Source organism: Parvibaculum sp. MBR-TMA-1.3b-4.2 (assembly GCF_053628815.1).
On sequence record NZ_JBRJHC010000001.1, the window covers coordinates 2,923,860 to 2,979,646 of the forward strand.

Here is a 55,787-nt window from a genome sequence, read left to right on the forward strand (position 1 = left end):
GTCATTCCAGACGGAAGCCGCCGCTGTCGCGGAATTCCTTGCTCACGCGCGCACGACGGCGGGATGATTGTCAATCCGACACATGCGTTTTTAGGCTTTCTTAATGCTGATCCGCATATCGTCCCAGATGTCCGTATTGCATGCCTCTTTTCATTCAGATGCTCGAAAACGGAACCATGGCTTCATTCGACGAAAACGATTCGAGCGAATATGCGCGCCTGATCGCGAAAGCGGAGGCTGCCGTGGAGGCGTTGCGCGACAGCTACAAGGACCAGTTCCGCCAGGATGTCGATCAGATGTTCCTGCTCTGGGCAAAGCTTGAAGACGGGGCAGATCGCCGGCAGGTCATGGATGAGATTTACGCCATTGCCCACAATGTGAAGGGGCAGGGCGGTTCCTTCGGCTATGATTTTGTGACGGCGCTCGGGGCGTCACTATGCCGCTTCCTGCGGGCTACATCCGCCTATTCCGATGACGATCTGAAAATCGTTCGCGCGCATCTGGACGCGCTCTTGCTTGCCGCTTCGGACGATATGTCGGGCGATGGCGGGGCGAAAGGACGCGATATCCTGCGTAACCTTTCTCTGATGACGGGCTATCCGGTCGACAGCGGTGCGATCGACGGCTGAGCTTTCCATAGCCTCTCTTCTTTGCGTTAGATCAAACCCATGCGGTTTTCCACAGATTGGGCGTGGCGCGGCCACTTGTCCGCTCGCGATATACGCCGTTCTGTGTTTCCATTCCCCTTGCGTTCGAGCATCTCTTCCCGGCTTGAATTCTGCCCCCCATATTCGTCGAGGTTCCCATGAGCATCCGAAACCTCCATCAAATGTTCGCGCCGAAATCCGTCGCGCTGATCGGAGCGAGCAATCGCGACGGCAGTATCGGCAAGGTCGTGCTGCGGAACCTGAGAAGCGCCGATTTCAAAGGGCCCATATGGGCGGTCAATCCGCAGGGCGGTGAGATCGGCGGGGAGGAGGCCTATAAGGATGTTGCCTCGCTGCCGGAGGCGCCCGACCTCGCCGTGATCGCGACGCCGCCTCACACCGTGCCGGGCATTATCGGCGAACTCGGCAAGAAGGGAACGCGCGCCGCCGTGGTCATCACGGCGGGCTTTGGCGAACTCGGCGAAGAAGGACGGGCGCTCCAGCGCGAGATGCTGGATGCGGCAAAGCCCTATCTTCTGCGCATCGTCGGCCCGAACTGTCTTGGCATCCTGGCACCGGGAAACCAGCTCAACGCCTCCTTCACCCATCTGCCGCCGCTCGACGGCAATGTTGCCTTCGTCTCGCAATCGGGTGCCGTCGTCACCGCTGTCCTCGACTGGGCGACGAGCCGCAATATCGGATTTTCCCATATCGTTTCGCTGGGCGGCATGTCGGATGTGGATTTCGGCGACATGCTGGATTTTCTTGCGCATGACCCGAAGACGAAGAGCATTCTGCTTTATGTCGAGTCGGTGACCGATGCGCGCAAGTTCATGTCCGCCGGCCGGCAGGCCGCGCGCCTGAAGCCGGTCATGGTCATCAAGGCGGGCCGCCATGAAGAAGGCGCCAAGGCGGCGCGGTCGCATACCGGTGCGCTGGCCGGCTCCGACGCGGTCTATCACGCCGCTTTCCGCCGCGCGGGCATGTTGCGCGTGCAGGGCGTGGAAGACCTCTTCGATGCGGTGGAGACTCTTGCCATGCGTTCGGAGCGCAAGCCGCTCCTTGGCGACAGGCTTGCCATTCTTACCAATGGCGGCGGTGTCGGGGTGCTGGCGACCGACGACCTGATCGACGAGAGCGGGCATCTTGCTTCGCTGGCGCCGGAGACGATCGAGCGCCTCAACAAGGTGTTGCCGCCCACCTGGAGCCGAGGCAATCCGGTGGACATTATCGGCGATGCCGGTGCGCAGCGTTATGCGGATGCGATCGAAGGCCTGATGGGCGATCCTAATACCGATGCGCTTCTGGTGCTCAACTGCCCGACCGCCGTGGTGGACAATGTCGAGGCCGCGCGGGCGGTTGTCGATGCCGCTGCGAAGAGCCGCAAGCCGCTCTATACGAGCTGGCTTGGCGATCAGGGCGCGCGGGAGGCGCGACAGGTTTTTCTCAACAACAAGGTCGCGACCTATGACACGCCCGGCCAGGCGGTTCATTCCTTCATGCTGCAGGTTCGCTATGACCGTAACCAGCGGCTGCTGATGGAAATTCCGCCGGCAGGGCCTGCATGGCCGCAGCGCGATCTCGATGCGGCGCGCGCCATTATCGACAAGGCCGCCGGCGAGAAACGCGAATGGCTGACGGAGCCGGAAGCAAAGGCGCTTCTGAAGGCCTATGGCATTCCGGTCGTGGAAACGCTCACGGTGAGTTCCGTCGATGAAGCGGCGGCGTGCGCGGAGGAAATCGGCTATCCGGTGGCGCTGAAAATTCTTTCCCCCGAAATTACCCACAAGACCGATGTCGGCGGCGTCGCGCTCGATCTTGAAGACAAGGAAGCGGTGCTGCGGGCGGCGCGACGCATGCTCGACCGCGTGGCGGAAGCCAGGCCAGATGCGAAGATCGACGGGTTTACCGTTCAGCGCATGGCGAGCCGTCCCAGTGCCTTCGAGCTCATCCTCGGCATGATCGACGACGCGACGTTCGGCCCGGTGCTTCTTTTCGGGCAGGGCGGTACGGCGGTGGAAGTCGTGCGCGACCAGGCGATGGCCCTGCCGCCGCTCAATCGGGTGCTGGCCGAAGATCTGATCCGACGCACGCGGGTCTCAAGGCTTCTCGATGGTTATCGCGGACGCCCCGGCGCCGATTTCGATGCGATTGCGGGCACTCTGATGGCGATCGGAGATCTCTCGGCGGATAATCCCGACATCGCGGAACTCGACATCAACCCTCTCTGGGCGGATGAGGAAGGCGTGCTGGCGCTGGATGCGCGTGTGCGCATCAAGGCGCCGCATGGCAAGGGCTCGTCGCGGTTTGCGATAAGGCCCTATCCCGGTGCGCTGGAAGGTGCGATTTCCGGACGAGACGGCAGGATTTATCCGATGCGGCCTATCCGGCCCGAAGACGCACCGCTGACGGACGACCTTCTGGCGCATACCGATCCGGAAGACATACGGCTGCGTTTCCTGTCGCCACTCAGAAAGCTTCCGCGCCAGTTGGCCGCGCGTCTGACGCAGATCGACTATGACCGGGAAATGGCCTTTGTGGTCTTTACCGACGAGACGCGCCAGCATCTTGCCGCGGTAGGCCGGCTTTCCGACGATCCCGACAGGGAGCGGACGGAATATGCGATCCTGGTGCGGACCGATCTTCACGGACATGGTCTCGGCTACGGGCTGATGCACAAGCTCATCGACTATGCGCGGGCTCGCGGTGTGAAGCAGATCTTCGGCCATGTGTTGCGCGAGAACAAGCCGATGCTCGATCTGTGTACCGAACTCGGCTTTACGCGCCATCAGCTGCCGGGCGAACCGAGCGTGTTCGAAATGCAGCTCGATCTCTGAGCGTATGAAAAAAGGCGGGCCGTTTCCGGCCCGCCCCGTTTCATTCTCATTATGCGCGTTATGGCATCCGATCAGTCGGCAGCCGTCGCGTAGCTGCCTTCCAGCGATTTCGACCCCGCCGAGGCATTGGTGATCGCAATGCGGCGCGGCTTCATCTCTTCGGGAACCTGACGCTGCAATTCGACATGGAGGAGGCCGTTTTCGAGCTTCGCGCCCGTGACCTCCACATGATCGGCCAGCTGGAAGCGGCGCTCGAAGCTGCGTGCGGCGATACCCTGATGGAGGTAGTTCGTCTCGCCGTCCTGCTCGCTCTTCTGACCGTTGATGGTGAGCACGTTCTGCTTCACCTCGATCTCCAGATCGTCTTCGGCGAAGCCCGCCACCGCCATGCTGATGCGGTAATTATGCTCGTCCACCCGTTCGATATTGTAGGGCGGATAGGTAGAGGTCTGGGCCTCGCGAGTCGCATTGTCGAGAAGCGACTGAAGCTGGTCGAAGCCGACGCTGGCACGATAGAGAGGGGAAAAGTCGAAGTTTCTCATTTGAACACCCTTGGTTTAAGCGATGCATCCTTCGGGCCGCCCATCCGCCTTGTGGCCGGCTGGGTCTTCGGCCCGTTCCGGACCCGTTTTGGCGTCCGGTCCCTAATAGATGGGTGGTGTTTCAGGCTCTTCAAGTGAGGATATGCGCCGCTTTTGTCGCGGCCTGCACGGGTGAACCCCGGCTGAACGGAAGGTCCACGATAGGTTCAGCGAGGTCCCGTCATTCTGTGTCTCAGCAATTGGTTTCCCCAGCTGACACAGGAGGCAGACATGACGAACATTCTTCTCAAGACCGCGGCGGCAGCCGGCATTCTGGGCGCGATGGCAATGGCCGCTCCGGCACAGGCCGGCAATGCGAATTTCGTGCTGACATTCGGCAGCCATCATGCCGGGCCGCAAATGACAGCCCAGACCATCGATTATCGCCGCGGGTCTCCGGGATGGCGGGCACATAACGGGCGGGTGATGCCGCTCAACCGCGTGGTCCGCCTCGTCGAAAACCGCTCGGGCGGCACGGTGACCGATATTCGCCTCGCGAAGAACCAGCGCGTCTATCGTCTGGAGGGCGTCACGCGCCTCGGGATGATCGTGGACGCAAAGGTGGATGCGCGCACGGGCCGGATCCAGTCGATCGACTTCAAGAAGTTCCGCCCGCGCTACGATCCCAAGGGCATGGACATCAACCGTCTGCTCGCCAAGCTCAAGCGCAAGGGCTTTCACGGGTTCGATGTCGTCAGCCTGAAGGAGGAGCGTGGCGTCTATCGCGTGCGGGCGCTCAACAAGCGCGGCCGTCCGGTGGTCGTGCGGACCAGGGCGCATAACGGCCATATTCTCAATGTCCGGCGCGCGGCGCATTACAACGGCCCGGACTATAAGCGCGGCGGTCGTCATGGCTTCAACCATTGGCGAAAGGGCGTGGCCGCTCACGGCTACAGCCATTTCAGCAAGGCGACCGATTACGGCGACTATTACGAGGTGAATGCGCGCAACCGGCACGGCAAGCAGGTGCGTCTCGACATCTGCCCCTATACGGGCAAGGTCCTTCGGGTCCTCTGACAGATGACCGGCCTGCCGGATCGTTCCGGCGGGCCGGCCCCCGCCTTTTCCCGAAATCCCGGAAACCCTCCCCCGAAGCTGAACGCCGGATGAACGGCCATGCCAGCGCCCGTTCAGCGCGGATGGCCGATCATCGTTTCAACACCAGGGGGACGATCGAACGACAGAAGGAGCAGGAAGCATGAGAAAGGCATTCATTGTTGCCGGCCTCGCGGCCGGCATGGCGTTTTCAGTACCCCTGGCGGCGCAGGCTTCGGCAGGTGTGCTGGGCGTGAATATCAAGGCGAATACGGCTGCCAATGTGGAGACGGTCGACTACCGGCATGGCCCCAGAGAGGGGAGGCGCCATGATCGCGACTACCGCAAGCATCGCCGTCACGACAGATATGAGCGGCGTCACTATCGCCGCTATGACCGGTATGAACACCGCGAAAACAGGCGCGGCAGTTATTACCGTCCGGCGCCGAGGCGCGAATACCGGCCTTTCGCCCATTGGCGCCCGCGCTATGAGCGCCGGTACCGCCGTTGGGGCAAGCCGGTCTATTACGCGCATCATCGGCGCTGGGGTTCCGCCTATCGCGTTCGCGCCTATGACGATGCGCGCGATCGTGCCGTGATCCTGTGGATCAGTGCGATCACGGGCGCAATTCTCCTGTCCCAGTACTAACTGACACTCCCCGCTCATTTGAGACGCTGAGGGGCGAGTTGCGTGAGTGGGGACGACTGGGCTCCGGTGCGTATCGCCGGAGCCCTTTTTTTACGGGCGCATCGTCGCGAGATAGGGGCCCTTCGCTGTTTCGCGGCGGGGCGCGGCCCAATCCAGCCATTCGCAAAGCCGCGGGCGGGTCTCGCGCGGGTCGATCAGCTCATGGACGGAAAAGCCTTCCGCGCGGGGGAAGGGCGATTGCCCCGCGGCGAGTTTTTCTTCCAGCTCTTGGCGCAAGGCTTCCGGGTCTTCGGCTTCGGCGATCTGGCGGGCGAAGGCGACGGCGACGCCGCCTTCCACGGGAAGGGCGCCGGTTACCGCGCTCGGCCATGAGAGGACGAAACCCTCCGGCCCGAAATGCGCGGCGCCCGCCACCCCGAACACCTTGTGCACGATGACGCTCGCCCAGGGAACGCGGCTCTGCATCACGGCGGCAATCGCCCCCGTGCCGTGGCGGATGGTGGCAGCCTGTTCGGAGGCGGAGCCGATCATGAAGCCCGGTTCGTCCACGAAGGAGAGGATGGGCAGGTTGAAGGTGTTGCACATATCGACGAAGCGGCGGAGCTTCTGCGCCGCCTGCGCGGTCATGGCGCCTGCGTAGAATTTGCAGTCATTGGCGATCACGCCCACGCTTTTGCCGTCGAGGCGCGCAAGTCCGGTGATGAGGGAGGGACCGTATTTTTTCGTCATTTCGAAAAAGCTGCCCTTGTCCACCACGGCCTTGACGATCTTGCGCATGGCGAAGGGCTTGCGCCGTTCGCGCGGGACGATGTCGATGAGGCTTTCATCCATGCGGTCGGGGGTGTCTTCGGTCTCGATATCGGGGGGCAATTGCCAGACATTGTCCGGCATGTAGGAAAGGAATTGCGCGATCTGCTTCAGCGCGTCCTCTTCGTCGCTCGCTACATTGTCGATGACGCCCGAGCGCGCATGGACTTCGGCGCCGCCCAGCTCTTCCTTGGTCAGGTCTTCGCCAAGCGCGCGCGCGACGACCTTCGGCCCCGCGATCAACACCTGCGCGTTCTCGGTCATCACGGAGAAATGCGAGGCGACGAGGCGTGCGGCGGGCATGCCCGCGACCGGGCCGAGTGCCGCCGTCGCGACGGGCACTTCGCCCAGCACCTGCGTGATCGACCGGAAGCGCGGCGTGGAAAAAACGGGATCGCCCATGGGGCGTCCGCCCTTCTTGCCGGACCCGGCGACACTGCCGCCGCCGCCTTCATGCAGGCGGATGAGCGGGACCTTGTAGGTGAGCGCCAGCTCTTCGGCATAGACGCTCTTGCGCAGGCCCGCCGGGTTGGGGGAGCCGCCCTTCATGGTGAAGTCCTCGCCGCCGACGGCGACGCGCCGGCCGTTCACCTTGGCAAAGCCCAGAATGTAGTTGCCGGGTTCGAAACCGATGAGGTTCCCCTCCTCGTCGAAATGCGGCACGCCCGCGCCTTCGCCCATCTCCCGGAAGCTCTCATGGTCGGTCAGCTTCTCGATCCGTTCACGGATGGTCAGTCGGCCTTTTTCGTGCTGGCGCTCGATGGCTTCCTTGCCGCCCTGCTCGCGGGCCAGGGCGCGGCGTTTCCTGATTTCCTCGGCTTCCTTTTCCCAGCTCATGGCCTGCTGTATCCTCCGGCATGTTTCTGTTGTCGCCGACCCTAAAGGAATTCAGGGCTTGAGTTGAGTGTTTCCGGCTCCGTTCCAGGGCGTGACGAGGGAGAAGGGGTATTTTCGTGAACAAGCTGGCGGCTGCACCGCTTATCGAGATCGAGGGCTTTCCTGCGCCCGAGGGCGCCGACGCGCGCTGGCTGGAGGCGACGGATGGGGCGCGGCTGCGCGTCGTCACATGGACGCCGGAAGCGGCGCATATCGAGAATTGCCGGGGGACGGTCTTTCTCTTTGGCGGGCGCACGGAATTTGCCGAGAAATATTTCGAGGTGATCGGCGACCTCATCGCGCGCGGCTTTGCCGTCGCCACGATGGACTGGCGCGGGCAGGGGCTTTCAGCGCGCATGCTGGACGATCCGCGAAAAGGGCATATCGACGATTTCTCCACATTCGACCGCGACCTCGGGCTCTTCATGGCGGAAATTGCCCCCGCCTTCCCGAAGCCATGGATCGCGATGTCGCACAGCATGGGCGGCAATATTCTGCTGCGCGCCTGTCACGACCATGCCGACTGGTTCAGCGGGGCGGTTTTCTCCGCGCCCATGCTGGGCCTGCGGCTCGGGAATGCGCTGAACGCCTTCGCCGCGGCGATGCTGGCTTATGGCGGCAGCGCGCTTGGTTTTGCCGGACGTTACATTCCCGGTGGCGGACCGGCTGCGGCGGATGAAGAGGCGTTTGAGGACAATATCGTGACGTCCGATGAGCGGCACCACGCCATTCATCAGGCGCTGGTGCGGGCGGACCCCGCGCTTGGGCTCGGCGCGGCGACTTTCGGGTGGGTGCGCGCGGCGATCCGCTCCATCGGGGTGACGGAGAGAGCGGACTATCTGCGTGAGGTGCGTATCCCCGTTCTCATCGCCCAGGCAACGAAAGACCGGCTGATCGAGGGGAGCGCGCTTGAGCAGGCGGCGCAGCACATTCCCGATGCGGAGTTCGTCCGGGTGGAAGGCTCCGAGCATGAAATCCTGATGGAACGTGATGCCTTGCAGGCCGTCTTCTGGCAGGCCTTTGACCGGTTTGCCGATAAGGTAGCGCCGCGCGGTTAGCTCAGTCGGCTGCGGCGGGCTTCAATATCTCCAGCGCCGCCGCATGCAGTTCCGGTGTGGCGGCGGCAACCACCTGCCCACCGTTCTGCGGGTCCTTGCCGCTCCATGTCGTGACGATGCCGCCCGCATTCTCGACCACGGGAATGAGCGCCTGAATGTCATAGGGCTGGAGCGAGGATTCGACCACGAGGTCGAGCGTGCCCGCGGCGAGCAGGCAGTAGAAATAGCAGTCTCCGCCGAAACGGCGCAGGCGGACCTTCGAGGAAATTTCGCGGAAGGCGGCTTTCTCGGCATCGACGGTGAACATGCCGGGATCGGTATTGCCGAGCAACGCATTCTCTAGCCTGGTGCAGCCGCTCACCTTGAGAGGGAGCGCCTTTCCGGCGCGGATCAGTTCCGTGCCGCCGGGCCGCCCGATGAAACGTTCGCCGATATAGGGTTGGTCCATCAGGCCGATGACGGGTTTCGTGCCGTCATTGAGGCCGATCAGTGTCCCCCAGAGCGGAACGCCCGAAATGAAGGAGCGGGTGCCGTCCACCGGATCGAGGATCCAGGTGAGGTCGCTTGCGCCTTCATGATTGCCATGCTCTTCGCCGAGAATGGAATGATCCGGATAGCGCTCGAGAATGAGCTTGCGGATCGCCATTTCGGAATCGCGATCCGCCGCTGTCACTGGGTCGAAGTCGAAATTGCCGCGTTTGTTGTCCACGGCAAGGCCGGAGCGGAAATGCGGCAGGGTGACGGTGGCGGCGGTATCTGCAAGCTCCAGCGCGAAGCTTGCCAGTTCATCTATTTTCTGCGGATCGAGCATTCGGACCTCTGGACGGCGTTCGGCGCATATTGGTCGTGAAGGCTTTTCTAGTCCAGCCGGTAAACCCGTTTCGCCGTATCGTGGAAAAGGGCGGTCTTTTCGTCCTCGGAGAAATCCTTCGCGATCTTCTTGAAGGCGTTCCACAGCACGCCATAGGAGCAGGAGAGCTTGTCCACGGGGAAATTGCTCTCGAACATGCAGCGCATGGGCCCGAAGGCGTCGATGGTATAGAGATACCAGTCGCGCGTGGCGTCCACGAGGTCGTCGGAGGTCGGCGGCGTCGGGCGCTTGTGCCAGCCGAAGCCGTTTACCGCCATGTTGATGCCGCCGAGCTTCGCCGCGACATTGGGGCAGGAGGCGAGTTCGTGGATGTCCTTTTTCCACTGCTCGAAGATTTCCGCGCGCTTGCCCTCATAGGGGCCGATGCCGAGCGGTCCGCCGAAATGATCGAGAATGATCGTGATATTGGGGAAAGCGCGGGCAAGGTCCGTCAGTTCCGGAATTTGCGGGTGGAACAGCCAGGCATCGAAGGTCATCTCCTTCTGTTCCAGCCGGGCGAACCCCTTGCGGAAATCGTCATGGCTCAGAAGGCCTTTGGGCGGACGGGTATGCGCTTCACGGATTTCGGGGCTGTCGTCATGGGCGTTGGCGTGGCGAATGCCGCGAAAGCGTTCCGGTGCGCGCAGCATGTGCCATTCCAGCACCTCGTCCACCGCATCGCCGAGCGTGAGATCGGCAAAACCGACAATGCCCGCCGCGATGCGCGTTTCGCCGAAACCGCCGCTCGCCGATTTCGCAGCGATGCCGTTCACATACTCGGTTTCGCCGAGCGGGGCCATGGCGGGGGTGGCGGAGGCCTCATACATGGAGCCGCATTCGATGAAGACGGTGGCTCGGATGTTGTGGCCGCTCCCCGTGTCGGCAAGCAACTCATCCAGCTCGTAGCGCGAGTCCGGACGATCCCAGAGATGGTGATGGGGGTCGACGATGGGGCGTTCGGGCTCCAGCGCCTCTTCTTTTACCTGCGCGAGCCATTCCGGGTTACCTGCCATCGTTTCCTCCTCCGTTGCGAGCGGAGAAGACTGGCACCCGGAAGGTTGAGAGGCAATGAATCCGTTGCCTGTGTGACAGGGTCACACAGGCCGAAGCCGCGATATCGGACAACCTTGGGCCGGAATCGGTCCTTATCCGGCGCGCGCGTGCTTCTTGCGCTCGTTCGGGTCGAGATAGCGCTTGCGCAGGCGGATCGATTCCGGGGTCACCTCCACCAGCTCGTCATCCTCGATATAGGCGATGGCCTGTTCGAGCGTGAGCGGACGGGGCGGGGTGAGGCGCACGGCCTCATCCTTCGAGGTGGTGCGGATATTGGTGAGCTGCTTGGCTTTCAGCGGGTTCACGATCAGGTCGTCGGAACGCGAGTTCTCGCCGATGACCATGCCCTCATAGACCTTTGCGCCCGGGGCGATGAAGAGCACGCCGCGCTCTTCCAGATACCAGAGCGCGTAGGGAACGGCCTCGCCCGTGCCATTGGCGACCAGCACGCCGTTGCGGCGGCCTTCGACTTCGCCACGATAAGGGCCGTATTCCTGGAAGACGCGGTTCATCACGCCGGTGCCGCGCGTATCGGTGAGGAATTCGCCGTGATAGCCGATGAGGCCGCGCGAGGGGCAGTGGAAGATGATGCGTGTCTTGCCCGCGCCGGTGGGGCGCATGTCGATCATCTCGCCCTTCCGGAGCGAAACCTTTTCGATCACCGTGCCGGTGAACTCGTCATCCACATCGACGGTCACTTCCTCGATGGGTTCCAGGCGCTTGCCGTTTTCGTCCTCGCGATAGAGCACGCGGGGGCGGGAGATGCCGAGTTCGAAGCCTTCGCGGCGCATGTTTTCGATCAGCACGCCGAGCTGCAATTCGCCACGGCCCGCGACCTCGAAGGAATCCTTCGTTTCGCTGTCCGCCACGCGGATGGCGACGTTGCTTTCGGCCTCCTTCATCAGCCGCTCGCGAATGACGCGGGACTGCACCTTCTTGCCTTCGCGACCGGCCAGCGGCGAGTCGTTGATGGAGACGGTGATGGAGAGTGTCGGCGGGTCGATGGGAAGGGCGTGGATCGCCTCGGTCATGGCCGGATCGCCGATCGTGTCGGCGACGGTGGCTTCTTCAAGGCCCGCGATGGCGACGATGTCGCCGGCTTTCGCCTCGTCCACGGGAAGACGCTGGATCCCGCGGAAGGCGAGAACGCGCGTCAGGCGGCCTTTTTCGACTTCGGTGACATTGCCTTCCTTGTCGCGGCGCAGCGCATGGACGGGGCTGTTCGGCTTGGCCGTGCCCTTTTCGATGCGGCCCGTCAGGATGCGGCCCAGATAGGGGTCGGCCTCGATGGTCGTCACCAGCATGGCGAAAGGCTCGTCCGCAGAGCCGTCCGTCAGCGCGCCGGGCGCGGGGAAATGATCGACGATCTTTTCAAAGAGCGGCTGGAGGCCCAGATCCTTCGCATCGGATGCGGCGAGATCTTCACATGCCCAGCCTTCCTTGGCGGAAGCGAAGATGGTGGGGAAGTCGAGCTGCTCGTCATCGGCGCCCAGCGAGGCGAAGAGATCGAAAGCCTCGATATGCACTTCGTCGGGGCGCGCATCGCCACGGTCCACCTTGTTGACGACCACGATGGGCTTGAGGCCTAGCGAAAGCGCCTTGGAGGTCACGAATTTGGTCTGGGGCAGCGGGCCTTCGGCCGCGTCCACCAGTAGCACCACGCCGTCCACCATGGAGAGGATGCGTTCCACCTCGCCGCCGAAATCGGCATGGCCGGGCGTGTCGATGATGTTGATGCGGATTTCCTCGCCGGCATGGGCGCCGGTTTCGGGCTTCCAGGCGACGCTGGTGCATTTTGCGAGAATGGTGATGCCGCGCTCACGCTCGAGGTCGTTGGAATCCATCACCCGTTCCGCAACCTGCTGGTTATCGCGGAAGGTGCCGGACTGGCGGAGCAACTGGTCAACAAGCGTCGTCTTCCCATGGTCGACATGGGCGATGATCGCGATATTCCGGAGCGACATAAGGTCCTGCTGGTCTCTAAGGCATGATCCGGAAAAACCAATAGCGGAATCCGGCGAAGATCATGCGACTAAAAAAAACGGAGAGGTCTTGCCTGCTCCGGGGCGCGCGGGGTCGGGCCCGCCGGCGCGCCATTGGGTTGCCGCCTTATATATCGGGGGGGCGCTCTGCTACAAGCTCATAGGGGCCAAGTGAAGGAGAATCGACCGTGAAAGCGATGATTGCGCGCGAACTGGGCGGGCCGGAGGTGCTGAAAGCGGAGGAAATCGCCTCACCGGAGCCGGGACCGGGGCAAATTCTCGTCCGGGTCAGGGCCTGCGGGGTCAATTTCGCGGATAGTCTCGTGCTCAAGGGCAAATATCAGGTCCAGCCTGACCTGCCTTTTTCCCCGGGCGCGGAGGTCGCGGGCACCGTGCTCAAGCTGGGCGAGGGCGTGAGCGGGCTCAAGGTCGGCCAGCGGGTGGCCGGCATGTGCGGCAATGGCGGCTATGCGGAAGAGGCTTTGATGCCGGCAAGCGGTGTGGTGCCCCTGCCGGTGGAGATGCCCGATGAGGTGGCCGCCGCCTTTCCCATCGCCTATGGCACCAGCCATCTCGCGCTGAAGCATCGCGGTCGGTTGAAAAAAGGCGAGACGCTGGTCGTCCATGGCGCGGCGGGCGGTGTTGGGCTTACCGCCGTCGAGATCGGCAAGGCGCTGGGCGCGCGGGTGATCGCCACGGCTTCCACGCCGGAAAAGCTCGAGATCGCGCGGAAACATGGCGCGGATGAACTCGTCGATTCATCGACGGAGGATTTGCGCGAGCGCATCAAGGGGCTGACCGGCGGCAAGGGCGCCAATGTGATCTACGATCCGGTTGGCGGGGATGTGTTCGACGCCTCCCTCAGGGCCATCGCGTTCGAGGGGCGGCTCATCGTGATCGGTTTCGCAGGTGGGCGCGTGCCGCAGATCCCGGCCAATCATCTGATGGTCAAGAATGTCGATGCGATCGGGTTCAATTTCGGCGCCTATCTGGAAAAGGCCCCGGCGGTGACGCGCGAGGCCTTTTCGGAACTGGCGGGATGGTATGTCGAAGGCCGCATTAGGCCTTATGTCTCCGACCGTTTCACGCTGGAGGAGACGCCCGCCGCGATCGCCCATGTGATGGAACGCAGGGCGCGCGGCAAGGCGGTCGTCCTCGTGCCGTGAGGGCTATTGTTTGCGGGCTTCGGTGGAGATCGTGATGTCGACTTCGTCGCTGATCATGGGCACATAGGCCGTCATGCCGAAATCGGAGCGCTTGATCGTCGCGGTGGCGTTGAAGCCCGCGGCCGTCACGCTCTTGTCCATCGGATAGGGGCCCGCGGCGAGCAGGGTGACATCGAGCGTCACCGGCTTCGTGACGCCGAGCATGGTGAGGTTGCCCATTACTTTCGCGGTCTTGTCCCCGGTGCGCTCGACCTTCGTCGATTTGAAGGTGATGTCCGGATATTTCCCTACATCGAAAAAGTCGGGCCCGCGCAGGTGTTCGTCGCGCTTTTCATGATTGGTGTCGATGCTGGCGGTCTTGATGTCGATGTCGACGCTGCTCTTCTCGGGATTGTCCTGATCGAGGTCGAAAGTGCCGGCGACATTGTTGAAAGTGCCATAGGTGTCGGAAAAGCCGAGATGGTTCACTTTGAAGCCGACATGGGTATGGCTGGCGTCGATTGTATAGGGATCGGACAGCGCCGGGCTTGCGGTAGCGGCGGCGGCGAGGAGGAAAGCGGCGAAGGCCGGTATGAACCATTTCATGAGGGAGCCTTTTCGTTAGGGGGCGACCCGTAGAAGATAGGGATGCGAGACTAATTGCGAAAGTGTCGCAGGTGAAACAGTGTGTCCCAAAGAGCGCATTCCAGAGGGTGCGTCTCAGGCCGGGTTTCGCGTAAAGGGGAGACGGTGCAGGTCTTCAGGCGGTTCCCTCGGAAGTGGCGTCGCAGTCTTCCGCGATCGCCTCTTCCAGCGCCAGATTGGTGATGAACTGGCGGGCGCAGGCCTCCCAGGAGAAGCCGAGCGCATAGTCGCGACAACGTTCGCGCGGGGTGCCGAGCGCGGCGCGGCAGGCCACGGCAAGATCCTGGTCGAGACAGCCGACAGGGGCGGCGCCGATCACGTCGGCCGGGCCTTGCACCGGATAGGCGGCGACCGGCGTGCCAGAGGCCAGCGCCTCGATCAGCACCAGGCCGAATGTGTCCGTGCGGCTGGGGAAGACGAAACAATCCGCCGCCGCATAGGCCTCGGCGAGGTCGTCGCCGAAAAGCGCGCCGGTGAAGGTTGCTTCCGGATGGCGGCGTTTCAGCGTTTCGAGCAGCGGCCCGTCGCCCACGACCATTTTCGTGCCGGGCAGATCGAGGGCGAGGAAGGCCTCGATATTCTTTTCCACCGCGACGCGGCCGACATTGAGCCAGACTGGCCGCTCGATCCCCAGATAGTGCTCGCCATGGAGATCGGGTCTCACCTGATAGCGGTCGAGATCGACGCCGCGCGACCAGATGACAGGCGTGCCGAAGCCGCGCTCTTCCAGTTCGCGCTGAAGCGAGGGGGTCGCAACCATGAGGGCGGTGGCCGGTCGGTGGAACCAGCGCAGGAAGCGATAGCCCCATGAAAGCGGCACGCCGGTGCGCGCGGTCAGATATTCGGCAAAGCGGGTGTGAAAAGAGGTCGAAAAGGGGATGCCCCGATTGACGCAGAAGCTGCGGGCCGCAAGGCCCAGCGGCCCTTCGGTCGCGATGTGGATCGCATTGGGGTTCGCCTCCTTGATGAGACGAGCCACCTTGCGCCAGGGAAACACTGCCAGCCGGATTTCGGGATAGGTCGGCATCGGGATGGTGATGAAGTCATTGGGCGTGATCATCACCACGTCGTGGCCCATATCGGTCAGGCTTTCGCGCAATTGCTGAAGCGTGCGCACGACGCCGTTCACCTGCGGAGGGGCGGCGTCGCTGACGATGACGACTTTCAGTTTCTCGGAGAAGCGCCCGACGTCTCGGGGCAGGGGGCGCCCGCGAAGCCGGTTCAGAAGTTTGCGCGCGCGGCGCATTCTCCTGGGGCGCTGCGTGAGCGTGTTGACTGAAGCCATCAAGCCGCCGTCAGGACCGGACGCGTGCCGTTTTCGCCGTCGGCTTCGTCGCGTTCCCAGGAAAAATGTGTCCAAGTGATGAGCCGGAGCTGGCCTTCATCGTCCTCTGCGAGCGCGGTGCAGCTTTCCACCCAGTCGCCGTCATTGCAGTAGAGAACGCCGTCCATCTCGCGGATTTCGGCGTGGTGGATATGGCCGCAGATCACGCCGTCGACACCGCGTTCGCGCGCGGAGCGGGCCACCGCTTCCTCGTAGTTCGAGATGTATTCGACGGCGTTCTTGACCTTGTTCTTCAGATAGGAAGAGAGCGACCAGTAGGGCATGCCGAAGACGCGGCGGACTTCATGCAGCCAATTGTTGAGTTGCAGCGCGATGTTGTAGGCATAGTCCCCGAGATGGGCGAGCCATTTGGCATAGCGCACGACGCTGTCGAACTGGTCGCCATGAAGGACGAGGAACTGGCGGCCGTCGGCGGTCTCGTGAATGGCTTCGCCGGTTACATCGACGCCGCCGAGATTGACGCCTGCATAGTCGCGCAAGGCCTCATCATGATTGCCGGGAACATAGACGACATTGGCGCCCTTGCGGGCCATGCGCAGGATTTCCTGAACGACGGCGTTGTGGCCCGCCGACCAGTACCAGGAGCGTTTCAGGCGCCATCCGTCGATGATGTCGCCGACGAGGTAAACGGTCTCGGCTTCGTTGTGGCGCAGGAAGTCGAGCAGGAGGTCCGCCTTGCAGCCCGGTGTGCCGAGATGGGTGTCGGAAATGAAGAGCGTGCGGTGGCGCGTGGGGTTCTTCGGGCGCGGACCGGTCAGCCTTTCGTCGAGATTGTTGCGGCGGGAACGGGAACGTCCGGACCGTGGCGCCGCGGCGGGCGCGCTTTCTTCCGTGCCAGTGCGGGCATTGGCGACAGGGAGCGGTTCGTTCGACGTGCGGGTGGCCAAAGTGCCGAGGCTGTTGAAAGCCGTGTCCAGCAGGGTCATGTAACCATCTGTCTCACAGTTGCGCGACTTCGGCGGACTGTCGGCCTCGTTTCGGTTTCTGGCCTTGGTTCGCCTACGGATCAATCCGCTCGCTTATCGGGTCGTTACGCGATATAAGCGATTCGCCGGATCCGGTTGGCCGGATAATCCGTGTACGCGGATACGGTTAGATGACGAGTATGTGACGTTTTTACGACTTCGGTTTCGTTTGGGGAGGTCCGGTTTGGCGCTACGCCGTTCGGCTCATATTATCTTCAACCCGATGGCGGGCGCCCGCAAAAGGGACCTTCTGGAACGTGTCATCAAACGCCTTAACCAGGCGGGCGTCGAGATCACGCTGGACGAAACCAAAGGGCCGGGCCATGCGACGGAACTGGCGGCGGCCGCGTCGCGCCACGGTATCGCAGATGTGATCGTGGCCGCGGGTGGCGACGGCACGATCAATGAAGTCGCGCGGGGCCTGCTCGGACAAAGTACGCCGCTCGGTATCATTCCGCTGGGCACGGCAAACGTCCTTGCCATCGAACTGGGCCTCAGGATGCGCGAGGGGGACATCGCGGACATGCTTCTTTCCGGTCCCGCGCAGCTTATCGGCACCGGGCTCGTGGATGACCGCATTTTCCTTCTCATGGTCGGGATCGGCTTCGACGGCGAAGTCGTGCATGACATCGATGCGCGGATGAAGCGTGTCTTCGGCAAGGCTGCTTTCGTCTGGTCGGGGCTGAAGCTCTGGTTTGCCGGGCCGGCCCGCGAAATCGTGTTGCGCGTGGACGGGCAGGAAAAGCGCTGCGCCTGGGCGGTAGTCAGCAATGCGCGTCATTTCGCCGGGCCCTTCGTGCTGGCGCCCGATGCGCATATCGAAGATCCCGGGCTCACGCTGACGCTCTTCAAATCCGGCAGCCGAATGGCCTTTGCCCGCTATTTCGCTGCGCTGGGGCTTGGCCGGGTGCACCGGCTCAAGGATGTCGAGATCATGCATCCGCGGCGGATCGAGGCCCTCTCGCCGGAAGGGCTGGCGGTGGAGGTGGACGGCGATGCGCGGGGCGCGCTTCCCCAGACCATTTCGATGGGCGTTCATTTCCTCCGGATGGTCGTGCCGTCGCGCTGAGGATCAGTCGGCGGCGGTCCCTGTGGAGATGCCCGCGCCCTGCAAGCCGGCATGCTCGAATTTCGGGCGGTCGATCCCGTTCAGCGCATGGATCGAGTGGGGCGCCGACCAGCGCTCGTAATATTCCGCCAGCGATACGGACACACCACTCGGGCCCATGATGCGGGCCTGCTCGCGGGTGAGCTTGCGCGGTTCGTCGCAGCCGCAGCTATGCGCGATCATGCAGACCTCATGCGATACGCGCTCGGCATAGCGGCGGACGCGTTCCGATTTGTCGGTCACGTCGAGGCCCCGTTGCAGCTTCTTCTTGTGGGTCGCGATGCCGGTGGGGCAGGTGTTCTTGTTGCACTGAAGGGACTGGATGCATCCCAGTGCGAACATGAAGCCGCGCGCAGAGGTGACGAAATCAGCGCCGACGCAAAGCGCCCAGGCGACTTCCGCGGGGTTGATGAGCTTGCCGCTGGCAATGACGCGGATGCGTTTCTTCAGGCCGTGGCGGGCGAGGATGTCGCAAAGCATGGGCAGGCTTTCCCAGATGGGCAGGCCCACATAGTCGATCAGCGGCATGGGCGCCGCGCCCGTGCCGCCATCGGCGCTGTCCACGGTGATGAAGTCGGGTGCGCGCTCCACGCCGCGCCGCTGGATTTCCTCGCAGAACTCGTCCAGCCAACCATAGGCGCCGATCACCATCTTGAAGCCGGTCGGCTTGCCGGTCACCTCGCGCACATGTTCCACCATGTCCAGCAGGTCGCCGATGGTGGAGATTTCCGGGTGGCGGTTGGGGCTGATCGAATCCTCGCCCTGGGGAATGCCGCGAATGGCCGAGACTTCGCGGGAGATCTTCTCCTTGGGCAGCATGCCGCCCTTGCCGGGCTTGGCGCCCTGGCTGAGTTTGATCTCGAACATCTTCACCTGATCGTGCGCGGCGATTTCCGCGAGCCGGGTATCGCTGATCGCCCCGGCCTCATTGCGGCAGCCATATTTGGCGGTGCCGATCTGGAAGACGATGTCGGCCCCGCCCTCCAGATGGTAGGGCGACAGGCCGCCTTCGCCGGTATTCATCCAGATACCCGCCTTTTTTGCGCCCCGGGAGAGCGCGCGGATGGCGGGTTTGGAGATGGCGCCGAAGCTCATGCCGGAAATGTTGAAGATGGAGGCGGTGCGGTAGGGATGGCGGCAGAAGGGGCCGACTTCGGCAAAGGCGGTGTCGGCGGCGTTCTGGTCGAGCGTGGGGAAGGGTGTGTTGACGAAGTTGATGGTGCCGGCGGGTCTTATGTCGCGGCTTGAGCCGAAGGCGACGGTGGTGTCGACGCCCTTTGCGGCACGGTAGACCCAGCTCCTCTGCGCCCGGTTGAAGGGCAGTTCCTCGCGGTCCATGGCAAAGAAATACTGCCGGAAATATTCCCCCAGCGCCTCGAAGACGTAGCGCAGGCGGCCGATCACCGGATAGTTGCGGCGGATGGCGTGGGTCGTCTGTGTGCGGTCGACGACATAGACCACGATGACGGCCAGAAAGGCGAGACCGACCGCGACGACGAAAAGCGCGGAAAGAAGATCGACCGTCTTCCAGATGAAATTGTCGCTATCGGCGAGCGACAGAAAGCCGCTCGCGAGATCGCCCAGGATGTTTCCCAGAGCCTGCATAATCCGTTTCCCCCTCCACGCCCCCCGCAATCGGGGATGGCGGCCGTTCGTGCCGGCGGCGCGCGCCCATGCGCACCGCATCATCCGGATCCGACCAGATCATGCCCGGATCACCGTTTCGTCACGGCCGCGACGGAGAAGGCGGATACTGAACCGATTATTGAAGCGTGCCTGCGTCTGCGAGCCGTGTAGGAATTTCCTTGGCCTCATGGCCCAGGATGGCGGGCGGCTGCGCTTCGGCCATCCTGTCATTCGCAAAGAGGCCCACGGGCAGTGAGAGCCGCAGGACCGTCGATGCGGGTGCAGAGAGTTCGACCCGGTCGTCGATATCCAGCACCGCCGGGGCGGGGTGGGTATCCTCCGCCGTCGTCGTGGCTGTGACGGCAGGTGCCGCGGCCTTCTGGACGGTGGCGACATCATGGGTCGACGAGGTGTAGAGCGCATCGGCAAGGCGCGCGCGCTCCTTTTTCCAGATGCCGATCACCCGGCGGAAATAGGGGCGGTGGCGGCTGGGCTCACCGGAGTGATAATGCGAAACGGCGTCGGGCCATGTGCCCAGCCTGCGATGCAGGCGAAGCAGGAAATCCGCCGCATAGGCCACATTGGTGGCCGGGTCGAAGGCGGCCTGCAGATTTTCGAAGGCGTTGGGGTGATAGCGCAGGTTCACCTGCATGCAGCCCACATCGATGGAGCGGATCCCGTTTTTCAGCAGGTTCCGCGTAAAGCGGACGGCTTCGGCCTTGGTGTCGAAATAATAGGGCCGGCCCTGCGCGTTGATCGTCCAGGGCCAGGCGCGGCGGGTACGGGCCGCGCGGTTGTAGCGGCCGGATTCCGCCATGGCGACGGCGGCAACGATCGCACGGGGCAGGCCGTCGGCCAGTTCCCGGCGGATGGCCTCGCGTTCGCAGATATTCCATGGATCGCTGATGGCGCTGGTGGAAATCGGCGCGTCGACGCCGCGCAGGCCCAGCGTCAATGAGCTGTCCGGCCCGGCAACGGCGCGTCCCGGCATGAACAGGGCGACGATCAGGCAGGCGGCGATTGCCGCGCCCGTCTTGCCCCTGTTGCGCCATGCCGTTGCTCTGGCGGCCCCGCTCGTTTTCATGCCTTAACCCTTTTGGCGGCGTGCCGAATACCGGAGATGTCCGGGGGCACGCCATCGTCAGCCCTTCCAGCCGACAGAATGACCGGCCAGGGTTAAGGAAGCTTTGAAGGCGGAATCGCCTGCGCATTCGGGAAAGGGGCGAATTTTTTCTTTTTGCACTGCACCTATTTTCCGGCGCCTATAAGAAAGTTCTTTTAAACCAATATGTTATTTTCTGTTTCCGGTACCCGGCGGGTTGAATTTTCTGCAAATCGGGCTTGCTTTGTGTGCAGTGCAATGTCATATTGTGCATCGCGGCATTGGTAGAGCGTAGCTCCCAAGGTCGCAGCCCTTCCTGGGCGTTTCCTCCCTAGACTTGGGCCCTGCTTCGGCAGGGCCCCTTTTTTTGTGCCGACCGTTTTGGCGGGGGCGGTCGGAGGGGGAGGTTTGGAAGCGATGCTCTCGTAAGGCCGGTCAGATCGGACCGACGCGGAGACGCGGGCCGAGGCCGCTCAGGTCGAGCGTGGCCATTTCGGCGGCAAAGCTCTTCATGTCGCGGCGCAGGCGCTGCAACCCCGCGCGGCGTTCCAGCTTTTCCTCGTTCATATAGAGCGCCCGGTTGATCTCGATCTGGAGCGCATGGAGGCCGTGCTGGGGCTGGCCGTAATGCTCGGTGTTGAAGCCGCCGGCATATGGGTTGTTTCTGGCCACCGAATAGCCGAGCCGGGACAGGGTCTTTTCCGCCTTCATGGCGATTTCGCGGGCGCAGGAGGTGCCATAGCGGTCGCCGAGCACGATGTCGGGCCGGTCGGCGCCTGTGTCGTCGTCGCCGGGCCCGCCCACGGAGGGCATGGAATGGCAGTCGATCAGCACCGCGCAGCCGAAGCGCCGCCGCGCATCGTCCAGATGCTGACGCAGGGCGTCGTGGAAGGGCATGTAGAGCGCACGGATCCGCCGCTCTGCTTCCGCATAGCTCAGGGGCGCGCGATAGATCTCGGCTGCGTCGGAGACGACCCGCGCGATGGTGCCGAGCCCGCCTGCGACGCGGATCGAGCGCGTGTTCACATGCGGCGGCAAGGGGCCATCGAACATGGCCGGATCGAGCTCATAGGGCTCGCGATTCGCGTCCAGATAGGCGCGGGGAAAGCGGGCATGGATGAGCGGGGCGCCGAGATCCGGCACGTCGCCGAATATTTCCTCGACGAAGCTGTCTTCGGAGCGGCGCAGCGCCAGCGGGTCGAGCTGAGAGGCCGCCACGAATTCGCGCGGATAGAGCCGGCCGCTATGGGGCGAGGAAAAGACGAAGGGCAGTGTCAGGCGCGCAGGCCGCTCCACGGCGAAGGGGCGTGCGTAAAGCTCGTCGCGCAGCTCGTCATCGCTTGCGACCCGGCTTTCGGCCAGCTCTTCCGCCGGATTTTCATCCGGATTTTTTGAAGATTTGTCGGTTGCGAGATCCATGAGCGGGGCGTGCGAGATCGATTGACTGTGACTGCGAAGCGGGGGTCGGCAGCCTTTCGGCCTGTCGGCTCGCCTTGCGCCTGCCCGCGAAAGCCAACCATAGCATGTGCACCGCAGGATGCGACCTCTAGAGGACGCATGTTCATGAGCTGTTTACCGGCCGCTCCCTATTGTATGCTGATACCGGGTAAGGCTTTCCGTTGGGCAAATGGAGAGCCGAAAATCGGGATGGGGCCCTATGAGCAGATTGGCCCCTTTAAAAGGTGGGGTGGGCTGATGGCACGCATTCTTCTTGCGGAAGACGATGAATCCATGCGCCGCTTTCTTGCGCGGGCGCTGGAAAATGCCGGTCACGAGGTGGCCGCCTATGGCATGGGCGATGAGGCTCATGATCGGCTCAAGGGCGATATCTTCGATATTCTGTTGACCGATATCGTGATGCCTGAAATGGATGGCATAGAGCTTGCCCGGCATGCCGCCGAGATCGATCCCACGCTCAAGATCATGTTCATCACCGGATTTGCCGCCGTGGCGCTCAGCTCCGACCAGCCGACGCCGGATGAGGCGAAAGTGCTCTCCAAGCCGTTCCATCTGCGCGAACTCGTGGCGGAAGTCGACCGGATGATGGCCGCGGCCTGAGAGTTCGCGTTCGGAGACTTGTCAGAGCCTCAAATCCTAGATATACGAAGCGCCTCTCGACGGATCGGCGCGGAGATTGCCGAAAATCCGTCCCGCCAATGGCAATGGGCGTGTAGCTCAGCGGGAGAGCACTTCGTTGACATCGAAGGGGTCACAGGTTCAATCCCTGTCACGCCCACCATTGCCGCTCCTTTTCCTTCCCTAAACCACCGATCCGACCGACGGACCGCGTTACATCATCCGGGCCCCAAGGTCGAACATGACCCAGAGCGAGCCGCCCACCATCAGAAAGAGGATGATGCCGGTGAAGGCCAGCATCACGATTTTCTCGTCGGTGACGGCGCGCAGATCGAGGTGGAGGAAGTAGATCATGTGGACTGCGATCTGAACCACCGCCAGCGCCGCGATCGCGAGCAGGGCGTGGATCGGCGACAGCCATCCCCCCGCCGTCAGCGCGAAGGGCACGACCGTCAGCAGCACGGCCAGCCCAAATCCCTTGAAATAGTCGTTCCGCATGGTGCGGGCGTGATCTGACATCGTGCTCATTGCAGGACTCCGGGAAGGTAGACGATGGAAAAGATGCCGATCCAGACGATGTCCAGAAAGTGCCAGAAGAGGCCGAGGCGCTTGAAGCGCGCCGCGAAGGCTTCCGTCGGCCCTGTCCGCATGAGCTGGGCGACGGCTGTGGCGATCCAGACAAGGCCCGCCGTCACGTGAGCGCCATGCGTGCCGACGAGCACGAAGAACGAGGACAGGTAGCCGGAACGCTGCGGCGAGGCGCCTTCGGCGATCAGTCCGATGAATTCGTGGATTTCCATGCCGAGGAAACCCGCGCCGAGCAGGAAGGAGATGCCGAGCCAGACGAGGATCGCATTCCGGCGCTTGTCTTCCAGCGCCACCGCGGCCATGCCGAAGGTGACGCTTGCCAGGAGCAGCAGAGCGGTTTCGATCGCCGCTGTCGGCAATTCCATAATTTCGGTGGCGCCGGGGCCGCCGGCGGTTGCGTGCCGCATCACGGCATAGGTGGCGAAGAGCAGCGAGAAGATGATCGCGTCGCTCATCAGATAGATCCAGAAGCCGAATTCGCGCTCCTCGAAGAGCATGGCTTCGTGACTGTGGGCCGTTTCGGTATGCATTTTCAGTCTCCGATGGAATTCAGCAGGCCATGCGTCGAGCGATCGCCGCGCTCGTCTTCCAGGGGGCTCAGAAAGCCCAGCAGGGGGCCGCTGCCGCGGCTTTCAAGGGCGGCGATCTGTTCCGGAGTGATCGTGTATTCCTCTTCCGGCACGCTCCCCTTGACGATGGTGGCGGCGATGACGCCCGCAAAGGCGAGAATGGCGAGCCACCAGATGTTCCAGATCACGGCAAAGCCGAGCACGAAGGCCGCCCCGCCGATCAGAACACCGGTGGAGGTGTTGCACGGCATTTCAATCGGCGTGTAATGCGCCGGAGCGTCGTGCGAAATCCCGCGTTCCTTGCGCCAGGCGAGTTCCTCCCGGTCGTGGATTTCAGGCACGACGGCGAAGTTGTAGAGCGGCGCGGGCGAGGCATTCATCCATTCCAGCGTGCGCCCGTCCCACGGGTCGCCGGTCAGGTCGGCCAGTTCTTCGCGACGGCGGATGCTGACGACGAGCTGGATTGCCAGACACAGAATGCCGATGGCAATCAGCACCGCGCCGATCGCGGCGACGATGAGCCAGGGCTGCCAGGCGGGGTTCTGATAGTAGTCCATACGCCGGGGCATGCCCATGAAGCCAAGCACGTAGAGCGGCATGAAGGCGACGTAGAAGCCCACGAACCAGAACCAGAAAGACGTCTTGCCCCACCACTCGTCGAGCCGGAAGCCGAACGCCTTGGGGAACCAGTACTGGTAACCCGCCAGAAGCCCGAACAGCGAGCCGGGGATCAGCATGTTGTGGAAATGCGCAACAAGGAACAGCGTGTTGTGCATCACATAGTCGACCGGCGGAATGGCGAGGAGTACGCCAGTCATGCCGCCGATGACGAAGGCGACCATGAACCCCAGCGTCCAGTGCATATGGGAGGTCAGGCGGATGCGCCCGCGATACATGGTCAGGAGCCAGTCGTAGATTTTTACGCCCGTCGGTACGGCGATCACCATGGTGGCGATGCCAAAAAAGCTGTTCACGTCAGCGCTTGAGCCCATGGTGAAGAAGTGGTGCAGCCAGACGGTGAAGGACAGAATGCCGATCACCATCGTCGCGTAGACAAGCGAGACGTAGCCGAAAAGCCTCTTGCTGGAGAAGGTCGCCACCAGTTCGGAAAAGATACCGAAGGAGGGAAGGATTACGATGTAGACCTCCGGGTGGCCCCACAACCAGAAGAGGTTGATGTAGTTCATCGCATTGCCGCCGGCGTCCGCGGTGAAGAAATGCATGCCGAGGAACCTGTCGAAGCCGAGCAGGGCGGCCGCGACCGTGACGCCGGGAAACGCGAAAACCATGAGGATGGCGGTGATAAAAGCCGCCCAGGTGAAGAGCGGCATTTGCATCAGCGACATGCCGGGCGCGCGCCGCTTGATGATCGTGACGACGAAGTTCACGCCGGTAAGTGTCGAGCCGACGCCGCTCACGAGAACGGCCCATATCCAGTAGTCGGTTCCGGAACCGGGGCTTGTGGGCAGTTCAGAGAAGGGTGGGTAGGCCGTCCAGCCTGCCGTGGTGAAGCGGCCTATGACCAGCGAGGTGAGAACGAGCGCCGCGCCGGCGGCTGTAAGCCAGAAGCTCACGGAATTCAGGAACGGGAAAGAGACGTCCCGTGCGCCGATCTGCTGCGGCACGACAAAATTGATGATGCCGGTCAAAAACGGCATCGCCATGAAGATGATCATGATCGTGCCGTGAGCCGAGAACACCTGGTTGAAATGTTCCGGCGGTAGATAGCCATGGCCGTTCAAGGCGGTGGCCTGCTGCATGCGCATCATGAAGGCGTCTGAGAAACCGCGGAACAGCATGACGAAGGCGAGAACCACATACATGATTCCGATGCGCTTGTGGTCGACCGTCGTTAGCCATTCGTTCCAGATATAGCGCCATTTGCCGAGCCATGTGATGAGCGCGGCAATAAACAAAACGCCAAGCAGCTCCATTGCCGCGCCGCTCATGGCGATCGGGCTGTAGAGTGGAAGGACGTGAAGGGTGAGTTTTCCGAGCATGGGAAATCGGTTCTTTCCTGGAGTTACCTGGGGCGGTCGGAGGCGATCATGCTTGCCGCCGAGTGCGCGCCCTTGACGATGCGGGCGAAGAGTTCGGGGTCGGCACTGGAAAAGTGCAGCGGATGCGGCATCGCCCCGGACTTGCTCAGCATTTGATATTCATGCGGCGTGAGCTGCAGCGGCGCCTTGCGGACCGTGTCGATCCAGTTCTTGAAGTTTTCGGCCGTCACGATACGGACAGGGAATTTCTGGTCCGGGAAACCCTTGCCGTCGAATAGCGAATTGCGGCCGGTATAGGTCTCGACAGGCCCCGGCTGGAAATTCAATCTCGTGCCCATGCCGGCCATCGCATAGATCTGGCTGGTAAGGCCCGGTACGAAGAAGGACGTCATCACATCGGTCGATGTGAGCCGCAGGCTGACCGGGCGATCGGTCGGCAAAACGAGTTCATTCACCGTCGCAAGGTGCTGTTGCGGATAGATGAAGAGCCATTTCCAGTCGATGGACACGGCCTGGACGACGACCGGCTTTCCTTCCGCCATTTGCGAGCGATAGGGGTCGAGCCTGTGCGTGTAGATCCAGACCAGAGAGCCGATCGCACACACGATAAGCGCCGGAACAAGCCAGATCACGACTTCTGCGCGATGCGAATGGTCCCAGTTCGGATCGTAGTCGGGTGCTTCACGCGATGCGCGGTAGCGCAGAGGAAGCCACACCGCCAGCACGAAAACCGGAATGACAACGATCAGCATGATGGCGACCGCGATGAAGAGCAGATCGCGCTCGGTGATCGCGTCAGGTCCGTGCGGAAAGATGACGGGATAATCCGAACTGCCGGTGCAGCCAGCGAGCGGCAATGCCATCGCCATAAAGGCGGTGAGCGCGCCCGCGCGGGAAAGATTGATGTTCAGGGGGAGGAGGTTTTTGACGACTCGATACAGGGAACGCATGGAAGATACTTCCGATAACTATCCTCCTTCCCTGATCGCTTTCTTGCATGCCATGGCGTGCTGCTTCAATGCAGCCGGTAGTGGAGTCCTCGCGTATGTAATGAAGCGGACATGCGATGCGGGGCAGTTTGCCTAAATCGAATGCAAGCGGCGCCGGGTGTTCGCTTTGTCGTTTCCATATGTCTTGCCAAAAACGATTGTGGCGCAAGGGGATATAGAGAAAGGCGCTTTTGCACCGGGCGTGGTGACGCATCTTCTCCGTCGGCACTCTTGCGCGGATTTAATGTTTCGGAGAGGAAATTTTCCGGGCGTTCGGACGGCTTTGCGCGTGATCCCGGTCTCCGACTCCGGAGAATCGGTCAGAAATAGCGTGCAAGGCGGATTTGCAGGAAATCGTCGTCCTTGAGCGTGTAGTAGGGATCGCTTGCTGGCTGACCGGCAAAAAGGCGCGCTTCCACGCTGAGCCGGTAGTTCTCGCCGAGGCGCTTTTCGAATTCCGCCGAAAAGAAGGTCGCCTGCGTGTCCATGTCGACGACGGCGCCCGTCAGCAGGCTGGTATCGGCGATGTCGTTGGCGGTCCAGCGCACACCGGCAAAGATATCGTTGGCGAAGGGGTTCTGCGGATTGGCGCCGCGTTCGTCCCAGATATATTCGGCGACGATGCCGAGGTCGGAGGGTGTGTCGAATATGCCGTAAAGCGTGTATTCGATGCCGCCGGTGCCCTGCAGGTAGCGGTCGTTCAGCTCCTTGCGCCATAGCCCCTCGAATTTATAGAGCCATGCGCCCTTGGTGGCCTGAATGTCTGTCGAGAGCTGGTCGATCTGGACGTAGTAGGGAATGAGGACGGGCGATCCGCCGCTGCTCAGTCCCGGTATCAGGATCGGGTTGCGGCCGGTGCCCCGGAAATAACCGAGACCCACGTCCCAGATATCGAATGTGTTGGAGTAGCGCGCCGCGAAATCGACGTGGTGTTGTTTCTGGCCGCTCTCGAATTTCGTCTGGCTTGTGTCGACCGGAATATCCGTCGCGGGGCGTCCGTTGGCGCCGGGGAAAAGGCGCTCGCGGAACCAGGGGAGCACGTAAAGGTCGACGGTGCCCCATTGCTGATAGGTGGACAGCGAGACGAGGGGCTGCCCAAGCTTCTCGCGCCCGCGGGCATCTTCCACCACGTCGGTCTGGTTGATGATGTCCACCAGATGGGCGGCTTCGGTAACGCCCCAGAAGACCTTGTCGACGCCTGCGCGGAATTCCCAGGCGCCGTCGATATAGGCGTATTTGAACGCGCGCAGATCGACATGGGTTCGTTTGTTGTCATGCATGTCGAGGCGCATGAACGGGGTGGCCACGAATGACTGGTCGCCATCGTCCCAGAAATATTTCGCGCTGACCTCGCCTGCGACCGACATGTTGGCGCGGGGCTGTTCGGGTTTCGATGCCTTTTGCAGAAAGAGCTGCAGTTCGGGCTCGACATAGCCGGTGAACTCGAACTCCCCGGCATGTGCCGGTCCGGCCGCGCATGCGAGCGCGATCGACGCCCATCCCACCAAGCTCTTTTTCATCTCACTCCCCCGCCCTGGATGATGGAGACGGCCCGGCGATATGCTGGATCGCCGGGCCGCTCTTTTGCTTGTTTACCGGGCGCGCTTCAGCGCCGCGGTGGAGAAGTCCGCTTCCGTCAGCCCTTCATGGAACTTGTAGTTCTTCCAGGTGAGGCGGGTGGCCTTCTTGTTGTTGTGGTTGACCATATAGAGGTCGTGCGCGCGCCAGAACTTGTCCTCGTAAAGACGATAGTCGGAAAAGGTTAGTGTCTTCAGTAGCGCGTCCTTGCGGTCGTAATAGTCGATCTTGCGCGGCTGATAGTCGGTCGTGTCGGTCCAGACGACCTGGCGCGTATAGCCGGAATGTTCATAGAGCGGCTTGCGCTCCACGACATGGCAGGTGAGATCGCCGCAGGGCTCGTCGCGCAGCCATTTGTAGGAATATTTGCCAACCTCGCTGGAGGAGAAATCCTCGAAGGCGAATTCCGAACCGACAAAGGGGCCGGATTTATTGACCGACGAGATGCGCTTTACGCGCTTTACAGCCGGGAGATAGAGCCACTGATCGTCCGGCTCGAGAATCTTCGCATGCGTGAGCAGCGCCGTGCCGTCCACGTCGCGCGGCTTGTTGAAGACGATCAGGCTCCAGTCGCCTTCCTCCGGGTCCGTCCGCTCCAGCGAATAGGAGCGCAGCTCGCGCGTGCTGGTGTCGCCATGCGCATTGGTCAGGACCATCTCCATATCCGCTTCGGCGTCGCCCCATCCCTTGTCGCGATTATCGGTTTCCTGCGCGATGGCAAGGCCGCGGGCCACGGGCTCATCCGTGCCGGGCAGGCCGTCCGCCTGCGCGTGGGCGGTGGCGGCAAGCCCCATGAGCGGCAGTGCGACAACGAACGCATGCGCGCTCTGGCGCAAGGCGGAACTGACGAATGGCATTTCTCTCTCCCTGATTTGTGTTCGGTGCCGGCGGTGGTTCAGACCCCGGCGGGCGATGCGGTTTCTCCCGGGACCTGGACCGGTACACGCTTTTTCGATTTCCGGTTCCTGTCGAGGGCGATCAGAAGGCCCGGCAGGAGCAGGAAGTCGATGATGAGTGCCACAGCAATGGTAAGTGCCACCATGATGCCCAGCATGGCGTTAATCTTGAACGGCGAGAACGCCAGAATGCCAAATCCCGCGACCAATACAAATCCCGAAACCCATAATGCAGTGCCAACCGTTGCAAAGGCGTAACGCACGCCCTCTTCGGCGGAATAGCCGAACTCGTCCCGGGCGCGTTTGTATTTCGACAGGAAGTGAACGGTGGCGTCGACGATGAGGCCGAGGGCGGTGGCGATGACGAAGGAAGACCACAAGCCCACTTCCGGACGGAACAGCGCCAGTATGCCGAAGGCGACGACGGGCGGTGCGATGTTGGTGACGAGGCTGATGAGGCCGAGCTTGAGATCCCTCAGCGCGAGCATGAGGCAGGCGGAGATGAGGAGGAGGGCGAAAAGCGTGCCCACGGCCATGGCCCGGAAGTTCGACTCGCCGATGAAGGAGAACATGACCGACTGGCCCGCCGACTGGGAAATCATATAGGTCGGCAAATTGGCTTCCTGCCATGCCATGGCGCGTTCGCGCAGATCTTCCATCTGGCTGGTGGAAATGTCGTGCAGGGTAAGCGTGAGTTTGCTCGCCGATTTGTCCACATTGAGCTGGTCGTTGAGGTCGAGCCCGTAGGGGAGCGACATTTCATAGAGCAGCAGGAATTGAGCCGCGGCCTGGCGGTCGTCGGGGACGCGATACCAGTCTTCATTGTCGGCATGCATGCTCTTGTTCACGCGCTTGATGACATCGCTGAACGTGGCGACATGCACGACTTCGGGCTGCTCGCGAAACCAGTCGGCAAAGGCTTCCAGATGTTTCAGATAGGCGGGATCGGAGACGCCGCCCGATTCCTGCGCGGGGATCGAATGGCTGATCTGGTAGATGCCGGTGAGATTGTCGGCGGCCCAGTCGGAGGCCACACGGAACTCCATCCGGTCGTCGAAATAGGTCACGAAACGATCGTCGAAGACGAAACGTGGCAGCAGCACCGCAAAGCCCACCGAGGTGAGCACGACACCGCCCATCAGCACGCGATTGTGGCGAATGATGAAGTCGCCGAGATTTTCCATGACCCGGCTCTGATTGACGATGCTCGCCTTCGCCTTGAAGGGCAGGACGGCGACGAGTGCGGGCAGCAGCGTGACCGACAGCACCCAGGCAATTACGGCGCCGGCGGCGGAGATATTGCCGAGATCGCGGAAAGGCGGTGCGTCGGAGAAGTTGAGGCTGAGAAAACCGATCGCCGTCGTCATGCTGGTGAGGAAGACGGGCTGCCAGTTGACCCGCATGGCCTCGACGATCGCTTCGTTTCTCGTCATGCCGTGACGCATCTGCACCAGCATGGTGACGAGGATATGGATCGCATCGGCCACCGCGATGGTGAGGATGATGGTCGGCGCGCCGGAAGAGGGCGGCGTCAGCTTGACGCCCATCCAGCCCAGCACGAGGCCCATGGCGGCAAAGGCGGAGAAGAACACCACCGCCATGGTGACGAGCGTGCCGGAAAAGGAGCGCAGCAGCAGGTAAACCGTGACCGCCAGAATGAGATACATGGCGGGTGTCAGGGTCTGGAGGTCGCGCGTCGCCGCCTCGGAAAAGGCGTTGGAGAGCATGACCGAGCCCGTGAGTTCGAAGCGGATATCGGGATGCTGCGCGCGCATGTCGGCGAGAATCCTGCGCGCATGTTCGACGACGGAATTATTGGCGGCCACGTCGTCGCGCGGCATGTTCAGGCGGGCGACGATGGCCGTGGTGCGGCGGTCGTCCGAAATCAGGCGCTTTGCGGTGACGGGTTCGCTGGTGGCGATGTTCCCGACTTCCTTTGCGCTTTCCGCGGTCAGCGCAGCCGGATCGGGGACGAGATCGCGGACGATGAGATCGTCTTCGGACGCGCGGGTGTGCTGGTAATTGGTGATGCTGTCCACACGCACGGAGAAGGGCGTCTGCCAGGCGTCTTCCGTTATCTGTTTGACGATGGCGAGGACTTCCGGCGTGTCGACGCTGCCTTCGTCCGGTTGCAGGACCCAGAGCAGCGTATCGGGACTGGAATAGGTGCGTTCAAGTTCTTCGAAGGCGAGGAGGTTGGGGTTCTCGTCGGTGAAGAAATAGCGGTAGTCATTGGAGAACTCGATGAATCGCCCGCCGCTGGCGAGGGCCAGGGCGGCGCCCGCGGAGAGAATGAGTACCAGCCAGCGCCACCGCACGACCCAGTTCAGATAGGCCACTACCCATTCGTTCATCAGCCCGTTCCTCTCCCCGGCGACGCCTCTCAGGCGCGCAGATGTTCCAGATAGTCGAAATAGCTATGGGCGCATTTCTCGGCGAGCGAGGTGTCGCGCGTCGTTTTCAGCATGCCGGAGACGCCCTGATGGGTGGCGACGATATAAGCCGCGACCCCCTCCGCATCGACATCGGCGCGCACCGTGCCCGCGGCCTTGCCGCGTTCCAGCGCGTCGGCGATATGGCCGCGCCATTCGGCGAGCACGCCGGACAGGAAGAGCCGGAACTCTTCGTCGATGGGCGACATTTCCTGAGACAGATTGTTGATCGGGCAGCCGAGGCGGGGGTCGACGCCCAGCTCGCCGTTGACGTGCCGCTCGATGATCCGGCGCAGCTCGGTCACGGGATCGTCCGTCCCGGCCAGCGGCTGATACCAGTTGTGATCGAGGAACCGGTGGAAAGCGTCGCCCAGCGCGGCGAGGCCGAGCGCGTGCTTGTCGGCGAAGTGGTGGTAGAGAGCGCCCTTGGTGCAGCCGGAGACTTCCAGAATGTCGCTCAGCGACGCGGCGCGGAAACCCTTCAGGTAGATTTCGAGAAAGGCCGCCTCCAGCAACGCCTGGCGCGTTCGCTCGGCGCGTGAGGCGGGGCGCTCCCGCTTCAGATAGGGCGGGAATTCCGGCAGAGGGATATGGGAGGCGTCGTGCGACATGGGACCTGACAATGTAAAAACCGACCGGTTGGTATGTTTCTATATTGTCAGATCGGCCCACCGAAACAAGAGGCAATTTCGTATTATTTCAGGTGCGGGGTTTCTTCCGGCCGCGGGTAGAGCGCGCTGTCGCCCCGGCGCAGGATGAGAGGGGCGAGCAGGAAGACGAAGAAGGCGCCAAGCCAGGAACCAATCAGGATATCGCTCGGGAAATGGTTGAGCAGCACGACGCGGGAGACCGCGGTCAGGGCTCCGACCGTCAGAAAGAGCTTCCAGTGGCGCGGGAAGGCGATCATCAGCGTCGCCATGAAGACGAAGATCGTCTGCGAGTGACCGGAGGGGAAGCTGTCGAGGCGGTGGGTCACGGTGAAGGGTGCAAATCCGTACAAACCATCGCGGAAGAAGTCGCTGGGACGGTGACGGCTCGCCGCGAATTTCACCAGATGCAGCACGATGGCCGAACTCGCCATGGCGGCCAGCATCAGCGCGCAAAAGCGCCAGATCTTTTCAAGCTTCTTGCGGGTGGATTGATAGGCAGCAAAGCGCTTGCCACGCGGAATGAAGAGAAAGGCAAGCGCGGCGGCAACGATATAGACCGTGCCGTCGCCCAGATCGGTCACCGCCTGCCAGAAATAATGCATGTTGGGCGTGACGACGCGCTGCATCGTTTTCGACACGGCGAGGTCGACATGGGGCATCAGGCCAATGGCGAGCGCGAGCAATGGTGCCAGTCCCGACCACATCATGCGCCGGAGGCGGTGAAGCGGCGTCGGTCCCTCCGCTGCGGCCGTTGCGATCTCCACCAGTTCGGCGGGTGCGAACCGGCGGATATCCGTTTGTGTCGCCTCGGCCATGTCTGATTTTGTCATGTCGCTTATTCGGCGGATTTGTAGAGGGTCAGGGCCAAGGGCTCGCCATTCGTATAGTCGAAGCCGTCCCACTGGCGGATCCGTTCAAGGCGCAGGTTACGCGCCTTCGCTTGGTCGAGGAATGCTTCCTTCTGCTGCCCCGTGACGAGCGCGTAGGCGTCGGGCGTATCCGCCAGATAGTCGGCTGCGGTCATGCCCGGCACCAGCATGGTATCGGTTCCGTTCAGGAAGATGAGGCTCGGCTCGTTGAAGCCCGCCGAGGCGAGCGGCGGGCGCTCGTCATGGGGCGGGATCGCCGCTGCGACTTCGCGGGCGACCCACAGCTTGTCGAGAGAGGGGGCGACCGCCGACCCGAGCCAGGGCACGAAAAGCGCCATCATGAGGGCGAGCACGGCAAGGGCCGGCTCGAACTGCCGCCGGAAAGCAAACCAGACGGCGGGCAGTATGCCGCCCAGCACGATGAGTGCGAGGACGATGCCGCGCCAGTCCACGCCCGGCCCGTATTCGGTCAGGGCGAAAAGCGCACCGCCGGCAATCGCCAGTCCGACGACGAGCCAGAAGGCCAGATGCAGCCAGAACAGCGCCCGGCCCCAACCGGGCAGGCGGGGCGGCAGGCCGTTGACCGCGAAGAAGCCGCCGAGCAGCGCCAGCGCCGGATAGGCGGGTAGCACGTAATGCGGCAGCTTGGTCGGCACCGCCTCGAACATGATCCAGGTGGGCAGCGCCCAGCAGATGAGGAATTGCACCGCCGGTTCGCGGCGATAGTGCCAAGCGGTGACGATGCCGGGAATGATGATCAGCGACATCGGCCAGGATGCGGCGAAGAGGCTCAGCAGATAGGTGCCGGGCGGCGCGCCATGGCTTTCCTGTCCGCCGATCAGCTTGGGCAGCAGATCTTGCTGCGCGGCATTGGCGATGAAGGAGAAGGCGCCGGAATGCCAGAGCGCAAGCGGCCAGGGGGCGACGATGAGGATGAGGAGCGGGACGCCCCAAAGCGGCTTCAGCCGCCGGAACCAGCTTCCGTCCTTGCGCAGGACCCCCCAGGCGACGGCGGTAAAGCCCAATACGGCCGGGCCTATCGGTCCCTTGGTGAGGATGGAAAGGCCGAGCCCGCCCCAGAAAAAGAGCCCGGGCGCCGGGCCCATTTCCGAGGATTCGCCCTTTTGCGGTCCGAGGCCTGCGAGGGTCAGGCCGTACATGCCTGCGAGTATGGTTGCGAGCAGCACCGCGTCGGTCTGGGCGATATGCGATTGCCCGACCATGAGCATGGCGCCGCCCAGGAGCAGGCCGCCCATCAGGCCGGTTCGCCTGTCGAAGAGCCGGGCGCCGATCAGGAAGGTCAGCAGGACCGAGGCCATGCCACCCAGAACCGAAGGCAGACGGTAGGGCCAGATTTCATTGGCGCCCGCATCGGAGAAGGCGGCGACAGAGGCGGCCTGTACCCAGTAGATGAAGACGGGCTTTTTCGCGCGCGGCTCGTCCTGGAAATAGGGGACCATGTAGTCCCCGGTTTCCAGCATCTGCTTGGTGGCCTGGGCAAAGCGCGACTCATCGCGGTCCATGGGCGGTAGGCCCGCAAGGCCCGGCAGGAAAACGAGGGCGCAGAAGGCGATGAGAATCGCATAGGGGCGCCAGCCCGTGACCGCTTTTTCCAGAAACGACTGGAGCAGGGGGCCTGCCTCGCGCGCTGCCGGGTTCTGGGATCGTTCGGTCATGCGGTTAACCCTGCTTTCGGAAAATCATGGCGGCGTTTCTTTTCCCCCGGCAGTGTTCGGGGCGGTGGTTTTGGGGGCACTGTCTCGCGCGGGAGCGCATTTTTGACAAGAGAGTTTTGGATTATCTTGCAATCTGCCATATGACAGGCTCGCCTTGCAGGAAAGCGGGGCGGGATGCGCGATGGACCATCAGGGGGCCCTTCGAAGTGTTGACGGACTATAGCGGAATTTCCCGGCTGAGGGCGGCCCAAAGGCGCCTGAGCCGGATCGGTGGAAGCGAGGGGCTCCTATGACGGGCGAAAATTTCGAGCTGAGCGTCGTTGTGCCGGTGCTCAACGAGGAGGGCAATATCGACCCTCTTCTGGCCGAGCTGGAGGCGGTAAGGGCCTCTCTGGACGTGCCGTGTGAGTATGTGTTCGTGAATGACGGCAGCACGGATACGACGCTGGACAAGCTTCGCGCTGCGATGCGGACCATGCCCCATCTTCAGGTGTTCAGTCATGGAAAGCCCTGCGGCAAGTCTGAGGCCCTGCTGACATGCGTTCGGAAAGCGCGGGGCCGGCTTGTTGTGATGATCGACGGCGACCTGCAGAACGATCCGGCGGACATCCCGCGGCTTTATCAGGTTTATATCGACGCGGAAAAAAGCGGCCAGAATATCGGCATCGTCGAAGGGCAGCGCACCAAGCGGAAGGATCCCTTCCCGCGTAATCTGGTGTCGCGCATCGCCAATAATGTCCGCGGCGCGATCCTCAACGATACGACCAGGGATGCCGGATGCGGTTTCAAGGTGTTGAGCCGCGATCTTTTTCTGGCGCTTCCCTTTTTTACGGGCCTGCATCGTTTTATGCCTGCGCTGGTGAAGCGCGAGGGCTTCGAGATCGTGCTGGCGCCGGTCAATCACCGTCCGCGCGTCTCCGGCGTTGCCAAATACAATACGTGGAACCGGCTCTGGGTCGGTATCGGCGATCTCGCCGCCGTGTGGTGGCTTCTGAAACGGCGCCACGACCCTCACGGCGTGACGCATAACCTGTCGGATGGGAAGGATGAGCCATGTTCACCTCTGTAATGACGTGGCTTTCTCAGGCAAGTATCTGGGTCTTTGTCGGTTTTCTGGGGCAGGCGTTGTTTTCCGCCCGCTTCCTGCTGCAATGGCTGGCGAGCGAAAAGGCCAAGCGGTCCATCGTGCCGGTGGCCTTCTGGTATTTCTCGATCAGCGGCGGCGCGACATTGTTTGCCTATGCGCTGTGGCGCGAAGACCCGGTCTTCATCCTGGGACAAGGCGCGGGCCTGTTGATTTACGGGCGCAATCTTTACTTGATCTACAAGGAAAGAGCCGCCGGGCGGCATGCCTCTATCGACCCCGAGCAGAACGGCGACGACGTCACCGCCTGAACCCCCTCTTTGCGTAGGGGCATCGTCGTATAAAGCGGCAAATTGCCATTTTCCTTTCGGCTAAAATGACCTATGTCAAAGCAGAGGGGAGAGGGCTCAGACTGCGCGCCCATCCGTAAGCTAAAACGAATGGGAGGCGGGTCACCGACCTCCGAAAACAGAGGTCGGAATATGACTTCCTCCAGCGAGACACCGCGCAAAAAAGCGGCGGCGGGCGTGCTTGGCCGTCCGGCGCTGATCGCTCTTGCGATTGCCGCCATTCTGCTTGTGGGGTTTGCATGGATGGCCTTTCAGCGCATGGGCGGTCAGGGCCAGGGATGGTCTTCCCCGCCGCCGGCTGTCGAAACGGTGATTGCTGGTATAGAGCCGGTGCAGGCTGAAGTTTCGGCTATCGGTACGCTCGAAGCCGACCAGTCCATCGTCGTGACGCCGGAAATCTCCGGGATTGTGACCAGCATCGATTTCGAGGACGGGCAACGCCTCGAACAGGGCGATCTCATCGTCACGCTGAACGATGAAGACCTGAAAGCGCGTCTGCAGCAGGCCGAAGCGCAGCTCACGCTGTCCCAGGCGAATTTCGAGCGCGCCCGCAAACTGGTGAGCCGCGGGTCGGGGACGAAGCGGTCGCGGGACGAGGCGCTCAATGCGCTGAAATCCGCCGAAGCGCAGCGCGCACTGGCGCAGGCTGCGCTCGACAAGGGCACGATCCGGGCTGCCTTCTCGGGCATTGTGGGTCTGAGGCAGGTGAGCCTCGGCCAGTATGTGACGCCTGGCCAGCCGATTGCGACGCTCGCCGATGTGGACAATCTCAGAATCGATTTCCGTGTCTCCGAAATCTATCTCACCGAGATCGAGAAAGGGCAGACCGTCGACATCACATTCGACGCGCTGCCCGGCGAGACCTTTCGCGGCACTGTGAGCGCCATCGATCCGGTGATCGATGTCGAGGGGCGCGCGATCAAGGTACGTGCGTTGCTTGCGAACAACGAAGGGCGTTTGCGGCCGGGCCTGTTCGGCCGCGTGAAGATCGTCACGCAGACGCGCGACTCCATCGTCGTGCCGGAGCAGGCCATCATCTCCACGGCGGGCTCGGATGCGACGGGCTCCAAGGCGGTCTTCGTGGTGGGTGAAGACGGTAAAGCCCATATGCGTCCCGTGGAACTTGGCGTGCGTCAGCCCGGCAAGGTGGAAATCCGCTCCGGCGTCAAGGAAGGCGAACGGGTGATTACGGCGGGGCAGATGAAGGTTCGAGACGGGGCGCCGGTTCAGCCCATCGAACTCAAAAAGAAAGCCTCCGAAAGCGAGGCCCCCACAGGCGGGGCCGCGCAGTAGGAGACGCATATGCATATTTCCGAACTCTTTATCCGCCGACCTGTCTTCGCGACGGTTGTTGCGCTCATCCTCATTCTCGTCGGTTTCGTTTCCTATGAGCGGCTGACGGTGCGCGAATATCCGGCAATCGACGAGCCGGTGGTGACCGTGACGACCTCCTATCGCGGCGCCAGCGCCTCGGTGATCGAACGCGAGGTGACGCAGCCGCTCGAAGAGGCGATGGCGGGGATCGAGGGGATCGAGATCCTGACGTCGTCCAGCCGGCCCGAAAGCAGCCAGGTGACGGCGCGCTTCACGCTGTCGACGGATCCGGATGTTGCGGCAAGCGATGTGCGCGACCGCGTCGGGCGCGCGCGCGGACAGCTTCCCGACGATGTGGACGAGCCGATCATCGCCAAGGTCGAGGCCGATGCGAGCCCGATCATGTATATCGCCTTCGCCTCGTCGCGCATGTCGGGCATGGATATTACCGACTATCTCGACCGTATCGTGAAGAACCAGCTGCAGAACCAACCGGGCGTTGCGCAGGTGTCGATCTTCGGCGAGCGGCTCTACTCGATGCGCGTCTGGGTGGACCGCCAGCGCCTCGCCGCCTACGGGCTGACGGTGCAGGATGTCGAGAACGCGATCCGCAACCAGAACGCGGAAATTCCCTCCGGCCGTATCGAAAGCACCAAGCGGGAATTCACGGTCCTGTCCAAGACCGCGCTCGAAACGCCGGACGAATTTTCGAAGATCGTGGTGAAGGACAGCGGCGGTTTCCAGGTGACGCTCGGCCAGGTGGCCAAGGTCGAGATCGCGCCTGCCGACGAGCGTCGCGCGGCGACCTATAACGGCAAGACCTCGATTTCTGTGGGCATCGTGAAGCAGGCAACGGCCAACCCGCTGGAAGTGGCGGCCGCGGTTCGCGCCAAGCTGAAGCAGATGGAGCCGACGCTGCCGGTGGGGATGGCCTATTCCATCGGCTATGACACGTCCATCTTCATCGAAGAATCGATCAAGTCGGTCTATGAGACGATTATCGAGGCGGTGATCCTCGTCGTGCTGGTGATTTTCGTCTTCCTGCGGACGGTACGCGCCTCGTTCATCCCGGTTGTGACGATCCCGATTTCGCTGATCGGCACGTTCGGCATGATGTTGCTCTTCGGGTTCAGTATCAACACGCTGACGCTGCTTGCCATGGTGCTTGCCATCGGCCTTGTGGTGGATGACGCGATCGTGGTGCTGGAAAATATCTTCCGGCATATCGAGGAAGGGTTGTCGCCGGTTCAGGCGGCGATCAAGGGCTCGCGCGAAATCGCCTTTGCGATCATTGCCATGACGCTGACGCTCGCCGCCGTTTACGCGCCGGTGGCCTTTGCCGAAGGGCGGACAGGGCGACTGTTTCTCGAATTTGCGCTGACGCTGGCCGGCGCCGTCGTCGTATCGGGTGCGATGGCGCTGACGCTGACGCCGATGATGTGCTCGAAGCTCTTGCGGCGCGATACGGGCGGCGGACGGTTCGACAAGCTGCTGGGCGGCTGGCTCGACCGTCTCGACAGCGCCTATAAGAACGCGCTCGAGAAAGCGCTGGGCCGCAAGACGCTTATCGTCGTTGCCGCCGTTCTTGTCGGTCTTTCCTGTGTGGGGCTTTTCAAGCTGCTCAATCAGGAACTCGCGCCGACGGAAGATCGCGGCATCCTGCTCATCGCCGGTCGTGCGCCTGAGGGCGCGACGCTCGACTACACGCTGCATTATACCAAGCAGATCGAGAATATCGTTTCCCAGGTGCCCGAGGTGAAGGGATATCTGGTGGTGGCGGGCTTTCCCGAAATCACCAATCTCATTTCCTTCTCGCGCCTAAGCCATTGGAGCGAGCGCGACCGCTCGCAGCAGGAAATCGTCAATTCCATCCAGCCCAAGCTGATGGAAATACCGGGCATTCTCGCCTTCGGTATCAATCCGCCGTCGCTCGGCCAGAGCGGGCGGTCGCAGCCCATCCAGTTCGTGCTGCAGACCTCCGGCACCTATGACGATCTGGCCAATGACATGAACAAGTTCATGGAAAAGCTGCGCGCCAATCCCGGCTTCATCAATGCCGATACGGATCTGAAACTCGACAAGCCGCAGCTCGACATCAAGGTGAACCGCGAAAAGGTGGTGGATGCGGGCATCGACGTGTCGACCGTCGGGCGCACGCTGGAAACGCTTCTGGGCGGGCGCAAGGTCACGCGCTTCGAGCGTAACGGCAAACAGTTCGACGTCATCGTGCAGGTGGCCGACGAGGACCGGCGCACGCCGCAGGATATTTCCGACATCTATGTGCGCGGCAAGGACAACGAGATGGTGCAGCTGTCCAACCTGATCGACGTGAAGGAGACGGTGGCGCCCGCTTCGCTCAATCGCTTCAACCAGCTTCGCGCGGCGACGATTTCATCCAATCTCGCACCAGGTTATTCCATGGGCGAGGCGCTGAACTTCCTGGAGAAGACGGCGGCGGAGGTCCTGCCCAAGAACGCGCAAACCGATCTCAACGGTCCGTTGCGCGAGTTCACGAAGTCCTCCGGCACGCTGGCCGTTACCTTCGTGCTGGCGCTGATGTTCATTTATCTCGTGCTGGCCGCGCAGTTCGAAAGTTTCATCGAGCCGACGATCATTCTCGTCTCGGTGCCGCTGTCGCTGGCTGGTGCGCTGCTTCTCATGTTCGTCGCCAATATCGTGACGGGGACGAATCTCACGCTCAATATCTACAGTCAGGTGGGCCTTATCACGCTGATCGGCCTCATCACCAAGCATGGCATTCTGATCGTGGAGTTCTCCAACCAGCTGCGTGAGCAGGGCCGGAATGTGCGCGATGCGGTGGTGGAGGCGGCGGGGCTTCGGCTGCGTCCGATCCTGATGACGACGGGAGCGATGGTGCTGGGGTCGATGCCGCTGGCGCTGGCAAGCGGTGCGGGCGCGGAAAGCCGCCAGGCCATCGGCGTCGTGATCGTCGGCGGCATGAGCTTCGGCACGCTGCTGACGCTCTTCGTGGTTCCGACGGTCTATCTCATTGTCGTTTCATGGCGGGAGAAGCGCCGCGACGCGCGCGACGGTCAGGCTATCGAGGCCTGACGCCGCGCCTCGCGCAATTCGCGAATAACGGGACCCAGCATTTCCTCGTGGAAGCGGTCGCAGCCGATACAGGGATTTGCGTAAGGCAATCCCTGCGGCGTGGTGGTGTGCGACTCCGCTCGCATGCGCGTTTCGGTCCAGCCCATGCTTTCGCCCATGCGTAGCGGATCGCCTTGGTTGAGGGCTTCGAAGACGGGATGGCCTTTGAGGCTGTCGAGAATGTCGGTCAGGCGTTCTTCCGTCAGATTGCCGATCGGCAGTTTCGTTTTCAGGCAGCAGGGATAGACATCGCCATTGGGTTCGATGGCGACTTCCGAACCGGCAAAACCATGGTTCAGGAAATTCCTGGCGCCGGACCAGCGGGCGCAGAAATCGGTTTCCATGCCGGCGGTGGAAAGTCCGTTCTCCCAGGCGCGGCCGCGCGGCCATAATTCCTCGATCCACTGGCCGGGCTGGGCGCCGAAGAACAGAAAGCTGGGGCCTTTGGCTTCGCCGTCTTTCGGGGCGGGTTCGAAGCCGGCGGCCAGAAACATCTCCGTCAGCTTTTCCTGGAAGGCCTCGCGCTTTGCGCCCTCCATGCCGACATGGAAGTCGTCCATGCTGGCGATGGCGACGGTCCAGATATTGTGCTCGCGCAATTCGTCCAGCATTCGCGGCGTCAGGATATCGCCCGTTGTCTGCATGGAGAGGCGGACGCCGTTTTTCCCGTATTTCTCGGTCAGTGCGTCGAGCGCGGGATAGAAGAGCGTTTCGCGCACCGGGTCGATCATCACTTCGCCGCCTGAAATGATGATCCGGCCCACCCGTTCCGACGGGTTTCCGTCGGTGTCCGGGCGGGCGGGGTCCTTGTAGATCATGCTCTCGGGCAGGTTGGCGACGATCTTGCGGAAGCTCGCCTCGCCCTCGGCCATGACCGTGGCGAGGTCGTCGCGGACGTAAGGGCGGAAGCGCGTGTCGTAGCAGTGCTTGCAGCGGCGATGGCAGGCCCATGTCAGGACGTAGTAGATCGATTCCACGGTGCGCCTTCCTTTTGTTTCCCGCAGGAGAATAACGAACCGGAGGGCGTGTGCGGATCACATGAGCGTGAGAACCGTGCCGATACCTCAGACCGGCCGGTCGCCGTTCACCGTGACGCGCTCCATCTCGCGGCGATGGCCGTGATAATCGTTGAGCGCGAAATGCTGCGTGCAGCGATTGTCCCAGAAGGCGAGCGCGCCTTTTGTCCAGCGAAAGCGGCAGGTGAAGGGTTCCTGCGTGCAGTGCTCATAGAGGAACTGCAGGAGCGGCTGGCTTTCGCGCCGAGTCCAGCCGACGAAGCGCTCGGTGAAGGCGGGGTTCACATAAAGGCCCTTGCGCCCCGTTTCCGGATGGGTGCGCACCACGGGGTGCTCGTAAGCCGGCACGTCGCCCTCGGCCTGGTTGACCTCCATGCCTTTGCGCTTCTGTGCGGAATGGCCTTCGCGCCCATATTCCGCCTTGGCGGTGTGGACGGCTTTCAGGCCCTCCAGCGTCTTCTTCATGCCGTCCGACAGCGTTTCATAGGCGAGATACTGGTTCGCCCAGAGCGTGTCGCCGCCATAAGGGGGTACGTCCTTGGCGTAGAGGATGGAGCCGAGCGCGGGCTCTTCCAGAAACGACATGTCGGAATGCCAGCCGCCGCCGAAATTCAGCCTGTCTTCGGGCTCCTTCACGATGCGCATGATTTCCGGGTGCCCTTCCATGCCCTTCACGTAAGGATGGATGTTGAGCGTGCCGAAACGCCGTCCGAATTCCTTGTGCTTTTCGGGCGTCAGCTTCTGGTCGCGGAAGAAGATCACCAGATGATCCAGAAAGGCCTGGTGGATGTCGTCGAACTGTTCGTTGGAAAGATCGGCGGACAGGTCCGCGCCCTCGATCTCCGCGCCGAGCGCACCGGCGATGGGGTTCACCTCGATGGTCTTGTAGCTTTTGGCGCTCATGGTCTCCTCCTCGCCTCTCCGGTCTTGTGCCGGGGTTTGAGGAGAACAGTCTAGCCGATGTGCGCCGTCAGTCGAGAGAGCCGGTCAGCGAGGCGCGCTGGGACATTTCGATCCAGTTGCCGTCGGGATCGCGGATGAAGGAAATGCGCGCCGTTTCGCCCAATGTGCGCGGCGCTGCGCCCTCTGCGCCGCCGCGGGCGAGGATCGCGGCATGTTCCTCGTCGACCTTGAAGATCTGCGCGGTGATATAGCGCCAGCCCGGCCCGTCCATGGCGGCGTCGGCGGGGGCGTTCGGGTCTTCCTCAGCCAGGATCACGCTGTCGCCGCAGCGAAAGGCGATGCCGCTTTCAACGGGGATTTCCTCAAGCTCCAGCACACGGCCATAGAAGTCGCGATGGGCGGCAAGGTCGCGCACGCCGAGGCGAATGCCGATGCGCGTAATGCCCAGATGGCCTTCCGGCACCAGCGTGACGCGGTTGCCGTCGGGATCGGTGAGGGCTTCCGGCTTGTTGATATTTGTCTGTGCGATCAGCAATTCGCGGTAGCCCGAGGGCGGCGCATCGGGCAGCGGGTCGCGGGCATGGTTGATCTTCAAGACCGAGCCCGCGAGGTCATGGCGGTGCTGGCGGCGTCCGCCGCCCAGCGGCAGGACGTGATCGAGTTTCAGGCCGACCTTGTTCTGCCAGAAGTCGAGCATGGGCTCGAGCGAGTTGGTGAAGAGCCCGACATCGATGCGGGGTTTTGCGAGATGCATGCCGGGCTCTCCTGCTTTTCTTAAGGCGCTTCGTTGGAGAAGACGATCGTGCCCGACGAGGCGAACATGCCGCCCACGCCATGCGCGATGGAAATCTTCGCATCCGGCACCTGCGCGGGCGCAATGCCGCGCATCTGACGCACGCTCTCCTGAAGCGCATACATGCCATACATGCCCGAATGCATGTAGGAGAGGCCGCCGCCATTGGTGTTGAGCGGCAGCTTGCCGCCCGGCGCCGTGTTGCGTTCGCGGATGAAGGCGGCGCCTTCGCCACGCTCGCAGAAGCCGAGGTCTTCAAGCCCGTAGATCGGCAGATGCGCGAAGGCGTCATAGATCATCAGGTGATCGACATCGGAGTGCTTGATTCCCGCTTCGTCGAAGGCTTTCTTGCCGGAAACGCGGAAGGCCTTGGAGGTGGTGAAGTCTTCCATCTGGCTGACCATGGGCGTTTCCACGCTTTCGCCCGTGCCGAGAATGTAGACGGGCTTTTGCGGGAAGTCCTTTGCGCGCTCGGCACTGGTGAGGATGAGCGCACCGCCGCCATCGGTGACGAGGCAGCACATCAGCAGCCGGAACGGCCAGGAAATCATGCGCGAGTTCAGCACATCGTCGACGGTGATGAGATCGCGGAAGCTGGCGCGCGGGTTTTTCGCGGCCCATTCGCGCTGGATGACCGCGACCATGGCCACGTCTTCCTCGGTCACGCCATAGGTCTTCATGTAGCGCAGCGCCGGAATGGTGAACATGCTCGGCGGGTTCGTGATGCCATAGGGAACCTCGAACTGACCCTGCTGGCTCTGCGGATCGCGGCTGAAGCGGCGCGCGCCGACGCGCGAGCGGCCGGACTCCGCATGGGTGATGAGAACCGTGTTGCAGAGCCCCTCATTGATGGCGGCCGCCGCGTGGCGGACATGCAGCATGAAGGAACATCCGCCCACCGAGGTGCCGTCCACCCAGGTCGGCGTGATGCCGAGATAATGCGCGGTCTCGACGGGGCTGTCGCCCGCCGTCGCCACGCCGTCGATATCCTTGGCGGTGAGACCGGCATCGGCCATTGCGTTGAGTGCGGCGTCGGCATGGAGCGCGAGCTGCGACTGGTTCGGGATCTTGCCCATCTGCGTCGTTTCGGCGGCGCCGACGACGGCGACTGATTTCTGTTTCATCTCTCGTCCCCTTGCTTCACTTCGCCGGCCGGAATTTGGGCAGGCTGATCTCGTCCGTCGCCTTTTCGAATGTGACTTCGAGGGGCATGTCGAGTTCAAGCGCTTCGGGCGTTTGCGGGCAGTCCACGATGTTGGTCATCATGCGCGGGCCTTCTTCCAGCTGCACGACAGCGATGGAATGGGGCTCCTCGCCGAAATCGGGACGGGGACGATGGTTGATGATGTAGCTGTAGAGCGTTGCCTTGCCGCTTGCCTTGATCACTTCCACCTCGCGCGCCGAACAGGCCGGGCAGAAGTCGCGGGGCGGGAAATAGGTGTGATTGCAGGTCTTGCAGCGTTGCAGCCGGATTTCGCCGTCGCGGCAGCCATCCCAGAAATGCTGCGTTTCCGGCGTGGGCTGGGGCAAGGGGCGTTTGTAGTCCGCCATGAGGACCTCCCTGACATATGTGATTCCGGTTCTTTGAATGCCGGAAATTCGAATGCGGGGAGGATAGCGGGGCGGGGGGACTTGGCAAGCGACTCGGATGAACAGGCGTTCGCCCGGATTGAACATTTGTCCCGGGCACATATATTGATGGTATGAAAATCAATGCCCGCTTTTTGAGCCTTTCAATCGTGGCGGCCTCGCTGGTCGGTGCCTCGGCTCATGCCGCGGATGCGCCGGGGCCTGCCGACGGGACGGCACTGATCGGTCTTGGCGGTCAGGTGGCAACGGCAGGTGTTTCAGGCGGCATGGCCGATCCCGTCCCGCTTTTTGCCGGTGCCAATGGCCCTGCGATTTTCGTCTTGAACGTGCCGTCGCTCGGCCAAGGGGGAAATGGCGGCGCGATGGGCAGTACTCTCGGCTCGAAAGCGATGAAGCCCGCACACAAGGGTATTTCGCAGTCGCCGGGTCGCACCATCGAAGATCTGAATCGCTGATCAGTCGAAACCGTGAAATGTCGCGAAACTGTCGAGCGGTTCGCGTTCGGCAACCAGCGTGTTCACGGGTTGCGTTTCATCCGCATAGCCCAGCGACATGCCGGCGATGATGTATTCGTCGTCCGGCACATCCAGCACCTGGCGGGTGACGGACCAGAAATTGTTCCACGCCCCTTGCGAGCATGTGTCGAGGCCGCGCGCTTTCGCCGCCAGCATCAGCGTCTGCATGAAGATGCCGATATCGATAAAGCTCATCGCATCGAGATCCTTGTCGATGGTGAAGATGAGCCCGACGGGCGCGTCGAAGAATTCGTAATTGCGGCCCCATTGGCGCCAGTTCGCCGCCTTGTCGCCTTTCGGGATGCCGAGCAGGCCGTACATTTCCTTGCCCAGCGTGCGCATGCGGCCGGTATAGGGCTCCTTGCGCTTGGAGGTACGCGGAAATTCCGCCTTTGCGTCCTGAGGATCGTTCTCGCGATGAGCCATCACCTCGGCGACGAGGCGATCGCGCATCTCGCCCGCGACCACATGCACTTTCCAGGGCTGGATATTGGTGCCGGAGGGCGCGCGTGAGGCGAGTTCGAGAATTTCCTCCATCAGGTCGCGCGGCACGGGATCGGGCCTGAAGGCGCGAACGGATTTGCGCGACCGGATGGTGTCGTCGATATGCATGAAGCTGCCTCACTGGATGCGGATTTCGATTGGCGCGAGTTTAGCGAGGCGGCATAGTCGGTCAAATAAACGGGCTGTGACGAGGGAGGCCGGGATTTTCAGAACTACTGCGCCGACGCGTATCGAACGCCAGATTGTCGGCACGTGGGACCAGTGGATTGTCTGGCGGCTGGGCGGGCGCCCGGCGGTGGTGGCAGCGAGCGTTCCCCTAATCCTGATGGCGAGCTTCTATCTGCCGGCCTGGCTTCTGGGCAATTACGAGACGATGGAGCGCGGCGCCTGGTCGGGGAGCGTTTTCGGTCTCGATCCTTTTTCCTGGGCCGCGTTCGTCGTCTCGTTGCTCGGTGGATACACGCTTTCGGTCACGTCCTTTTCCATCCTGCGCGATTGGGAAGACATGGTGCGCCTGTTGCCCGTGCTGGACGAAAAGGCTCATGACCTTCTCGCCACCTGGCGGTCTCCGGGCCGTCCGCAGCTCCAGTATGGCCGTATGGCAGGCTATGCGGGCATGGTGCTGGGCATCTTCGTCATGCTCGTCACCGTGCCGGGGCTCGTCGATGTTCTGCACCTTCGCTTTTTTCTTCCCATGGGGCCGGCTCCCATCGAGGGGGCGGTCGCTTTCGTGTCGATCTGGTTTCTCGTCATGGGGCCCGTGCTTTTCTACATTCTGGGCCAGGGACTTTTCTTCAGTATTTCGGAAGGCGTGTTTCTGCGCCGGTTGCAGCGGCACTATCTGCGGATCGACCTTCTGGATATAGACAGGCTGGCGCCGCTGACGCGAATTGCGATGCGGCGATCGGTGGTGTGGATCGTCGGCGCGACGCTGGGCTCGCTGTTTTTTCTGAGTGCGGGGATCGAGCGCACCGCGCTCGAGCCGCTTTTCCTCGGCATTTGCGTCATCGCGGTCGGCGTGCTGATGCCCCCCTTGATCCGGGTTCATCAGCATATCGTGCGTACCAAGAAGGAAGAACTCGACACGCTGCGGGCGGCGATCCGGGAAGAACGCGACCTGGCACTCGACCGTGACGAACGCGGCATGCAGGCCATCGCCCGGCTTCCCGGCCTCATCGCCTTCGAAAATCGTATCGATCAGGTGCGCGAATGGCCGGTCGATTTCGGCACGGCCAGCCGCTTCGCTCTTTATCTCGGCATCCCGGTCTTCTCATGGGTCGGCGGCGCATTGGTGGAAAAGCTGGTGGATGCTTTCCTCTAGCGCGTCGCCCCCAAGGCTTACAATCCGAGTACCGCCTTCGACATGATATTGCGCTGGATCTCGTTCGAGCCCGCATAGATGGAGCCCGCCCTGTCGTTCAGATATTTGGGCGTTACAGGCAGGGCATAGTCCGGGCCGACATGCGCCTGACTTCCTTCCGGCGCTTCATGGCCCGGCACGGGACCGCCGGGGCAGGTGGCGTGGGGCTGGAAGGGAACGGCGTAATAGGCGACCGCTTCCAGCGCGATCTCGGTCAGGCGCTGGCTCAGTTCGGTGCCGCGCGTTTTCAGCATGGAGCTTTCCGCGCCCGGCGCCTCGCCATGGCTGAGTTTCGACATGATGCGGTGTTCGGTGAATTCGAGCGCGGTGATTTCCGACCAGGCTTGCGCCAGTTTTTCCGCGAAAGCCGTATCGTCGATCAGCCGGTCGCCCGTGCCTGAAAGTTCTTCGCCCGCGATCATGCGGATGCGTTCGAGCCTCGTATGCAGCCCCGGCGCATAGGCGTGTCCGCCACGTTCGAATTGCAGCAGGTATTTCGCGACCGTCCATCCATCGCCGACCTTGCCGACGACATTCTTTTTCGGCGCGCGGGCATTGGTGAAGAAGATCTCGTTCTGAACATGTTCACCCGTCAGCATGATGAGCGGTTTCACCTCGATGCCGGGCGTATCCATATCCATCAGCAGGAAGGTGATGCCGCGCTGGGGAATGTCTTCCTTCGAAGTCCGCACCAGGCAGAAGATGCGGTTGGCGTATTGGCCATGCGTGGTCCAGATCTTCTGGCCGTTGCAGAGATATTCGTCGCCATCCTCGACGGCGCTCATTTGCAGGCTCGCCAGATCGGAGCCCGAGCCCGGTTCCGAATAGCCCTGACACCAGAAATCCTCGCCGCCGAGAATGCGCGGCAGGTAGAAGTCTTTTTGTTCCTGCGTGCCATAGCCGATGAGGACGGGGCCGCACATGCCCACGCCCATGGGCGAAAGCGGCGGCGCGCCGGCGGCGGCAAATTCGCTGGCGAAGATGTAATGCTGCACGACGGACCAGTCGCAGCCGCCATGCTCCACCGGCCAGGCAGGCGCGACCCAGCCCTTTTCGAACAGCGTTCTATGCCATTCCATCGTGGTTTCATAATCGGCATAGACGCTGGTCATCAGCTTGCCGCGGCGGCGCAGCTCCGGCGTCAGTTTCTCGTCGAGAAAGCCCCGCACCTCGTCGCGGAATTGTGCGTCCTCTTTTGCGTAAGCGAGTTCCATCGCCTTTTCCTCCCGAAACTCAATAGCTGTTGCGGCAGAGTAGGCGACGGGCTTTTGCGCGAGTCAAACGGGACAGGGCGGATGCAGCGTGCCGCTGCGGCAGTCGCAGCGCATTTGGTTCAACGCCTGCGGGATGTGGAAAGCGTCTCGCCATTGGCGAGGGGCATAAAAAGGCGTAAATGGATGACAAGCGCCCGTGTCAAAGAGGCGCTTTATTGATTCAGGGCGGTTGGAAATGTCCGAGCTAGAGGAAAAACCGAAGGATCGGGAGACCCGGGACGCGCAGGAAAACGCGGCGCCGGGACTTGCCGAGCGGGCCAAGCAGGCGGCCGAAATTCTTGTCGGCAAGACGACGCCGGAAGAGCGCAAGCGCGCCTTCGTGATCCTCTTCATGTGCCTGCTTGCCGTCGGCATGGGGCAGACGCTCGTTTTCGCCGTGCTGCCGCCGATCACGCGCAAGCTTGGCATGGGCGAGTTCGAGACGACGATGATCTATTCGCTCTCGGCCCTGCTCTGGGTGATGACCAGCGCCTTCTGGGGACGGCGCAGCGATGTGATGGGCCGAAAGCCCGTCATCCTGATCGGTCTTCTGGGGTTTGCCGTCTCGACCACGCTGTTCGCCTTTGCCGTGCTTTTCGGGCTCTGGGGCATGGTGCCTTTGGCCTTCCTGTTTCCGCTGCTGATGGGAACGCGGGCGATCTTCGGCACCTTCGGATCGGGCACCATGCCCGCCGCCCAGGCCTATGTCGCCGACCGGACGACGCGGGCCGAGCGCGCCTCGGGCGTGGCGGGCATCGGCGCCGCCTTCGGTATCGGTACGGTTGTGGGGCCGGGCGTCGCGGCGGCCTTTTCGGAAATCCACATTCTCGCGCCGTTCTTCGCGGTGGCCGTGCTGGCCTTCCTGTCGGCGCTGATGATCTGGTTCCTGCTGCCGGAACGCACGGCGCCCAAAAGCTCGATCGCCGAGAAGCGCGCCGGGGTGAAGCTCAACCTGATGGCGCCCAATGTGCTGCCCTGGGTCATCGTGGGTGTGTTGTTGAGCCTTTGTCAGTCCACGACCATGCAGCTTGCGGCGTTCTATTTCATGGATGTGCTGCATCTGGAGGCGGAAGCGGCGACGCAGGCGATTTCGATCGGGCTTCTCGTGATGGCGCTTTCGACCATCATGGCGCAGATCGGTCTTATCCAGCGCTTCAACCTGTCGGTGCAGTTTCTGCTGCGCTGGGGGGCGGTGACGATGATCCTTGCCTCGGCGATGCTGGTGATCGCGAATTCTCTCGGCGTTCTCGTGATCGGTATGGGGCTTGCGGGCCTTGCCTTCGGGCTCCTGCGGCCGGGGCTTCAGGCAGGCGGGTCGCTCTCCGTCTCACCCAAGGAGCAGGGCGCCATCGCCGGCATTATCGGCTCCACCGCGGCGACGGGCCATGTCATCAACCCCTTTGTCGGCATACCGCTCTACCATTGGCACCATTTCGCACCCTTCATCATGTGCGGCGTGCTGATGGTCATCATTCTCGGCTTTGCCGTCTTCCACCCGCTGATGAAAGATCTCGATCAGCGGGCGGATGATTTCGAGGATGAAGAAGAAGGCATCGGCTACCACTGAGCCGATGCATTAGCCGAAACGAAAGCGCGCCAGCGTTTTCGGGCCCCAGAGCAGGACGATGGCGGTGGTGGCTGCCAGCAAGACCGGGAAGGCGAACGCCGGATCGTAATGCGAGCCTGAGTTCGGGAAGCTGAAATAGGCGACATTGCACATGGCGTGAAAGAAGGCGGCAATGCAGACGCTGCGTCCGCCATTCAAATAAAGCCAGACCGTGACCACCCGCAGCAAAATCGTCATGCCGCAATGCCATGCCACCCATGCGGTGCCGTGTCCCGTCTGGAAATAGGGAATGACGTGCCATACCGTCCAGACGATGCCGAGGAGAAGGCCCGCCGGCAGCGCCGTCCAGCGCCTTTCCATCGTGTCATAGGCATAGCCTTGCCAGCCCAGTTCCTCGCCTAGTCCGGCGACGAAGAACATCGCGAACAGAAGCGGCAGCGCGGCGACGTGAATGACCGGTGAGGGTATCGGCGCGTCCGCGCCGCGCATGACAAGCCATGTGGCGAAAAGGATGGCCGGCATGAAGAGGGCCGCGACGACGATCCAGCGGCGCTTCTTCACGCGGGCGACGTCGAAGCTTCTTTTGAGAAGGAGGATGGCGGCGGAGCGTCCCTCCTGTCGCCAGAGCAGTATGAACGCGGCGAGCGCCGGCATGAACGCCATGAGTGCGCTCACGGGCAGGGCGACGGGCAGGAGCCTCGCCAGCCCCTCTGCGGCATAGCCTGCGATCCAGAAGGGAACCGAGAGCAGGAAGACCAGCAGGAAGAAGGGGAGGAGAGGCCGATTTCGTTCCGCACTCATCGTCCCCTCCTTTGATCGCTTCTAGCCGAGGGCGCCGTCGGCTTCCCACTGGCCCATCAAGGATGCGACAGCAGCCGAGAAGGCATGGGGCTGGTCCAGCATGATGTGGTGCTGGGCGCCGGCGATGGTGAAGACGGGGCTGCCGGGGCGAAGGCCGCGGATGAAATCCAGCCGCTCCGGCTCGTAATCCTTGCTGTACTGACCGAAGAAGGACGCCGCCTTGCAGGGCAGGCCCGCATAGATTTCGGCGTGATCGTCGCCCATCTTCAGCCCGTTGAAGGCGGGGCCGTCGAACTTCCACGTCCAGCCGGCCTCGTCGGACGGCGCACGGCCGGGATTGTCGCCCTTCTTCACCTCACGCAGGCTCAGCGGCGCGATGTAGTCGATGATGAACTGGTTCGCGCAGACCTGAAGCGGCGCAAGGCGGAAACGGGCGACCGCGCTTTCGAAGTCGGGATAGATGCGGGTCGGGCGGCGCTGGTTGCCGTCCCGGGTGAACCATTCATGCGCATCTTCCCTGGGGCGCACGGTGAAGTCGGCCAGAATCAGGCCGCCCAGCTTGTCGCCGTAATGCTTGCCCGCGATGAGGGTGACGAAACCGCCGAAGGAATGGCCGCAGATAACCGGCTTGGGGCCAAGCCCGGCGGCGAGCGCCACCTCGCCGATGCCCCGTGCGAAGCTTTCGCGCGTATAGCTCTCGCGCCATTCGCTGTCGCCCATGCCCGCCAGATCCATCGAGGCGACGTTGTATCGGTCGGAGATCAGCGGTGCGATGAAGTGGAACCAGTTGGCGTGCGCGCCATTACCATGGACGAACAGGACGCCCGGGCGCTTGGGGTCGTCATTGCCCCAGCGATAGTAATGGATCTTCGCACCGTCGACTTCCAGCCAGTGCTCGGTGCGCGGGGCGTCGAGCGCCTCCTTGAACCATTGGGGGCGGTGGCGAATGATGTCTTCGTCCGGGATATGCGGGGGTGTGGGCCCGCGATTTTCCCATTCTTCCTGCAGCTGCTCTCTGGTCTTTTGAGCTTCCTCCGCCGCGCGCGCCTCTTTGGCGGCACGTTCCGGGGCGGAGCACTCCGCTTCGTCGTAGGCCATGATACAGATCCAATACTAATTCCGTCGCGCCGGGGCCGAAGGTGACGCCCGCGCCATTTTCGAGTTGGCTCCGGTTTAGCCCGAATCCGCGATGGTGAAAAGCCGAGGCGGTCAGATGGGCCGGAAAGTGCCCGGAAGCCCTGAAATATGGGAGGATTACGGCATTCTCCCGGTTGACAGGGCAGGGCCGTCCCTCTAGGTTTCGCGCCAATTCATCGACAAGGCGGTCCAATAGCGGGCCATGGGCGGCAGCGGTATAGCGCCAGCGCGGCCCGGGCACCGGCAGACGGCCCCATTTTGAGGTTGAGACATGAAGATTCGCAATTCGCTGCGTTCGCTGCGCAACCGGCACCGCGACAACCGTCTGGTCCGCCGCAAAGGCCGCGTGTACATCATCAACAAGACCAACCGCCGCTTCAAAGCCCGTCAGGGCTGAACCGGGCCGGATGGCCGGGCATGTCGCACGCATGCCGACAACGAGTTACAAGGCCGCGTTTCCGGACGCGGCCTTTTTGTTTGTTGGCCGGTTGACGCGGAAGGGGAGGGCTGGGGGGACATGACACGCCGTGCCGTCATATTCGATATGGGCAATGTGCTGATCGATTGGGATCCGCATGAGGCCTACCGCCCCCATCTGCCGGATGCAGGCGATCGCGTCGCCTTTCTCAGTCGCTTCTTCCCCAAGATGTATGACGCGGTTCATGACGACCCGCGGTCGATGAGCGCGTGCCTGGCGCCGCTCAAGGACGAGCATCCCGAGATGCGACATCTGATCGAGGTCTATGAGCTGGAATGGCATCGCTTTCTCGGCGGGCCGATGCCGGAGAGCATCGAGATCGTCGATGCGCTGCATGGGAAGGGTGTGCCGCTTTACGGGCTTACCAACTGGCCCCATCAGGTCTGGCCGCCGCATCGGATCGAGGGGGTGGGAAACCCCGATGCCTATGGCTTTCTGGGCAAGTTCAGCGACATTGTGGTCTCCGGGCAGGTGCGGATGCGCAAGCCCGATGCGGAAATTTACGCCCATGCGCTGGAGAAATTCGGCCTCAGAAGCGATGAGGCTGTTTTCGTGGACGATTTGCCGGAGAATGTGGCCGCGGCCAACGAGCTCGGGGTTCACGGCATTCAATTCACGAATGCGGATGCGCTGCGGCGGGAGCTTGAGGATCTCGGCCTTCTTTGACCGGCGGGGTCTGACGGTATAGTTGGAAGAGGCAGTCGCGCGCTCGGAAACCACCAGACGAGACAGGGGAAAGCCAGATGGCCAAACGCTTCATGATCTACGGTGCCACGGGCTATACGGGGAAGCTTGTCTCCAAGGCCGCGAAACAGGCGGGTATGAGCCCTCTGCTGGCGGGCCGTAACGAGGCGCGATTGAAGGGCATCGCCGCGCAGCACTCCTTCGACTATCAGGCGATTTCGCTCGACGAGCCGGAAGCGCTGGAGGCAGGCCTTTCGCAAGTGGATGCCGTGCTCAATATCGCCGGGCCTTTTTCCCAGACCTGCAAGCCGATGCTCGATGCCTGCATTAAGACGGGCACGCATTATTTCGACATTACCGGCGAGATCGACGTCTTCGAATATTGCGCCTCGATGGATGCCAAGGCGAAGGAAGCGGGCATCATGGTCATGCCCGGCACCGGTTTCGATGTGGTGCCGTCCGATTGCCTGGCCGCGCATATGAAGGCGCGGATGCCGGATGCGACCGAGCTCGTGCTTGGCATTTCGGGCTTTGGCGGCATGTCGCGCGGGACGGCCAAGACGGGTATCGAAAGCATCGGGCAGGGCACGCGCATCCGCAAGGATGGACGGATCGTGCGGGCCCGGGGCGCGCTCGCCCGCGAGATCGATTTCGGCAAGGGGCTGGTCGAATCGGTTGCCGTGGGCTGGGGCGATGTCGCGACGGCCTATCACTCGACCGGCATTCCCAATATCTCCGTCTATTTCGAAGCCAATGCGCAGATGAAGCAGATGGCCGGCATGGGCGGTCTGATGCGCTGGGTCCTCAGCCTCGGGCCGATGCAGCGCATGCTTAAGCGCCGGATCGATCAGGAGCCGGAAGGCCCCGACGAGGTGGCGCGCGAGACGGGCCGGATGGAGCTTTACGGCGAGGCGTCGAACGAAAAGGGCGAGACGGTATCGTCGCGGCTGACGACGCCGGAAGGCTACCGGCTGACCGCCATGACCTCGCTCGAAATCGTCGCGCGCGTGCTGAACGATGAGGGCGGGGCCGGGTTCCAGACGCCGTCCGCGGTTTTCGGGCCGGATTTCATCCTCGAATTTCCCGATACGTCGCGTCAGGACCTCTGAGCGCCGCGCGATCTTCGGATTGGCGGGCGCGCGAAAGGCCGCCTATCATGCGCCATGGCCTCATTGCGCAGCCCCATTTCCGGTCTTCTGGCCTTCCTTCTCATAGCCGGCCTCGCCTCGGCGCCCTCTTCCGTACGAGCCGGGGCGGCGCCGCAGGCGAAAGAGGCCGGGCCTCCGGCCCCTGAGCAGACGCCTGAGCGGCGGTCGCGCGAGCAGGTGCTGGACATGCTTTTCGCTCAGCTGAAAGCCGCCAAGAGCCGGGAGGCCGCCGAAGGTCTGGAAGGTGCCATCCGGAAAGTCTGGATGGCGTCGGGTAGCGCCAGCATCGGGCTTCTCATGTCGCATGGCCTGAAGGCTCTCGCGGCCAAGGATTATGAGGACGCGCTCTTCTATTTCGATGAGGTGGTGTCGCTCGCGCCGCATTATTCGGAAGGCTGGAACAAGCGCTCGGCCGTGCATTTCCTTCTCAACGATTATTCCGCCGCGCTGGCCGATCTGGAGCATGTGCTGCGGCTGGAGCCGCGCCATTTCGAGGCGCTGGCGGGGCTTGCCGTCATTCTGGAAGATCTGGGAGACAAGAAAGGCGCGCTCGATGCCTATCGCCGGGCGCTGGAGCTCGACCCCTGGCTCGAGGGCGTCCCGGCGCGTATCAGGCATCTGAAGCCGGAGGTGGAAGGCCGGGGGATCTGACGACGGCTGGCACCGGCGTCATGCCGATCCGGAACCGCCTTTCGGGCGTATCGTTTTCATGGTGACAGAGATGATCTTTTATGTGGCGGGGGCCTTCCTCCTTCTTCTTGTCGGTTTTTGGATCTATTCCGCCTGGACGAGCTGGCGGATCGAGCGGCGCTATCCGCCGGTCGGCGAGTTTGTGGAGGTGGAGGGTGTCCGGCTTCACTATCAAAAACGCGGTGCCTTGCGGGACGGTGTTGCGCCGGTGGTGCTCATTCATGGCGCGAGCGGCAATCTGCGCGACATGATGAATGCGCTGGGCGATGTGCTGGCCGCCGAGACATGCGTTCTCGCCTTCGACCGGCCGGGTCATGGTTGGAGCGAACGGGGCTGGAGCGGGCGCGGGTCGGATATGGCAAGCCCTGCCGCTCAGGCGCGGATTATCCGTCAGGCCGTGCGCGATCTCGGGATCGAGCGGCCCGTCATTCTCGGTCATAGCTGGGGCGGCGCGGTGGCAGCCGCCTATGCGGTCGAATTCAGCGATGAGATTGCCGGTATCGTGCCTCTTTCGGGCGCGCTTTATCCCTGGCCGGGCGGTATCGCCTGGTATCACGATGTGATTGCGACGCCGCTGGTCGGGAGCCTGTTTCTGCGCACATTGATGACGCCTGCTGCGCAATTGCTCGCGCCCGCCGGTGTCATGGCGACGTTCAAACCCAATGACGCGCCCGGCGGATATGCGGAAGCCATCGGTCTGCCGATGATCTTCCGGGCCAGGGAATTCGGTGCGAACAGCGAGGATGTCCGCAACCTGAAGGAAAATCTCGCGGCGCAGAGCGCACGCTATGACGAGATCTCGGCGCCGGTCATCGTCGTCACCGGCAATGCGGATTTCACGGTATCGCCGAAAAT

At 62.6% G+C, this 55,787-nt stretch carries 51 protein-coding genes and 1 tRNA gene (2 of these 52 cut by a window edge); 22 read left to right on the forward strand and 30 right to left on the reverse strand.

Annotated elements, in window-relative coordinates:
* The 3 genes from ACSSVQ_RS13945 to ACSSVQ_RS13955 all read left to right on the forward strand — a co-directional run.
* A protein-coding gene (locus ACSSVQ_RS13945) for a threonine aldolase family protein (protein ID WP_454183988.1) crosses the window boundary here: on the forward strand, positions 1-67 show its end. It extends 989 nt beyond the left edge of the window; only the last 67 of its 1,056 coding nucleotides appear in the window; its start codon lies off the left edge, out of view; it ends in the stop codon at positions 65-67.
* Between the two features lie 109 nt (positions 68-176).
* Positions 177-629 (forward strand): hypothetical protein, encoded by a 453-nt coding sequence (locus ACSSVQ_RS13950; protein ID WP_454183989.1) that lies wholly within the window; start codon positions 177-179, stop codon positions 627-629.
* 176 nt (positions 630-805) lie between these two features.
* Positions 806-3,484, forward strand: coding sequence for a bifunctional acetate--CoA ligase family protein/GNAT family N-acetyltransferase (locus tag ACSSVQ_RS13955; protein WP_454183990.1), 2,679 nt, complete (start codon positions 806-808; stop codon positions 3,482-3,484).
* 71 nt (positions 3,485-3,555) lie between these two features.
* On the opposite strand, the gene ACSSVQ_RS13960 is transcribed toward ACSSVQ_RS13955, so the two are convergent.
* Positions 3,556-4,026: an Hsp20 family protein gene (locus ACSSVQ_RS13960; RefSeq protein WP_293324580.1), complete on the reverse strand. Its 471-nt coding sequence runs from the start codon at positions 4,024-4,026 to the stop codon at positions 3,556-3,558.
* 270 nt (positions 4,027-4,296) lie between these two features.
* Between ACSSVQ_RS13960 and ACSSVQ_RS13965 the strand changes: the two genes are divergently transcribed.
* Both ACSSVQ_RS13965 and ACSSVQ_RS13970 read left to right on the forward strand, forming a co-directional pair.
* A complete protein-coding gene (locus ACSSVQ_RS13965; RefSeq protein ID WP_454183991.1) occupies positions 4,297-5,082 on the forward strand; it encodes a PepSY domain-containing protein in 786 nt (261 codons plus the stop codon).
* A 181-nt stretch (positions 5,083-5,263) separates the two neighbouring features.
* Entirely contained in the window at positions 5,264-5,749 is a 486-nt protein-coding gene (locus ACSSVQ_RS13970) for a hypothetical protein (protein ID WP_293324576.1), read from the forward strand.
* Positions 5,750-5,839: 90 nt separating this feature from the next.
* Here ACSSVQ_RS13970 and ACSSVQ_RS13975 read toward each other — a convergent pair whose 3' ends face one another.
* Entirely contained in the window at positions 5,840-7,393 is a 1,554-nt protein-coding gene (locus ACSSVQ_RS13975; RefSeq protein WP_454183992.1) for an acyl-CoA carboxylase subunit beta, read from the reverse strand.
* A gap of 116 nt (positions 7,394-7,509) precedes the next feature.
* Here ACSSVQ_RS13975 and ACSSVQ_RS13980 point away from each other — a divergent pair, with 116 nt between their 5' ends.
* Positions 7,510-8,490: an alpha/beta fold hydrolase gene (locus ACSSVQ_RS13980; protein ID WP_454183994.1), complete on the forward strand. Its 981-nt coding sequence runs from the start codon at positions 7,510-7,512 to the stop codon at positions 8,488-8,490.
* 1 nt (position 8,491) lies between these two features.
* Here ACSSVQ_RS13980 and hisN read toward each other — a convergent pair whose 3' ends face one another.
* The 3 genes from hisN to typA all read right to left on the reverse strand — a co-directional run bounded on the left by hisN (position 8,492) and on the right by typA (position 12,357).
* On the reverse strand, positions 8,492-9,301 hold the full coding sequence (hisN, locus tag ACSSVQ_RS13985) for a histidinol-phosphatase (protein WP_293324568.1): 810 nt from the start codon (positions 9,299-9,301) through the stop codon (positions 8,492-8,494).
* A gap of 47 nt (positions 9,302-9,348) precedes the next feature.
* Complete coding sequence (locus ACSSVQ_RS13990) at positions 9,349-10,353, reverse strand: amidohydrolase family protein (protein ID WP_454183996.1); 1,005 nt, start codon at positions 10,351-10,353, stop codon at positions 9,349-9,351.
* Positions 10,354-10,485: 132 nt separating this feature from the next.
* Positions 10,486-12,357, reverse strand: a complete 1,872-nt coding sequence (gene typA, locus ACSSVQ_RS13995; protein ID WP_454183998.1) for a translational GTPase TypA — start codon at positions 12,355-12,357, stop codon at positions 10,486-10,488.
* A gap of 215 nt (positions 12,358-12,572) precedes the next feature.
* Here typA and ACSSVQ_RS14000 point away from each other — a divergent pair, with 215 nt between their 5' ends.
* Positions 12,573-13,541, forward strand: a complete 969-nt coding sequence (locus ACSSVQ_RS14000) for an NADPH:quinone oxidoreductase family protein (protein ID WP_454184702.1) — start codon at positions 12,573-12,575, stop codon at positions 13,539-13,541.
* Positions 13,542-13,544: 3 nt separating this feature from the next.
* Here the strand turns inward: ACSSVQ_RS14000 and ACSSVQ_RS14005 are convergent, their stop codons facing one another.
* The 3 genes from ACSSVQ_RS14005 to ACSSVQ_RS14015 all read right to left on the reverse strand — a co-directional run bounded on the left by ACSSVQ_RS14005 (position 13,545) and on the right by ACSSVQ_RS14015 (position 16,436).
* Entirely contained in the window at positions 13,545-14,126 is a 582-nt protein-coding gene (locus tag ACSSVQ_RS14005) for a YceI family protein (RefSeq protein ID WP_454184000.1), read from the reverse strand.
* 154 nt (positions 14,127-14,280) lie between these two features.
* On the reverse strand, positions 14,281-15,450 hold the full coding sequence (locus ACSSVQ_RS14010; RefSeq protein ID WP_454184002.1) for a glycosyltransferase family 4 protein: 1,170 nt from the start codon (positions 15,448-15,450) through the stop codon (positions 14,281-14,283).
* A complete protein-coding gene (locus ACSSVQ_RS14015; protein ID WP_293324559.1) occupies positions 15,450-16,436 on the reverse strand; it encodes a UDP-2,3-diacylglucosamine diphosphatase in 987 nt (328 codons plus the stop codon). The genes ACSSVQ_RS14010 and ACSSVQ_RS14015 overlap by 1 nt, the downstream gene beginning before the upstream one ends.
* Positions 16,437-16,659: 223 nt before the next feature.
* On the opposite strand from ACSSVQ_RS14015, the gene ACSSVQ_RS14020 reads away from it, so the two are divergent.
* On the forward strand, positions 16,660-17,544 hold the full coding sequence (locus ACSSVQ_RS14020; protein ID WP_454184003.1) for a diacylglycerol/lipid kinase family protein: 885 nt from the start codon (positions 16,660-16,662) through the stop codon (positions 17,542-17,544).
* Between the two features lie 3 nt (positions 17,545-17,547).
* Here the strand turns inward: ACSSVQ_RS14020 and ACSSVQ_RS14025 are convergent, their stop codons facing one another.
* The 3 genes from ACSSVQ_RS14025 to ACSSVQ_RS14035 form a co-directional block, all read right to left on the reverse strand.
* Positions 17,548-19,188: an FMN-binding glutamate synthase family protein gene (locus tag ACSSVQ_RS14025; RefSeq protein WP_454184005.1), complete on the reverse strand. Its 1,641-nt coding sequence runs from the start codon at positions 19,186-19,188 to the stop codon at positions 17,548-17,550.
* A gap of 157 nt (positions 19,189-19,345) precedes the next feature.
* Positions 19,346-20,293: a transglycosylase SLT domain-containing protein gene (locus tag ACSSVQ_RS14030; RefSeq protein ID WP_454184006.1), complete on the reverse strand. Its 948-nt coding sequence runs from the start codon at positions 20,291-20,293 to the stop codon at positions 19,346-19,348.
* Between the two features lie 453 nt (positions 20,294-20,746).
* A complete protein-coding gene (locus ACSSVQ_RS14035; protein ID WP_454184008.1) occupies positions 20,747-21,730 on the reverse strand; it encodes an N-formylglutamate amidohydrolase in 984 nt (327 codons plus the stop codon).
* Positions 21,731-22,006: 276 nt separating this feature from the next.
* On the opposite strand from ACSSVQ_RS14035, the gene cpdR reads away from it, so the two are divergent.
* The gene (gene cpdR / locus ACSSVQ_RS14040; protein WP_454184009.1) at positions 22,007-22,369 is read left to right on the forward strand and encodes a cell cycle two-component system response regulator CpdR; all 363 of its coding nucleotides are present in this window, start codon (positions 22,007-22,009) and stop codon (positions 22,367-22,369) included.
* Positions 22,370-22,475: 106 nt separating this feature from the next.
* A tRNA-Val gene (locus ACSSVQ_RS14045) sits at positions 22,476-22,550 on the forward strand.
* A gap of 50 nt (positions 22,551-22,600) precedes the next feature.
* Here the strand turns inward: ACSSVQ_RS14045 and cyoD are convergent.
* The 10 genes from cyoD to ACSSVQ_RS14095 form a co-directional block, all read right to left on the reverse strand.
* Positions 22,601-22,915: a cytochrome o ubiquinol oxidase subunit IV gene (gene cyoD, locus ACSSVQ_RS14050; RefSeq protein ID WP_454184011.1), complete on the reverse strand. Its 315-nt coding sequence runs from the start codon at positions 22,913-22,915 to the stop codon at positions 22,601-22,603.
* Complete coding sequence (gene cyoC, locus ACSSVQ_RS14055; RefSeq protein WP_454184012.1) at positions 22,912-23,505, reverse strand: cytochrome o ubiquinol oxidase subunit III; 594 nt, start codon at positions 23,503-23,505, stop codon at positions 22,912-22,914. Before cyoC ends, cyoD begins: the two co-directional genes overlap by 4 nt.
* A gap of 2 nt (positions 23,506-23,507) precedes the next feature.
* Positions 23,508-25,544 carry a cbb3-type cytochrome c oxidase subunit I gene (locus tag ACSSVQ_RS14060; RefSeq protein ID WP_454184014.1) on the reverse strand — a complete coding sequence of 679 codons (2,037 nt, stop codon included), beginning with the start codon at positions 25,542-25,544 and terminating at the stop codon, positions 23,508-23,510.
* Positions 25,545-25,567: 23 nt separating this feature from the next.
* Positions 25,568-26,494: a cytochrome ubiquinol oxidase subunit II gene (locus ACSSVQ_RS14065; protein ID WP_454184015.1), complete on the reverse strand. Its 927-nt coding sequence runs from the start codon at positions 26,492-26,494 to the stop codon at positions 25,568-25,570.
* 359 nt (positions 26,495-26,853) lie between these two features.
* On the reverse strand, positions 26,854-28,053 hold the full coding sequence (locus tag ACSSVQ_RS14070; protein WP_454184016.1) for a hypothetical protein: 1,200 nt from the start codon (positions 28,051-28,053) through the stop codon (positions 26,854-26,856).
* A gap of 72 nt (positions 28,054-28,125) precedes the next feature.
* Positions 28,126-28,968, reverse strand: coding sequence for an outer membrane lipoprotein-sorting protein (locus ACSSVQ_RS14075; protein WP_454184018.1), 843 nt, complete (start codon positions 28,966-28,968; stop codon positions 28,126-28,128).
* Positions 28,969-29,006: 38 nt separating this feature from the next.
* Positions 29,007-31,361, reverse strand: a complete 2,355-nt coding sequence (locus ACSSVQ_RS14080) for an efflux RND transporter permease subunit (protein WP_454184020.1) — start codon at positions 31,359-31,361, stop codon at positions 29,007-29,009.
* Positions 31,362-31,390: 29 nt separating this feature from the next.
* Positions 31,391-32,050 (reverse strand): TetR family transcriptional regulator C-terminal domain-containing protein, encoded by a 660-nt coding sequence (locus tag ACSSVQ_RS14085; protein ID WP_454184022.1) that lies wholly within the window; start codon positions 32,048-32,050, stop codon positions 31,391-31,393.
* Between the two features lie 83 nt (positions 32,051-32,133).
* Complete coding sequence (locus tag ACSSVQ_RS14090) at positions 32,134-32,919, reverse strand: phosphatase PAP2 family protein (RefSeq protein WP_454184023.1); 786 nt, start codon at positions 32,917-32,919, stop codon at positions 32,134-32,136.
* Positions 32,920-32,924: 5 nt separating this feature from the next.
* Positions 32,925-34,634: an ArnT family glycosyltransferase gene (locus tag ACSSVQ_RS14095; RefSeq protein WP_454184024.1), complete on the reverse strand. Its 1,710-nt coding sequence runs from the start codon at positions 34,632-34,634 to the stop codon at positions 32,925-32,927.
* A gap of 289 nt (positions 34,635-34,923) precedes the next feature.
* Between ACSSVQ_RS14095 and ACSSVQ_RS14100 the strand changes: the two genes are divergently transcribed.
* From ACSSVQ_RS14100 to ACSSVQ_RS14115, 4 genes are all read left to right on the forward strand, one after another.
* Positions 34,924-35,703, forward strand: a complete 780-nt coding sequence (locus ACSSVQ_RS14100) for a glycosyltransferase family 2 protein (RefSeq protein ID WP_454184026.1) — start codon at positions 34,924-34,926, stop codon at positions 35,701-35,703.
* Positions 35,688-36,029: a lipid-A-disaccharide synthase N-terminal domain-containing protein gene (locus tag ACSSVQ_RS14105; RefSeq protein ID WP_293324514.1), complete on the forward strand. Its 342-nt coding sequence runs from the start codon at positions 35,688-35,690 to the stop codon at positions 36,027-36,029. The genes ACSSVQ_RS14100 and ACSSVQ_RS14105 overlap by 16 nt, the downstream gene beginning before the upstream one ends.
* Before the next feature lie 171 nt (positions 36,030-36,200).
* Positions 36,201-37,361 carry an efflux RND transporter periplasmic adaptor subunit gene (locus ACSSVQ_RS14110; RefSeq protein ID WP_454184028.1) on the forward strand — a complete coding sequence of 387 codons (1,161 nt, stop codon included), beginning with the start codon at positions 36,201-36,203 and terminating at the stop codon, positions 37,359-37,361.
* A gap of 9 nt (positions 37,362-37,370) precedes the next feature.
* Positions 37,371-40,454 carry an efflux RND transporter permease subunit gene (locus tag ACSSVQ_RS14115; protein ID WP_454184030.1) on the forward strand — a complete coding sequence of 1,028 codons (3,084 nt, stop codon included), beginning with the start codon at positions 37,371-37,373 and terminating at the stop codon, positions 40,452-40,454.
* Here ACSSVQ_RS14115 and ACSSVQ_RS14120 read toward each other — a convergent pair.
* From ACSSVQ_RS14120 to ACSSVQ_RS14140, 5 genes are all read right to left on the reverse strand, one after another.
* Positions 40,436-41,470 carry an SPASM domain-containing protein gene (locus ACSSVQ_RS14120; RefSeq protein WP_454184031.1) on the reverse strand — a complete coding sequence of 345 codons (1,035 nt, stop codon included), beginning with the start codon at positions 41,468-41,470 and terminating at the stop codon, positions 40,436-40,438. The two genes, ACSSVQ_RS14115 and ACSSVQ_RS14120, sit on opposite strands and share 19 nt — an antisense overlap.
* Positions 41,471-41,557: 87 nt before the next feature.
* A complete protein-coding gene (locus ACSSVQ_RS14125) occupies positions 41,558-42,412 on the reverse strand; it encodes a TauD/TfdA dioxygenase family protein (protein WP_454184032.1) in 855 nt (284 codons plus the stop codon).
* Between the two features lie 67 nt (positions 42,413-42,479).
* Complete coding sequence (locus ACSSVQ_RS14130) at positions 42,480-43,166, reverse strand: VOC family protein (protein WP_454184033.1); 687 nt, start codon at positions 43,164-43,166, stop codon at positions 42,480-42,482.
* Positions 43,167-43,186: 20 nt separating this feature from the next.
* On the reverse strand, positions 43,187-44,329 hold the full coding sequence (locus ACSSVQ_RS14135) for a thiolase C-terminal domain-containing protein (protein WP_293325969.1): 1,143 nt from the start codon (positions 44,327-44,329) through the stop codon (positions 43,187-43,189).
* A gap of 16 nt (positions 44,330-44,345) precedes the next feature.
* A complete protein-coding gene (locus ACSSVQ_RS14140) occupies positions 44,346-44,756 on the reverse strand; it encodes a Zn-ribbon domain-containing OB-fold protein (protein ID WP_454184034.1) in 411 nt (136 codons plus the stop codon).
* 152 nt (positions 44,757-44,908) lie between these two features.
* Here ACSSVQ_RS14140 and ACSSVQ_RS14145 point away from each other — a divergent pair, with 152 nt between their 5' ends.
* Positions 44,909-45,250, forward strand: coding sequence for a hypothetical protein (locus ACSSVQ_RS14145; protein ID WP_454184035.1), 342 nt, complete (start codon positions 44,909-44,911; stop codon positions 45,248-45,250).
* Here the strand turns inward: ACSSVQ_RS14145 and ACSSVQ_RS14150 are convergent, their stop codons facing one another.
* Positions 45,251-45,922, reverse strand: coding sequence for a nitroreductase (locus ACSSVQ_RS14150; RefSeq protein WP_454184036.1), 672 nt, complete (start codon positions 45,920-45,922; stop codon positions 45,251-45,253).
* A gap of 76 nt (positions 45,923-45,998) precedes the next feature.
* On the opposite strand from ACSSVQ_RS14150, the gene ACSSVQ_RS14155 reads away from it, so the two are divergent.
* Positions 45,999-47,135 carry a hypothetical protein gene (locus ACSSVQ_RS14155; RefSeq protein WP_454184037.1) on the forward strand — a complete coding sequence of 379 codons (1,137 nt, stop codon included), beginning with the start codon at positions 45,999-46,001 and terminating at the stop codon, positions 47,133-47,135.
* A gap of 17 nt (positions 47,136-47,152) precedes the next feature.
* Here the strand turns inward: ACSSVQ_RS14155 and ACSSVQ_RS14160 are convergent, their stop codons facing one another.
* Complete coding sequence (locus ACSSVQ_RS14160) at positions 47,153-48,388, reverse strand: acyl-CoA dehydrogenase family protein (RefSeq protein WP_454184038.1); 1,236 nt, start codon at positions 48,386-48,388, stop codon at positions 47,153-47,155.
* A 235-nt stretch (positions 48,389-48,623) separates the two neighbouring features.
* On the opposite strand from ACSSVQ_RS14160, the gene ACSSVQ_RS14165 reads away from it, so the two are divergent.
* Positions 48,624-49,994: an MFS transporter gene (locus tag ACSSVQ_RS14165; protein WP_454184039.1), complete on the forward strand. Its 1,371-nt coding sequence runs from the start codon at positions 48,624-48,626 to the stop codon at positions 49,992-49,994.
* A gap of 9 nt (positions 49,995-50,003) precedes the next feature.
* On the opposite strand, the gene ACSSVQ_RS14170 is transcribed toward ACSSVQ_RS14165, so the two are convergent.
* Together ACSSVQ_RS14170 and ACSSVQ_RS14175 are read right to left on the reverse strand one after the other, a co-directional pair.
* Complete coding sequence (locus ACSSVQ_RS14170; protein ID WP_454184040.1) at positions 50,004-50,795, reverse strand: CPBP family intramembrane glutamic endopeptidase; 792 nt, start codon at positions 50,793-50,795, stop codon at positions 50,004-50,006.
* Positions 50,796-50,816: 21 nt separating this feature from the next.
* The gene (locus ACSSVQ_RS14175) at positions 50,817-51,893 is read right to left on the reverse strand and encodes an alpha/beta fold hydrolase (RefSeq protein ID WP_454184041.1); all 1,077 of its coding nucleotides are present in this window, start codon (positions 51,891-51,893) and stop codon (positions 50,817-50,819) included.
* Positions 51,894-52,203: 310 nt separating this feature from the next.
* Between ACSSVQ_RS14175 and ykgO the strand changes: the two genes are divergently transcribed.
* The 5 genes from ykgO to ACSSVQ_RS14200 all read left to right on the forward strand — a co-directional run.
* Complete coding sequence (gene ykgO / locus ACSSVQ_RS14180) at positions 52,204-52,329, forward strand: type B 50S ribosomal protein L36 (protein ID WP_012110943.1); 126 nt, start codon at positions 52,204-52,206, stop codon at positions 52,327-52,329.
* Between the two features lie 120 nt (positions 52,330-52,449).
* The gene (locus ACSSVQ_RS14185) at positions 52,450-53,076 is read left to right on the forward strand and encodes an HAD family hydrolase (RefSeq protein ID WP_454184042.1); all 627 of its coding nucleotides are present in this window, start codon (positions 52,450-52,452) and stop codon (positions 53,074-53,076) included.
* A gap of 77 nt (positions 53,077-53,153) precedes the next feature.
* Positions 53,154-54,203 (forward strand): saccharopine dehydrogenase family protein, encoded by a 1,050-nt coding sequence (locus ACSSVQ_RS14190; RefSeq protein ID WP_454184043.1) that lies wholly within the window; start codon positions 53,154-53,156, stop codon positions 54,201-54,203.
* A 225-nt stretch (positions 54,204-54,428) separates the two neighbouring features.
* Complete coding sequence (locus ACSSVQ_RS14195) at positions 54,429-54,893, forward strand: tetratricopeptide repeat protein (RefSeq protein WP_454184044.1); 465 nt, start codon at positions 54,429-54,431, stop codon at positions 54,891-54,893.
* A gap of 58 nt (positions 54,894-54,951) precedes the next feature.
* Positions 54,952-55,787, forward strand: the 5' portion of a protein-coding gene (locus ACSSVQ_RS14200; protein WP_454184045.1) for an alpha/beta fold hydrolase. The gene runs 199 nt beyond the window's last position; only the first 836 of its 1,035 coding nucleotides appear in the window; its start codon is at positions 54,952-54,954; the stop codon falls past the right edge of the window.

Excerpts from the sequence above, each read along its gene's own strand:
- ACSSVQ_RS13950 (WP_454183989.1), top strand. The coding sequence starts at position 177 with ATGGCTTCATTCGACGAAAACGATTCGAGCGAATATGCGCGCCTGATC.
- ACSSVQ_RS13955 (WP_454183990.1), top strand. The coding sequence starts at position 806 with ATGAGCATCCGAAACCTCCATCAAATGTTCGCGCCGAAATCCGTCGCG.
- ACSSVQ_RS13960 (WP_293324580.1), bottom strand. The coding sequence starts at position 4,026 with ATGAGAAACTTCGACTTTTCCCCTCTCTATCGTGCCAGCGTCGGCTTC.
- ACSSVQ_RS13965 (WP_454183991.1), top strand. The coding sequence starts at position 4,297 with ATGACGAACATTCTTCTCAAGACCGCGGCGGCAGCCGGCATTCTGGGC.
- ACSSVQ_RS13970 (WP_293324576.1), top strand. The coding sequence starts at position 5,264 with ATGAGAAAGGCATTCATTGTTGCCGGCCTCGCGGCCGGCATGGCGTTT.
- ACSSVQ_RS13975 (WP_454183992.1), bottom strand. The coding sequence starts at position 7,393 with ATGAGCTGGGAAAAGGAAGCCGAGGAAATCAGGAAACGCCGCGCCCTG.
- hisN (WP_293324568.1), bottom strand. The coding sequence starts at position 9,301 with ATGCTCGATCCGCAGAAAATAGATGAACTGGCAAGCTTCGCGCTGGAG.
- ACSSVQ_RS13990 (WP_454183996.1), bottom strand. The coding sequence starts at position 10,353 with ATGGCAGGTAACCCGGAATGGCTCGCGCAGGTAAAAGAAGAGGCGCTG.
- typA (WP_454183998.1), bottom strand. The coding sequence starts at position 12,357 with ATGTCGCTCCGGAATATCGCGATCATCGCCCATGTCGACCATGGGAAG.
- ACSSVQ_RS14000 (WP_454184702.1), top strand. The coding sequence starts at position 12,573 with ATGATTGCGCGCGAACTGGGCGGGCCGGAGGTGCTGAAAGCGGAGGAA.
- ACSSVQ_RS14005 (WP_454184000.1), bottom strand. The coding sequence starts at position 14,126 with ATGAAATGGTTCATACCGGCCTTCGCCGCTTTCCTCCTCGCCGCCGCC.
- ACSSVQ_RS14010 (WP_454184002.1), bottom strand. The coding sequence starts at position 15,450 with ATGGCTTCAGTCAACACGCTCACGCAGCGCCCCAGGAGAATGCGCCGC.
- ACSSVQ_RS14015 (WP_293324559.1), bottom strand. The coding sequence starts at position 16,436 with ATGACCCTGCTGGACACGGCTTTCAACAGCCTCGGCACTTTGGCCACC.
- ACSSVQ_RS14025 (WP_454184005.1), bottom strand. The coding sequence starts at position 19,188 with ATGCAGGCTCTGGGAAACATCCTGGGCGATCTCGCGAGCGGCTTTCTG.
- ACSSVQ_RS14030 (WP_454184006.1), bottom strand. The coding sequence starts at position 20,293 with ATGAAAACGAGCGGGGCCGCCAGAGCAACGGCATGGCGCAACAGGGGC.
- ACSSVQ_RS14035 (WP_454184008.1), bottom strand. The coding sequence starts at position 21,730 with ATGGATCTCGCAACCGACAAATCTTCAAAAAATCCGGATGAAAATCCG.
- cpdR (WP_454184009.1), top strand. The coding sequence starts at position 22,007 with ATGGCACGCATTCTTCTTGCGGAAGACGATGAATCCATGCGCCGCTTT.
- cyoD (WP_454184011.1), bottom strand. The coding sequence starts at position 22,915 with ATGAGCACGATGTCAGATCACGCCCGCACCATGCGGAACGACTATTTC.
- cyoC (WP_454184012.1), bottom strand. The coding sequence starts at position 23,505 with ATGCATACCGAAACGGCCCACAGTCACGAAGCCATGCTCTTCGAGGAG.
- ACSSVQ_RS14060 (WP_454184014.1), bottom strand. The coding sequence starts at position 25,544 with ATGCTCGGAAAACTCACCCTTCACGTCCTTCCACTCTACAGCCCGATC.
- ACSSVQ_RS14065 (WP_454184015.1), bottom strand. The coding sequence starts at position 26,494 with ATGCGTTCCCTGTATCGAGTCGTCAAAAACCTCCTCCCCCTGAACATC.
- ACSSVQ_RS14070 (WP_454184016.1), bottom strand. The coding sequence starts at position 28,053 with ATGAAAAAGAGCTTGGTGGGATGGGCGTCGATCGCGCTCGCATGCGCG.
- ACSSVQ_RS14075 (WP_454184018.1), bottom strand. The coding sequence starts at position 28,968 with ATGCCATTCGTCAGTTCCGCCTTGCGCCAGAGCGCGCATGCGTTCGTT.
- ACSSVQ_RS14080 (WP_454184020.1), bottom strand. The coding sequence starts at position 31,361 with ATGAACGAATGGGTAGTGGCCTATCTGAACTGGGTCGTGCGGTGGCGC.
- ACSSVQ_RS14085 (WP_454184022.1), bottom strand. The coding sequence starts at position 32,050 with ATGTCGCACGACGCCTCCCATATCCCTCTGCCGGAATTCCCGCCCTAT.
- ACSSVQ_RS14090 (WP_454184023.1), bottom strand. The coding sequence starts at position 32,919 with ATGACAAAATCAGACATGGCCGAGGCGACACAAACGGATATCCGCCGG.
- ACSSVQ_RS14095 (WP_454184024.1), bottom strand. The coding sequence starts at position 34,634 with ATGACCGAACGATCCCAGAACCCGGCAGCGCGCGAGGCAGGCCCCCTG.
- ACSSVQ_RS14100 (WP_454184026.1), top strand. The coding sequence starts at position 34,924 with ATGACGGGCGAAAATTTCGAGCTGAGCGTCGTTGTGCCGGTGCTCAAC.
- ACSSVQ_RS14105 (WP_293324514.1), top strand. The coding sequence starts at position 35,688 with ATGTTCACCTCTGTAATGACGTGGCTTTCTCAGGCAAGTATCTGGGTC.
- ACSSVQ_RS14110 (WP_454184028.1), top strand. The coding sequence starts at position 36,201 with ATGACTTCCTCCAGCGAGACACCGCGCAAAAAAGCGGCGGCGGGCGTG.
- ACSSVQ_RS14115 (WP_454184030.1), top strand. The coding sequence starts at position 37,371 with ATGCATATTTCCGAACTCTTTATCCGCCGACCTGTCTTCGCGACGGTT.
- ACSSVQ_RS14125 (WP_454184032.1), bottom strand. The coding sequence starts at position 42,412 with ATGAGCGCCAAAAGCTACAAGACCATCGAGGTGAACCCCATCGCCGGT.
- ACSSVQ_RS14130 (WP_454184033.1), bottom strand. The coding sequence starts at position 43,166 with ATGCATCTCGCAAAACCCCGCATCGATGTCGGGCTCTTCACCAACTCG.
- ACSSVQ_RS14135 (WP_293325969.1), bottom strand. The coding sequence starts at position 44,329 with ATGAAACAGAAATCAGTCGCCGTCGTCGGCGCCGCCGAAACGACGCAG.
- ACSSVQ_RS14140 (WP_454184034.1), bottom strand. The coding sequence starts at position 44,756 with ATGGCGGACTACAAACGCCCCTTGCCCCAGCCCACGCCGGAAACGCAG.
- ACSSVQ_RS14145 (WP_454184035.1), top strand. The coding sequence starts at position 44,909 with ATGAAAATCAATGCCCGCTTTTTGAGCCTTTCAATCGTGGCGGCCTCG.
- ACSSVQ_RS14150 (WP_454184036.1), bottom strand. The coding sequence starts at position 45,922 with ATGCATATCGACGACACCATCCGGTCGCGCAAATCCGTTCGCGCCTTC.
- ACSSVQ_RS14160 (WP_454184038.1), bottom strand. The coding sequence starts at position 48,388 with ATGGAACTCGCTTACGCAAAAGAGGACGCACAATTCCGCGACGAGGTG.
- ACSSVQ_RS14165 (WP_454184039.1), top strand. The coding sequence starts at position 48,624 with ATGTCCGAGCTAGAGGAAAAACCGAAGGATCGGGAGACCCGGGACGCG.
- ACSSVQ_RS14170 (WP_454184040.1), bottom strand. The coding sequence starts at position 50,795 with ATGAGTGCGGAACGAAATCGGCCTCTCCTCCCCTTCTTCCTGCTGGTC.
- ACSSVQ_RS14175 (WP_454184041.1), bottom strand. The coding sequence starts at position 51,893 with ATGGCCTACGACGAAGCGGAGTGCTCCGCCCCGGAACGTGCCGCCAAA.
- ykgO (WP_012110943.1), top strand. The coding sequence starts at position 52,204 with ATGAAGATTCGCAATTCGCTGCGTTCGCTGCGCAACCGGCACCGCGAC.
- ACSSVQ_RS14185 (WP_454184042.1), top strand. The coding sequence starts at position 52,450 with ATGACACGCCGTGCCGTCATATTCGATATGGGCAATGTGCTGATCGAT.
- ACSSVQ_RS14190 (WP_454184043.1), top strand. The coding sequence starts at position 53,154 with ATGGCCAAACGCTTCATGATCTACGGTGCCACGGGCTATACGGGGAAG.
- ACSSVQ_RS14195 (WP_454184044.1), top strand. The coding sequence starts at position 54,429 with ATGCTTTTCGCTCAGCTGAAAGCCGCCAAGAGCCGGGAGGCCGCCGAA.